This is a genomic window from Nucisporomicrobium flavum, assembly GCF_016464385.1.
GTDB classification, from domain to species: Bacteria; Actinomycetota; Actinomycetes; order Mycobacteriales; family Micromonosporaceae; genus Actinoplanes; species Actinoplanes flavus_A.
On the sequence record NZ_JADMLH010000025.1, the window covers coordinates 56,168 to 106,736 of the forward strand.

The 50,569-nt window shown below is 68.9% G+C and carries 54 protein-coding genes, 2 tRNA genes and 1 rRNA gene; 37 read left to right on the forward strand and 20 right to left on the reverse strand.

Going from position 1 to position 50,569, the window contains the following annotated elements:
- Window positions 1–100 precede the first annotated feature (100 nt).
- The 4 genes from ettA (at window position 101) to IT780_RS37165 (ending at window position 3,598) form a co-directional block, all read left to right on the forward strand.
- Complete coding sequence (gene ettA, locus IT780_RS37150; RefSeq protein ID WP_199516554.1) at window positions 101–1,777, forward strand: energy-dependent translational throttle protein EttA; 1,677 nt, start codon at window positions 101–103, stop codon at window positions 1,775–1,777.
- A gap of 33 nt (window positions 1,778–1,810) precedes the next feature.
- Window positions 1,811–2,218: an acyl-CoA thioesterase gene (locus tag IT780_RS37155; RefSeq protein WP_199516555.1), complete on the forward strand. Its 408-nt coding sequence runs from the start codon at window positions 1,811–1,813 to the stop codon at window positions 2,216–2,218.
- Between the two features lie 3 nt (window positions 2,219–2,221).
- On the forward strand, window positions 2,222–2,884 hold the full coding sequence (locus IT780_RS37160) for a DUF8185 domain-containing protein (protein WP_199516556.1): 663 nt from the start codon (window positions 2,222–2,224) through the stop codon (window positions 2,882–2,884).
- A 255-nt stretch (window positions 2,885–3,139) separates the two neighbouring features.
- A complete protein-coding gene (locus IT780_RS37165; RefSeq protein ID WP_372443895.1) occupies window positions 3,140–3,598 on the forward strand; it encodes a type III secretion system chaperone family protein in 459 nt (152 codons plus the stop codon).
- 57 nt (window positions 3,599–3,655) lie between these two features.
- Here IT780_RS37165 and IT780_RS37170 read toward each other — a convergent pair whose 3' ends face one another.
- From IT780_RS37170 to IT780_RS37185, 4 genes are all read right to left on the reverse strand, one after another.
- Window positions 3,656–4,915, reverse strand: a complete 1,260-nt coding sequence (locus tag IT780_RS37170; protein ID WP_199516558.1) for a delta-60 repeat domain-containing protein — start codon at window positions 4,913–4,915, stop codon at window positions 3,656–3,658.
- Between the two features lie 35 nt (window positions 4,916–4,950).
- Entirely contained in the window at window positions 4,951–5,358 is a 408-nt protein-coding gene (locus tag IT780_RS37175; protein WP_199516559.1) for a globin, read from the reverse strand.
- Complete coding sequence (locus IT780_RS37180; RefSeq protein WP_199516560.1) at window positions 5,355–6,827, reverse strand: MFS transporter; 1,473 nt, start codon at window positions 6,825–6,827, stop codon at window positions 5,355–5,357. Before IT780_RS37180 ends, IT780_RS37175 begins: the two co-directional genes overlap by 4 nt.
- A gap of 218 nt (window positions 6,828–7,045) precedes the next feature.
- The gene (locus IT780_RS37185) at window positions 7,046–8,080 is read right to left on the reverse strand and encodes a mechanosensitive ion channel family protein (protein ID WP_504739631.1); all 1,035 of its coding nucleotides are present in this window, start codon (window positions 8,078–8,080) and stop codon (window positions 7,046–7,048) included.
- Between the two features lie 278 nt (window positions 8,081–8,358).
- Between IT780_RS37185 and IT780_RS37190 the strand changes: the two genes are divergently transcribed.
- Window positions 8,359–8,901 (forward strand): HNH endonuclease, encoded by a 543-nt coding sequence (locus IT780_RS37190; protein ID WP_199516562.1) that lies wholly within the window; start codon window positions 8,359–8,361, stop codon window positions 8,899–8,901.
- A 1-nt stretch (window position 8,902) separates the two neighbouring features.
- Here the strand turns inward: IT780_RS37190 and IT780_RS37195 are convergent, their stop codons facing one another.
- Entirely contained in the window at window positions 8,903–9,673 is a 771-nt protein-coding gene (locus IT780_RS37195) for a class F sortase (protein ID WP_199516563.1), read from the reverse strand.
- 10 nt (window positions 9,674–9,683) lie between these two features.
- Window positions 9,684–10,169 (reverse strand): hypothetical protein, encoded by a 486-nt coding sequence (locus tag IT780_RS37200; protein ID WP_199516564.1) that lies wholly within the window; start codon window positions 10,167–10,169, stop codon window positions 9,684–9,686.
- A gap of 223 nt (window positions 10,170–10,392) precedes the next feature.
- Here IT780_RS37200 and ctaJ point away from each other — a divergent pair, with 223 nt between their 5' ends.
- Window positions 10,393–10,698, forward strand: a complete 306-nt coding sequence (gene ctaJ / locus IT780_RS37205; protein WP_233414133.1) for an aa3-type cytochrome oxidase subunit CtaJ — start codon at window positions 10,393–10,395, stop codon at window positions 10,696–10,698.
- Window positions 10,699–10,792: 94 nt separating this feature from the next.
- Window positions 10,793–11,176, forward strand: a complete 384-nt coding sequence (locus tag IT780_RS37210) for a DUF5130 family protein (protein ID WP_199516605.1) — start codon at window positions 10,793–10,795, stop codon at window positions 11,174–11,176.
- Between the two features lie 33 nt (window positions 11,177–11,209).
- Here the strand turns inward: IT780_RS37210 and IT780_RS37215 are convergent, their stop codons facing one another.
- The gene (locus IT780_RS37215) at window positions 11,210–11,773 is read right to left on the reverse strand and encodes a Uma2 family endonuclease (RefSeq protein ID WP_307831583.1); all 564 of its coding nucleotides are present in this window, start codon (window positions 11,771–11,773) and stop codon (window positions 11,210–11,212) included.
- Window positions 11,774–11,902: 129 nt separating this feature from the next.
- Window positions 11,903–14,458, reverse strand: coding sequence for an aminopeptidase N (gene pepN, locus IT780_RS37220; protein WP_199516565.1), 2,556 nt, complete (start codon window positions 14,456–14,458; stop codon window positions 11,903–11,905).
- A 127-nt stretch (window positions 14,459–14,585) separates the two neighbouring features.
- On the opposite strand from pepN, the gene IT780_RS37225 reads away from it, so the two are divergent.
- From IT780_RS37225 to IT780_RS37245, 5 genes are all read left to right on the forward strand, one after another.
- Window positions 14,586–15,212 (forward strand): DsbA family protein, encoded by a 627-nt coding sequence (locus tag IT780_RS37225; protein ID WP_199516566.1) that lies wholly within the window; start codon window positions 14,586–14,588, stop codon window positions 15,210–15,212.
- Between the two features lie 67 nt (window positions 15,213–15,279).
- Window positions 15,280–15,525 (forward strand): hypothetical protein, encoded by a 246-nt coding sequence (locus tag IT780_RS37230; protein WP_199516567.1) that lies wholly within the window; start codon window positions 15,280–15,282, stop codon window positions 15,523–15,525.
- Between the two features lie 61 nt (window positions 15,526–15,586).
- The gene (locus IT780_RS37235; RefSeq protein ID WP_199516568.1) at window positions 15,587–16,777 is read left to right on the forward strand and encodes a DUF1015 family protein; all 1,191 of its coding nucleotides are present in this window, start codon (window positions 15,587–15,589) and stop codon (window positions 16,775–16,777) included.
- Window positions 16,778–16,794: 17 nt separating this feature from the next.
- Window positions 16,795–17,697, forward strand: a complete 903-nt coding sequence (locus IT780_RS37240; protein WP_307831584.1) for an alpha/beta hydrolase — start codon at window positions 16,795–16,797, stop codon at window positions 17,695–17,697.
- Window positions 17,698–17,849: 152 nt separating this feature from the next.
- On the forward strand, window positions 17,850–18,323 hold the full coding sequence (locus tag IT780_RS37245) for a ribose-5-phosphate isomerase (protein WP_199516570.1): 474 nt from the start codon (window positions 17,850–17,852) through the stop codon (window positions 18,321–18,323).
- A gap of 278 nt (window positions 18,324–18,601) precedes the next feature.
- Here the strand turns inward: IT780_RS37245 and IT780_RS43570 are convergent, their stop codons facing one another.
- Entirely contained in the window at window positions 18,602–18,952 is a 351-nt protein-coding gene (locus IT780_RS43570; protein ID WP_372443893.1) for a hypothetical protein, read from the reverse strand.
- Between the two features lie 489 nt (window positions 18,953–19,441).
- A complete protein-coding gene (locus IT780_RS37255; protein WP_199516571.1) occupies window positions 19,442–20,674 on the reverse strand; it encodes a GNAT family N-acetyltransferase in 1,233 nt (410 codons plus the stop codon).
- Window positions 20,675–20,772: 98 nt separating this feature from the next.
- On the opposite strand from IT780_RS37255, the gene IT780_RS37260 reads away from it, so the two are divergent.
- A complete protein-coding gene (locus IT780_RS37260; RefSeq protein WP_199516572.1) occupies window positions 20,773–21,528 on the forward strand; it encodes a DNA-directed RNA polymerase II in 756 nt (251 codons plus the stop codon).
- A 48-nt stretch (window positions 21,529–21,576) separates the two neighbouring features.
- On the opposite strand, the gene IT780_RS37265 is transcribed toward IT780_RS37260, so the two are convergent.
- The 3 genes from IT780_RS37265 to IT780_RS37275 form a co-directional block, all read right to left on the reverse strand.
- Window positions 21,577–22,098, reverse strand: coding sequence for an SRPBCC domain-containing protein (locus tag IT780_RS37265; protein WP_199516573.1), 522 nt, complete (start codon window positions 22,096–22,098; stop codon window positions 21,577–21,579).
- Window positions 22,095–22,415, reverse strand: coding sequence for an ArsR/SmtB family transcription factor (locus IT780_RS37270; protein WP_199516574.1), 321 nt, complete (start codon window positions 22,413–22,415; stop codon window positions 22,095–22,097). Before IT780_RS37270 ends, IT780_RS37265 begins: the two co-directional genes overlap by 4 nt.
- Window positions 22,416–22,530: 115 nt before the next feature.
- Window positions 22,531–22,914 (reverse strand): LapA family protein, encoded by a 384-nt coding sequence (locus tag IT780_RS37275; protein ID WP_199516575.1) that lies wholly within the window; start codon window positions 22,912–22,914, stop codon window positions 22,531–22,533.
- A 147-nt stretch (window positions 22,915–23,061) separates the two neighbouring features.
- On the opposite strand from IT780_RS37275, the gene IT780_RS37280 reads away from it, so the two are divergent.
- Both IT780_RS37280 and IT780_RS37285 read left to right on the forward strand, forming a co-directional pair.
- Window positions 23,062–24,195 (forward strand): CAP domain-containing protein, encoded by a 1,134-nt coding sequence (locus tag IT780_RS37280; protein WP_199516576.1) that lies wholly within the window; start codon window positions 23,062–23,064, stop codon window positions 24,193–24,195.
- Window positions 24,196–24,243: 48 nt separating this feature from the next.
- Window positions 24,244–25,140, forward strand: a complete 897-nt coding sequence (locus IT780_RS37285) for an SDR family oxidoreductase (protein ID WP_199516577.1) — start codon at window positions 24,244–24,246, stop codon at window positions 25,138–25,140.
- Window positions 25,141–26,109: 969 nt separating this feature from the next.
- Here IT780_RS37285 and IT780_RS37290 read toward each other — a convergent pair.
- Complete coding sequence (locus IT780_RS37290) at window positions 26,110–26,529, reverse strand: N-acetyltransferase (protein WP_199516578.1); 420 nt, start codon at window positions 26,527–26,529, stop codon at window positions 26,110–26,112.
- 306 nt (window positions 26,530–26,835) lie between these two features.
- Complete coding sequence (locus tag IT780_RS37295; protein ID WP_199516579.1) at window positions 26,836–27,186, reverse strand: hypothetical protein; 351 nt, start codon at window positions 27,184–27,186, stop codon at window positions 26,836–26,838.
- Between the two features lie 213 nt (window positions 27,187–27,399).
- On the opposite strand from IT780_RS37295, the gene IT780_RS37300 reads away from it, so the two are divergent.
- Complete coding sequence (locus IT780_RS37300) at window positions 27,400–27,954, forward strand: DUF2321 domain-containing protein (RefSeq protein WP_199516580.1); 555 nt, start codon at window positions 27,400–27,402, stop codon at window positions 27,952–27,954.
- A gap of 166 nt (window positions 27,955–28,120) precedes the next feature.
- Here IT780_RS37300 and IT780_RS37305 read toward each other — a convergent pair whose 3' ends face one another.
- Complete coding sequence (locus IT780_RS37305) at window positions 28,121–28,570, reverse strand: hypothetical protein (protein WP_199516581.1); 450 nt, start codon at window positions 28,568–28,570, stop codon at window positions 28,121–28,123.
- 308 nt (window positions 28,571–28,878) lie between these two features.
- On the opposite strand from IT780_RS37305, the gene IT780_RS37310 reads away from it, so the two are divergent.
- The 5 genes from IT780_RS37310 to IT780_RS37330 all read left to right on the forward strand — a co-directional run bounded on the left by IT780_RS37310 (window position 28,879) and on the right by IT780_RS37330 (window position 33,038).
- Entirely contained in the window at window positions 28,879–29,394 is a 516-nt protein-coding gene (locus tag IT780_RS37310) for a DUF4760 domain-containing protein (protein WP_199516582.1), read from the forward strand.
- 424 nt (window positions 29,395–29,818) lie between these two features.
- Window positions 29,819–30,115 carry a hypothetical protein gene (locus tag IT780_RS37315; protein ID WP_233414134.1) on the forward strand — a complete coding sequence of 99 codons (297 nt, stop codon included), beginning with the start codon at window positions 29,819–29,821 and terminating at the stop codon, window positions 30,113–30,115.
- Between the two features lie 180 nt (window positions 30,116–30,295).
- The gene (locus tag IT780_RS37320) at window positions 30,296–31,291 is read left to right on the forward strand and encodes a PIN domain-containing protein (protein WP_199516584.1); all 996 of its coding nucleotides are present in this window, start codon (window positions 30,296–30,298) and stop codon (window positions 31,289–31,291) included.
- A gap of 417 nt (window positions 31,292–31,708) precedes the next feature.
- Window positions 31,709–32,206: a DUF6978 family protein gene (locus IT780_RS37325; protein WP_199516585.1), complete on the forward strand. Its 498-nt coding sequence runs from the start codon at window positions 31,709–31,711 to the stop codon at window positions 32,204–32,206.
- A 7-nt stretch (window positions 32,207–32,213) separates the two neighbouring features.
- The gene (locus tag IT780_RS37330; protein ID WP_233414156.1) at window positions 32,214–33,038 is read left to right on the forward strand and encodes a DUF1828 domain-containing protein; all 825 of its coding nucleotides are present in this window, start codon (window positions 32,214–32,216) and stop codon (window positions 33,036–33,038) included.
- A gap of 556 nt (window positions 33,039–33,594) precedes the next feature.
- Here the strand turns inward: IT780_RS37330 and IT780_RS37335 are convergent.
- Together IT780_RS37335 and IT780_RS37340 are read right to left on the reverse strand one after the other, a co-directional pair.
- A complete protein-coding gene (locus IT780_RS37335; RefSeq protein WP_307831586.1) occupies window positions 33,595–34,077 on the reverse strand; it encodes an NUDIX domain-containing protein in 483 nt (160 codons plus the stop codon).
- Between the two features lie 24 nt (window positions 34,078–34,101).
- Entirely contained in the window at window positions 34,102–35,328 is a 1,227-nt protein-coding gene (locus IT780_RS37340) for a helix-turn-helix domain-containing protein (RefSeq protein WP_199516587.1), read from the reverse strand.
- A gap of 343 nt (window positions 35,329–35,671) precedes the next feature.
- On the opposite strand from IT780_RS37340, the gene IT780_RS37345 reads away from it, so the two are divergent.
- From IT780_RS37345 to IT780_RS37380, 8 genes are all read left to right on the forward strand, one after another.
- Window positions 35,672–35,911, forward strand: coding sequence for a hypothetical protein (locus IT780_RS37345; protein WP_199516588.1), 240 nt, complete (start codon window positions 35,672–35,674; stop codon window positions 35,909–35,911).
- A 355-nt stretch (window positions 35,912–36,266) separates the two neighbouring features.
- Window positions 36,267–36,992, forward strand: coding sequence for a GntR family transcriptional regulator (locus IT780_RS37350; protein WP_199516589.1), 726 nt, complete (start codon window positions 36,267–36,269; stop codon window positions 36,990–36,992).
- A 119-nt stretch (window positions 36,993–37,111) separates the two neighbouring features.
- Entirely contained in the window at window positions 37,112–37,522 is a 411-nt protein-coding gene (locus tag IT780_RS37355; RefSeq protein WP_199516590.1) for a hypothetical protein, read from the forward strand.
- Window positions 37,523–37,838: 316 nt separating this feature from the next.
- The gene (locus IT780_RS37360; protein WP_199516591.1) at window positions 37,839–39,254 is read left to right on the forward strand and encodes an FtsK/SpoIIIE domain-containing protein; all 1,416 of its coding nucleotides are present in this window, start codon (window positions 37,839–37,841) and stop codon (window positions 39,252–39,254) included.
- The gene (locus tag IT780_RS37365; RefSeq protein WP_199516592.1) at window positions 39,254–39,787 is read left to right on the forward strand and encodes a DUF2637 domain-containing protein; all 534 of its coding nucleotides are present in this window, start codon (window positions 39,254–39,256) and stop codon (window positions 39,785–39,787) included. The genes IT780_RS37360 and IT780_RS37365 overlap by 1 nt, the downstream gene beginning before the upstream one ends.
- Window positions 39,788–39,837: 50 nt before the next feature.
- On the forward strand, window positions 39,838–41,514 hold the full coding sequence (locus IT780_RS37370) for a replication initiator (RefSeq protein ID WP_233414158.1): 1,677 nt from the start codon (window positions 39,838–39,840) through the stop codon (window positions 41,512–41,514).
- A gap of 25 nt (window positions 41,515–41,539) precedes the next feature.
- Complete coding sequence (locus IT780_RS37375) at window positions 41,540–41,758, forward strand: helix-turn-helix domain-containing protein (protein WP_199516593.1); 219 nt, start codon at window positions 41,540–41,542, stop codon at window positions 41,756–41,758.
- Entirely contained in the window at window positions 41,758–42,936 is a 1,179-nt protein-coding gene (locus IT780_RS37380) for a tyrosine-type recombinase/integrase (RefSeq protein ID WP_199516594.1), read from the forward strand. Before IT780_RS37375 ends, IT780_RS37380 begins: the two co-directional genes overlap by 1 nt.
- Window positions 42,937–43,081: 145 nt before the next feature.
- On the opposite strand, the gene IT780_RS37385 is transcribed toward IT780_RS37380, so the two are convergent.
- Window positions 43,082–43,152, reverse strand: a tRNA-Gly gene (locus tag IT780_RS37385).
- A gap of 141 nt (window positions 43,153–43,293) precedes the next feature.
- On the opposite strand from IT780_RS37385, the gene IT780_RS37390 reads away from it, so the two are divergent.
- From IT780_RS37390 to IT780_RS37420, 7 genes are all read left to right on the forward strand, one after another.
- A tRNA-Pro gene (locus IT780_RS37390) sits at window positions 43,294–43,367 on the forward strand.
- A gap of 40 nt (window positions 43,368–43,407) precedes the next feature.
- The gene (tig, locus tag IT780_RS37395; protein WP_199516595.1) at window positions 43,408–44,757 is read left to right on the forward strand and encodes a trigger factor; all 1,350 of its coding nucleotides are present in this window, start codon (window positions 43,408–43,410) and stop codon (window positions 44,755–44,757) included.
- A 188-nt stretch (window positions 44,758–44,945) separates the two neighbouring features.
- The gene (locus IT780_RS37400; protein WP_199516596.1) at window positions 44,946–45,575 is read left to right on the forward strand and encodes an ATP-dependent Clp protease proteolytic subunit; all 630 of its coding nucleotides are present in this window, start codon (window positions 44,946–44,948) and stop codon (window positions 45,573–45,575) included.
- 11 nt (window positions 45,576–45,586) lie between these two features.
- The gene (locus tag IT780_RS37405) at window positions 45,587–46,249 is read left to right on the forward strand and encodes an ATP-dependent Clp protease proteolytic subunit (RefSeq protein WP_199516597.1); all 663 of its coding nucleotides are present in this window, start codon (window positions 45,587–45,589) and stop codon (window positions 46,247–46,249) included.
- Between the two features lie 275 nt (window positions 46,250–46,524).
- Entirely contained in the window at window positions 46,525–47,817 is a 1,293-nt protein-coding gene (clpX, locus tag IT780_RS37410) for an ATP-dependent Clp protease ATP-binding subunit ClpX (RefSeq protein WP_199516598.1), read from the forward strand.
- 14 nt (window positions 47,818–47,831) lie between these two features.
- A complete protein-coding gene (locus tag IT780_RS37415) occupies window positions 47,832–48,458 on the forward strand; it encodes a GNAT family N-acetyltransferase (protein ID WP_372443896.1) in 627 nt (208 codons plus the stop codon).
- 41 nt (window positions 48,459–48,499) lie between these two features.
- Window positions 48,500–49,294, forward strand: coding sequence for a carbon-nitrogen hydrolase family protein (locus IT780_RS37420; protein ID WP_199516600.1), 795 nt, complete (start codon window positions 48,500–48,502; stop codon window positions 49,292–49,294).
- Between the two features lie 333 nt (window positions 49,295–49,627).
- On the opposite strand, the gene IT780_RS37425 is transcribed toward IT780_RS37420, so the two are convergent.
- The gene (locus tag IT780_RS37425; protein ID WP_199516601.1) at window positions 49,628–49,843 is read right to left on the reverse strand and encodes a hypothetical protein; all 216 of its coding nucleotides are present in this window, start codon (window positions 49,841–49,843) and stop codon (window positions 49,628–49,630) included.
- 611 nt (window positions 49,844–50,454) lie between these two features.
- Between IT780_RS37425 and IT780_RS37430 the strand changes: the two genes are divergently transcribed.
- Window positions 50,455–50,569: ribosomal RNA gene (locus IT780_RS37430) — 16S ribosomal RNA — on the forward strand; the annotation flags it as partial.

Genomic DNA, 50,569 nt, shown 5'->3' on the forward strand with positions numbered 1-50,569 from the left:
TGCGCCGGACGGGGTTGTTGTAAGTGGCCGGGGAGCGACCTGGAAAGATTGTCCTCTCATTCCGGCACCGGAAATCACGATCACGGAGGTAGGCCGCACCGTGGCCCAGTTCATCTACACCTTGGAGAAGGCGCGCAAGGCGCACGGCGACAAGGTCGTGCTCGACAACGTGACGCTGAACTTCCTGCCCGGGGTCAAGATCGGTGTCGTCGGTCCGAACGGCGCCGGTAAGTCCAGTCTGCTGAAGATCATGGCGGGCGCGGACCAGGTCAGCAACGGCGAGGCCCGGCTGATGCCCGGCTACTCCGTCGGCATGCTGGCCCAGGAACCCCCGCTCAACGACGCGAAGACGGTCCTCGGCAACATCGAGGAGGCCGTCGCGGAGACCAAGGCCAAGCTGGAGCGGTTCAACAAGATCGCCGAGCAGATGGCCACCGACTACAGCGACGAGCTGATGGAGGAGATGGGCAAGCTCCAGGAGGAGCTCGACCACTCCAACGCCTGGGACGTCGACTCCCAGCTCGAGCTGGCGATGGACGCGCTGCGGTGCCCGCCGCCGGACGCCGACGTCACCCAGCTCTCCGGTGGTGAGCGCCGCCGCGTCGCGCTGTGCAAGCTGCTGCTCGAGGCGCCCGACCTGCTGCTGCTCGACGAGCCCACCAACCACCTGGACGCCGAGAGCGTGCAGTGGCTGGAGCAGCACCTCGCCAAGTACGCCGGCACGGTCATCGCCATCACCCACGACCGGTACTTCCTGGACAACGTGGCCACCTGGATCCTCGAGCTGGACCGCGGCCGGGCGTACCCGTACGAGGGCAACTACTCGACGTACCTGGACAAGAAGGCCGCCCGCCTCGCGGTGCAGGGCCGCAAGGACCAGAAGCTGCAGAAGCGCCTCACCGAGGAACTCGAGTGGGTCCGCTCCAACGCCAAGGCCCGCCAGACCAAGTCCAAGGCCCGCCTCGAGCGCTACGAGGAGATGGCCAGCGAGGCGGAGAAGACCCGCAAGCTGGACTTCGAGGAGATCCAGATCCCGCCGGGCCCGCGCCTGGGCAACACGGTGATCGAGGTGAACAACCTGGTCAAGGGCTTCGACGACCGGGTGCTCATCGACCACCTGTCGTTCTCGCTGCCGCGCAACGGCATCGTCGGCATCATCGGCCCGAACGGCGTCGGCAAGACCACGCTGTTCAAGACCATCGTCGGGCTGGAGAAGCCGGACGAGGGCTCGGTGCGCGTCGGCGAGACGGTGAAGCTGTCGTACGTCGACCAGAACCGCTCGGGCCTCGACGGCAGCAAGACCGTGTGGGAGGTCGTCTCCGACGGGCTCGACCACATGATGGTCGGCAAGGTGGAGATGCCGAGCCGGGCGTACGTGGCCGCGTTCGGCTTCAAGGGCCCGGACCAGCAGAAGCCGGTCAAGGTCCTCTCCGGCGGCGAGCGTAACCGGCTCAACCTCGCGATGACGCTGAAGATCGGCGGCAACGTGATCCTGCTCGACGAGCCGACCAACGACCTCGACGTCGAGACGCTGTCCAGCCTGGAGAACGCGCTGCTCGAGTTCCCCGGCTGCGCCGTGGTCATCTCCCACGACCGCATGTTCCTCGACCGCGTGGCGACGCACATGCTCGCGTGGGAGGGCACCGAGGAGGACCCGGACAACTGGTTCTGGTTCGAGGGCAACTACGAGGCGTACGAGAAGAACAAGATCGACCGCCTCGGCGCCGACGCCGCCCGCCCGCACCGCGTGACGTACCGCAAGCTCACACGTGACTGAGTCTTCCCGCGGCGGAAAACCCAAGGGAAACCCGTGACTGAGAGGTTCATCTACGAAGTGGCCGTGCGCTGGTCCGACATGGACGCGTACGGCCACGTCAACAACGCGCGCTTCCTCACCCTGTACGAGGAGGCGCGCGTCGCCATGTTCTTCGTCGGCGCCCGGGCCCAGGGGCTCACGTCGTTCGAGGACGGCATCGTGATCGCCCGGCACGAGATCGACTATCTGCGCCCGGTGGACTACGGCGACCCCGTACGCATCGAGCTGTGGGTTTCCCAGCTGCGCACCGCTGCGTTCACGGTCTCGTACGAGCTGTTCGACGGCGACGTGCTGGCCAGCCGGGCGAAATCGGTGTGCGTGCCGTACAACCTGACCGAGGGGTTCCCGCGCCGCCTGACCGAGGCCGAACGGGGTTTCCTCAAGCCGTACCTGGAGGCCTGAGCCGTGGCGGCGCACGGCCTCACCGGGGTGCCGGATGCCGGCGCCTTCCTCGCCCGGCTGACCCGGCTCGACCGCTCGCTGCCGGTCCGGCTGCGTTCGGGAGCCGCGGGCCGCACGGCGTTGTGGGCCCGGCTGCCCTGGGGTGTGCTCGTCACCCGCGACGTGGCCGGCTCGGGCCCGGGGGATGCCACGGTGTCCGCCGCCGACCTGCTGGCCGTGCTCGCGTCCGGCGGCGACGAGCTGCCGGCCCGGCGCGACGCGGAGTGGCGCTGGGCGCTGCCGCCGGCCCGGGTGGAGACGGTGGAGTCGGTGGCGTCGACGGAGTTGAGCCGCCTGGCCTCGGCCGCCGCCGGCACGCTGCGGGAGGTGACGGCCGGCGGGCTCGCCGGCCGCGCGGTCGGGCAGCGGGCGGTTCGCGACGCGCTTCTCGATCATGTTGCCCTGCTCGTCACGCCGGCCGGCGGTGCCTCGGTGGAGGTGCCGCAGCGCCTCGTGCAGGCGGTCTCGCGGATGGGTTTCCTCGGACCGGCCGATGTGGACAGTCCGGGTACGCGCGTGTGCGTAGCGGGACGGTGGGTGGGTCTTTCTGCACCATATGGAGTCGCGTGGCTACAGCCGGTCCAGAATTTGACCGTTATGTCTATAGGGGATCACCCGAAAGGGTGATGCTGCCTCGGCCGTCCGGCTTCGCCCTTCCTTTGAGGGGATGACCTCCGCGACCTGTACGGGTACCGTCGCCCCCGGGTCTACCGCTACGTCCGGCGGCTGACCTGCTGGGGAGTGAGGTGCACAACGATGCCGTGGTGGTCATGGCGTCCCGGTTCGTCCGGAGACAACGAACCCGACAGCGGCGGCGAGGTCGCGCTGCAGAGCAGCGTCCGTGTCGGCGTGCCGACGCAGCGTGAGCCCGAGCGGTCCGCGATGTCCTCCGCCGACCTGTCCTCGATCGACGAGCACGACCAGGTCGTCCCGGTCGACCTCGGCCGGATCGGCAAGGCCCTCGATCTGCTCGACATCCGGTTCCTCGCCGACGGTGGCGGAAGCCTCCTGGCGATGTGGGAACGGCACGCGGTGCTGTTCACGCTCGAGGGCCCCGACGACGAGATCCTGGTGATGCGGGCCCGCCCGCACGCGACCGTCCCGCCGGACTGGGCCGACCGCGCGTACCGGGTCGTCAACGAATGGAACCACACCCGGCGCTTCTGCAAGGCGTACGTCGGCGACCCGACCGAGCGGGGCCAGCTGCCGATCTACGCCGAGCTGCAGGTGCCGCTCGCCTCGGGGGCGCACGACGCGCTCCTCGTCGAGATGCTCGACTGCGGTGCCGCCGTAGCGACGTCCTTCGTCGACTGGCTCCACGACGAGGGCGCCCTGCTGTAAGCCCCGCGCACAGGAAAAGGCCGGGCCCGACGGGCCCGGCCTTCCTTGTCTCCGCGGTCAGGCGGCCGGGAACATGCCGATCCGCCCGTGGTGCTCCCCGCCGAGCCGGTCGGTGTCCCAGCCGACGATCAGCCCCTGCGGCACCGCCAGGAACGACCGGACACCCACCCCGCGCCTGAGGGTCGGGTCCCACGCCAGCGCCCGGCCGGTCGTCGGGTTGAGCGCGCCGATGCCGACCCGCTCCACGGCGCCGGGGCCGGGGCCGTCCGCGTCGCTGCCGTACGGGTTGTCGAGGTAGCGCTGGTGCCCGCCGACGTACACGGCGCTGCCGGTGACCGCGACCGCGTAGAGCGAGTCGCCGCCGGTGCGCTGCACCCAGGTCGGGTTGTGCTTGCCGCCGCCGGCGGTCTCGAAGCGTGCCGCCGAGTCGCAGAGCTTCGTGGGGGAGGAGGCCCGGCCGGTGGACACGATGACGAAGTAGCGGCCGTCGGGCGAGAACTTCACCTGCCGCAGGTACGTGTCGAAGCCCTTCATGCACTCCGGCTTGTACGCGTCGGTGTACCAGCTCAGCACGGTCGCCGCGGTGCCCGAGGTGTCGAACATGGCGACCTGCGTACGGCTGACCGTGCCGACCTTGAGCAGCGCGCCGATGATGACCAGCCGCTTGCCGTCCGGGGTGAGGTCGAAGTGCTCCACCCGGGTACGGCTCAGCCCCGGCGCCGACAGCTTGGCGTCGAAGCCGGCGTCGACCGCGCCCGAGGTGGTGTCGAGGCGGGCCAGGCCGACCCGGCTCACGCCGTTGATCGCGGAGAACGTGCCGCCGACGTAGAGCCGGCTGCCGCGGACCGCCATGGCCCGGACGTCACCCCAGTTGATCTTCGCTCCGAACCCGGCGACCCGGTCGCTGCTGCCGAGCGCGACCCGGGCGAGCCCGCGCTGGGCCACCTTGTTGACGGTGCGGAAGGCGCCGCCCAGGTAGACGGAGTTGCCGGCGCCGGGCGCGAGCGCGTAGACGGGCGCGTCCACCTCGGGGGCGAACGGACGCACGACACCGTCGCTCAGGCCGTACGCGAAGATGTTCTTGCGGTTGTAGGTCAGCTTGCCGGTGCTGTCCTGGACCTGGGTGAAGCTGCCGCCGACGACCACCGTGTCGCCGACGACGGCGGTGGCCCAGACGGTGCCCTTGACCACGTGCGGAGTGAAGTCGACCGGGTTGGCGGAGACAACCGACGGGTGGGCCAGGTCGGCCGTCGCGGGGCTTGCGCCCAGCAGGACGGCGCAGGTCATGGCGGCGGCGGCGAACAAGCGGCGTCGCATGGGGGCAGCTCCAGGGATCGGGACGAGTCACCCGATCAACGAACGGCCGGCCCTCCGGGTTGCGCTTCCATGGTGTTGACCATGAAGTACGCCGCACGCTCCAGGTAGTCCCACAGGGCGGTGCGGTGCGGCTCGGGCAGCTGCATCGAGTCGACGGCCTCGCGCATGTGCAGCAGCCAGGCGTCGCGTTCCTCCGGGCCCACGCGGAACGGCGCGTGCCGCATGCGCAGCCGGGGGTGGCCGCGGTTCTCGGAATACGTGCTGGGACCGCCCCAGTACTGCATGAGGAACAGCGTCAGCCGGTCGGCGGCCGGTCCGAGATCCTCCTCGGGATACATCGGGCGCAGCAGCGGGTCCTTGGCGACGCCCTCGTAGAACCGGTCGACGAGCCGGCGGAAGAAGGGCTCGCCGCCGACCGCCTCGAAGAAGCTGACTTCGGTCACCCGTCCAGTCTGCCAGCCGCCGAGTGCCGGCCCCGGGCCGGTGTGACGCGCATTGCGGTCTCGCCGGGCCGGGCCTCGGGCGGGCGCACCGGGGTGCCGGCCGGGGGATCCTGCGGCGAGGGCGGAAGCTCGGTGGCGGCCTGCGCGGGGGCCGGGGCGGCGTCCGCCTCGGTCGGCGCCGGCGGCTCGGCCTCCGGGATGGCCGGCCGGCTGTCCCACCGTACGGTCAGCACCGCCATGAGCAGCAGGCCGCCGAGGCTCCACAGGCCCACGACGCGGGGGATCGAGGAGTGCTGGGCGAGTGCGCCGCTGACCATGACCGCGGCGCCCTGGGTCAGCTGCATCCCGCCCTGCATCACGCCGAACGCGCGGGCGCGGAAGCCGTGCGGCAGCGCCAGCACGAAGATGCCGTTCAGGGTCGGCATCAGGACGCCCTGGGCGACCCCGGACACCATCACCAGGGTCGCGGCGGTGGCCGCGTTCGGCGCCCACATGGTCACGATGAGCGCCGCCGGGGCGAGCAGCGCGAACGGGCGGATCAGCCGGTCCTTGCGCGAGTGCTGCACGAGGCGGCCGGCGGCCAGGCCGCCGATCACGAACCCGACGGGCGCCGCGGCCATGAGCAGGCCCTGGTCGAAGCCCCGGCCGGCGGGGTCGTCACGGAACAGCGCGGCCCACCCCGCGGCCAGGCCCTCGGGCAGGATCGTGAACGTCGTGAGCGCGAAGACCATCAGCGCGATGGCCCGCAGCAGCGGCGTGCCGAAGACCAGCCGGAAGCCCTCGCTCGTCTCCCGCAGCAGGTGCCGGCGCTGGGCCGGGCTGGTCGCCGCGGGCCGCGGCCGGACGCCGGCCGCGATCACGGCCGCCGAGATCAGGAACGAGAGGGAGTCCAGGGCGAGACCGAGCCGCGCGTTGAAGCCCACGGCCAGCGTGGCACCGGCCAGATAGCCGAAGACCTGTGCCGCCTGGGACGTGGAGGCGTTGAGCGCCAGGCCCGTGACGACCTGCCGGCGCTCGAGGACCAGTGGCACGAGCGCGGAGCGGGCCGCCTGCGTGGGTGGCGCGCCCAGCATCGCCACGAACATCAGCACGAGGACCGCGGGTATCGGCATGCCGGGCAGCGCGATCAGGGCGACCGGCAGCGCGCGCGCCAGGTCGCAGACGATCAGGACCCGGCGGTACGGGTACCGCTCCGCGACGGCCGCCAGCACGGGGCCGCCGACGACCCACGGCAGATAGCTCATCGCGAACGAGGCGGCGGACAGCATCACCGAGTGGCTCTGCTGGTAGACGAGCACGATGATCGCCGCGCGCGCGAGGTAGTCGCCGACCCAGTTGACGATGAGGGAGATGTACATCGCGCGGTACTCGCGGACCGCGAAGACGTCCCGGAAGGTCACCAGGCGTTCCGGCTCCGTCGCGCCACCGCCGGCGTCGGCGGATCGCCCGGCGGGTCGGTCGTCGGACACCAGGGCCCTCCATCGATCGCGACGGCCGGCGGGATCGCCGACGGCCGGTCACGAACGCGTCCGGCCGGGTGGTCACCGTCGTCGCGTACGTGACGCTGCATGTGCAGATGCTTCTTGCACGATTCTGCCCGATCGTCCGAGCCGTGGCTAGGGCGTACGGGGGGATTGTCGGCCATTCGGTCGAGGGCGGACATCCCCCACTATGCCGTATCAGCAGCTCAGGTGGCACCTCCGGGCGCACCCGAGGAGGAATCGGCCGACGGTGGTGAATACATCGGCGGTACGGCCGAGCGGGGCAGCATCCGGGAGACGGCGATGCGCTCGGCGATGCCGGAAGTCTCCAGCGCCTCGGTGAGCCGGCGGCGCAGCTCGCGCTGGAGGATCGGCTGACCGTCCGCCGTGGTCTTCGCGATCGTGCGGATCACCGCGCCGTCGACGGTCAGCTGCTCCACGCCGACCACGTCCGGCGGCTCCAGGAACTCGGTCGAGTGCTCCGGCTCGTCCGCGAGCGCCAGCGCCGCGGTACGCAGCACCGAGATGGCCTCCTCGGAGTTCACGAAGCCGATCGGGATGTCGATGACCACCATCGCCCAGCCCTGGCTCTTGTTGCCCACCCGGACGATCTCGCCGTTGCGGATGTACCAGAGCACGCCGCGCATGTCCCGTACGGTCGTGACCCGCAGCCCGACCGTCTCCACCACGCCCACGGCATCGCCCAGGTCGACCGAGTCGCCGACGCCGTACTGGTCCTCCAGCAGCATGAACAGGCCGGCGATCAGGTCCTTCACCAGGCTCTGCGCGCCGAAGCCCAGCGCGACGCCGACGATGCCGGCGCTGGCCAGCAGCGGCCCCAGGTTGAAGCCCAGCTCGCCCATCACCAGCAGCGTGGCCATCGTGAAGACCACCGCCGTCACGAAGCTGCGCAGCACCGACCCGATCGCCTCGGCCCGCTGCCTGCGGCGTTCCGGGATGAACGTGTTGTCCGCCGCCTCCACCTTGGCGGTCCGCTCGCGCAACGGCTTGAGCAGCGCCGGCATCTCCGCGCGCGACGTCGAGGTGGTCAGCCGCCGGATCGCGCGGTGCAGCGCCCAGCGGACCAGCATCGCGATCACGATGATCGCGAGGATCCGCAGCGGCTTCACGATGAAGACGTAGCTGCCGTTGGCGAGCCACTGGATCTCGGTCTTGTCGAGGATCCAGGTGCACAGCGCGTCCGTCTTGCAGCTCTCCGAGACGTTCGGGGTGCCGTAGATGGGCGGGGCGCTGCTGCCGGATGGTCCTGGGGTGGGTGGCGCGAGCGGAATCACGGGGGACCACCGTACCGGCCGGTCGTCCCCGGCCGAGAACCGGACATCCTCCCACGAGACCTCAGACGTTTACGCCCCGGCCACAGATTGTGCTCGCCAATTCGTCATTCATCAGGGACTATTGGCGCACGAGGACTCGCCCATCAGCGGTCCCCGGCGAACTTTGCTGAGACGACAAGCACAACTGGGAGCGGTACAAGCACCTACACCGAAGGGTGACCTCGATGCCTGACATACGACCCACAGTGGGCTCCTCCGCGTTGGTACTGAACGCCACCTACGAGCCGCTGTGCGTCGTATCGGTGCGTCGAGCGACCATCCTCGTGCTGACCGCCAAGGCCGAATGCGTGTCCGACGGGGACGGCATCCTGCACAGTGCCCGCCACACCCTCCCGGTTCCGTCCGTCGTCCGCCTCACCCGGTACGTGAAGGTGCCGTACCGCACGCACGTCGGCCTGTCCCGCCGCGCCATCTTCGCCCGCGACGGCGGGCGCTGCGCGTACTGCCGGGGCTCCGCCGAGACCATCGACCACGTCTTCCCGCGCAGCCGTGGCGGCCTGCACGCCTGGGAGAACGTCGTGGCGGCCTGCGCGAAGTGCAATCACAGCAAAGGCGACAAGACCCCGGCCGAGCTCGGCTGGCGTCTGCACGCCGCGCCGCAGGCACCGCGCGGGGTGGCATGGCGCGTGCTGGGGCACCGTACGCCCGACCCTCGCTGGGCGGACTGGCTCGACCTGCCCACACCGGTCGAGGCCGAGGCGGCCTGAGCTACACCTCCTTCGTACCGACCAGCGACGCGAAGACGATGACGTTGTCGGAGTAGCCCTTGCCACCACCGAGCCAGGTGCCGCCGCAGGTGACCAAGCGCAGCGACGGTCTGCTGTAGTCGCCGTACACCCGTTTGACCGGCAGTTTCGCCTTGCCGAAGTGCTCCACCGAGTTCACCTCGAAGACCGCTGTCTCGTCGTCGGCGCGGACCACCTCGATCTTCTGGCCCGGCCGGAGCTCGTGCAGGCGATGGAAGACCGACGGACCGGTACGGGTGTCCGCGTGCCCCACGATCAGCGCCGGCCCGAACTGTCCCGGCGTCGGCCCCTCCTCGAACCATCCCGCCTCGTTGTGGCGGTCCAGCGGCGGTACGGCCACCGACCCGTCCTTGGCCAACCCGACGGTGAGCAACGGAGCCTCCACCTTGATGGCCGGGATGACCAGCCGCTGCGGCCGGCTCGGCTCCAGCACGGGGAAGGCGCGCGGGGGCGGCTTGTCCGGTCCCTTGAAGAGGTCGCCCAGGTTGAAGCCGGTCGCGGCCCCGAGACCGGCGCCCACCGCGAACAGGCCGGCGAAGACGAGCAGCACGGCGATCAGGCCCAGCGGAAGGGGCCGCCGCCCGCGTACCGGTGGGGGAGCGGGCAGCCGGCGGGGACGCGGCACGCGCGGGACCGGGGCGCTGACGACGGCCGGGGCCGGGCGGCGCCGGACAACCGACTCGGGCATCCGCGGGCCGCGGACCACCGGCTCCGGCCGCACCGGGCGGGACATCGGCCGAGCCTCAGCCGACCCGCCGGCGGCGCAGCGCCACCAGGCCCAGGACCATGCCGGCCGCGACGGCGGTCACCCCACCGCCGATCAGCATCGGCGCCGAGCGTCCCCCCGCGGTGCCGCCACCCCCGGTGGCCGGGCCGCGGGCCGGCTCCACTTTCACCACCACGTGCAGCGTGTTCTTCGCGGTCTTGCCGTCCGGGCAGCGCAGATTGATGGAGTAGGTGCCCGGGTCGGTGGTCGCGGGCACCCGCTTGGTCGCGGTCAGGAAGCCGTACCGGGGGGAGACCGTGACCGTCCCGAGCGGGTCGGACGTCACCGTCGCGGCGACCAGGTTGTCGCTGCAGCTGGCGCGCAGGCCGACCTCGTCGCCGGCGCGTACGGTGCTCGGGTTGGCCTCCACGAAGACGGCGGCCGCCCGGGCGGGGGTGCCGGTGAGTGCGACGGCGGTGGCCAGCGCCAGCGCTGCCAGCGCGGCCGGGACGGATGGACGCATGACCTTCCCCCTCCTGCCGTCCACCGCGGTGGGGCGCGGACGACGTGTGAGGGTGATTTTCGCACCTCGCGACCGTTTTCGCGTGGCCACGGAGATCCCACGTAGTGGGTCTTGACACCCGGCGGCCCGCGACCGCCCGCACTCCGCTACCGTGATTGACGTTCGGATCACTGGGAACACAGTGACTTGGCCCGGTCCCTTATGACGCCTGGGGGCGTTGAGGTTGTCGATATTCAGCACCATCCTGATCTTCGCGGGGATTCCGCTCGCGGCCATCGTCGTGATCTCGGCCCTCGCTGCGGCCGGTGGCCGGCGCACCCGGCGTGACCGCCGCTACCGCCCCGGTCGGCCGTACGACTTCCAGCCGATGTGGTTCCTGGCGTCACCCTCGCAGGTGAGCCCGGCGTACGGCGGCCGCACGGCCGGCGGCGTCGCGCAGCCCCCGGCGCTGGAGTCCGGCGCCGTCCCGGTGCAGTCGGGTCGCCCCGTGCCGGCCGGAGTGGTTGGAGGCGCAAGTGACCGTTGGTGAGCACCAGGCCATCGCAACCGGCGGCGGCGAGCAGCCGCTGACCGCGCTCGACCAGCCGGGCGGCCCCACGCTCAGCGAGGCGCCCGAGCTCAGCATGAGCGACGACGGCGCCGCGGCGCTCGACGGGCCGTTCACGACCCGGCAGCTGCTGCGCCTCGACGAGGCGCTGCGTGTGGCCGACCAGCAGACCGGCCTCACGTTCAGCGTCTACCTCGGCGACCTGGAGGAGCCCACCCGGGAGAACGCCGAGGCGCTGCACCGCCGGCTCGACGGCGCCGCCACGGCGGTGCTCATCGCGGTCTCGCCCAACCAGCGGGTCCTCGAGATCGTCACCGGCCCGGACGCCCGCAGGCGCATCAGCGACCGCGACGCGAAGCTCGCCGCGCTGTCGATGGCGGCCTCTTTCGCCGGCGGGGACCTCGCGGGCGGTGTGCTCGCCGGCATCGACCAGCTGGCCTCGCACGCCGGCCGGCACTGAACCGCTACGACGCAGCAGGGCGGCACTGAACCGCTACGACCAGCTTCCCGGGGCCACCCGGAGCGGATACGGGGCGTCGACCTTCACCGGGTCGGCGCCCCGGATCGTTCCCCGCGGTTCGTAGCCGTCCGGGCCCAGGGCGTAGGCGTGCAGCACCGGCTCCGGGGCCCGCTCGATCCGCCAGTAGCGGGCGATCCCGGCCTCGGCGTAGACCGCGGGCTTGAGCAGCCGGTCGCAGCGCCGGCTCGGCTCCGTCTCCACCTCCGCCACCAGCGCGACGTCGGCCGGCTCCGCCCACACCGACCCTGACGAGTGCGGCCGTAGGACGGTCACGTCCGGGATCAGGTTGCTGCCACCGATCTCGATGCCGAGCCGGTCGCACACCCACCAGCCGGCGGGCGCCGCGCTGCGCAGCGTGCCGACCAGCGCCGCGACGAGGCTCTCGTGCTCCTTGTCGAGCGGCGGGGTGACGTACAGGCTGCCATCGATGATCTCGTAGCGGTGGCCGTCCGGTGGGAACAGGTGCAGATCCGGCTCGGTCCATGGCCCGTCGGGAGCGGCCCACCGAACCGGGGAGCTCTGACCGATCACCGCCACCGGACCACCTCCAACACCGCGGAGTGCCAGCGTACTCACGCAGCGTTGTTTCCGCCGGGTTTCCCGGCCGTAAGAAACGCGGGCCGCGGGGAACAGAATCCCCGCAGCCCGCGAAACTCGGCAGATCGGTCAGGCGGTGGCGTCCTTCGCACGCGCCTTCAGCGCCCGCAGCACGCCGTCGCGGCCCTCGGCCACGAGCCGGCGCAGCGACGCCGGATGCCCGTCGGCCGCCAGCCACGCGTCGGTCAGGGCGACGGTCTCCTCGCTGACCTGGTACGCCGGGTACGCCAGCATCACGAACTCCTGGGCGGGTTCGCTGTCCGAGCGTGCCCACACGTCATCGACGACCTCGAAGAACTTCGGGGCGTACGGCGCCGTCAGCTCCACCTGCGTCGACGACTGGAAGCCCTGCAGCAGCGACCGGTTCAGCCAGTTCGGCAGCTTCTCGCCGCCGGTGAGCTTGGCCCACACGGCGGCCTTGTTCTCCGGGGTCGGCAGCAGGGCGCGGGCGAGGGCCGCCTCCCGCTCGCCGCTGGCCGTCCGGTCCGACTCCAGCTCGGCACCGATCTCCTCGTCGCCGGCGGCACCGCGCGCGGCCAGCGCCTCCAGCAGCGACCACCGCAGCTCGGTGTCGACGGTGAGCCCGGCCGGGATGTCGCGCCCCTCGAGCCAGCCGCGCAGCGTCGCCAGGTCCTCCTGGCCCCGGGCGGACCCGATGTACGCGCGCGCCCACGCCAGCTGGAACCCGCTGCCCGGCTCGGCCGCCATCAGCGCCGTACGGGCGGTCTCCGCCAGCTGGGCCCAGCCGGTCGGCGCCCACTGCGGGTCGGCGTACATCGTGAGCGTGGTCTGCGCCTGCCGCAGCGTCGCCGTCGTCAGGTTGATGTCGCGTTCCTTGGGCAGGCCGGTGCGCACCAGGGCGACGTAGTCGCGGGCGGCCAGCTCGGCGTCGCGGACCATGTCCCACGCCGCCGCCCAGCACAGCGCGCGCGGCAGCGACGACTCGAAGCCGTCGATGTGGCGCACGATGGTGGCCATCGACCGCTCGTCGAGGCGCAGCTTCGCGTACGTGAGGTCGTCGTCGTTGAGCAGCAGCACGTCGGCGGCCGGCACCCCGGCGAGCGCGGCGATCGGCGTCTCCTCGCCCGACACGTCGATCTCCAGGCGGTCGCGGCGGACGAGCCGGTCGCCCTGCACGTCGTAGAGGCCAACGCCGATGCGGTGTGTGCGCAGCGTCGGATACTCGGCCGGCGCCTCCTGCTTGACGACCACGCTCTCGTACGTGCCGTCCGCGCCCACGGTCACGATCGGCCGCAGCGTGTTGACCTGCGCGGTCTCGAGCCACTGCGCGGCGAACTTGCGCAGTTCCCGGCCGGACGCCGTCTCCAGCTCGGTCAGCAGGTCATCGAAGGTGGCGTTGCCCCAGGCGTGCCGCTGGAAGTACGCGCGCAGCCCGGCGACGAACGACTCCAGTCCCACGTACGCGACGAGCTGCTTGATGACGCTCGCGCCCTTGGCGTACGTGATGCCGTCGAAGTTGACCTCCACGGCCTCGAGGTCGGGCATCTCGCAGTACACCGGGTGCGTGGACGACAGCTGGTCCTGCCGGTAGCCCCACGTCTTGCGCACCGACAGGAACGTCGACCAGGCGTCGGTGAACCGGGTCGCGCTGGTGTTGCACCAGTGGCTCGCCCACTCGGCGAACGACTCGTTCAGCCACAGGTCGTTCCACCAGCGCATGGTCACCAGGTCGCCGAACCACATGTGGGCCAGCTCGTGCAGGATCGTGTTGGCGCGCTGCTCGTACTCGTAGTCGGTGACCTGCGACCGGAAGATGTAGTGCGCCTCGGCGTGCGTGACGCAGCCGAAGTTCTCCATCGCGCCGGCGTTGAAGTCGGGCACCCACAGCTGGTCGTACTTCGGCAGCGGGAAGCGCACCCCGAACTGCTCGTGGAAGAAGTCGAAGCCCTGCTTGGTGATGAGGAACAGGTCGTCGGAGTCGAGGTACTGCGCCATCGACGCCCGGCAGAACGCGCCCAGGTCGATGCCGTCGTGGCTGTCCCGCACCTCGTGGTACGGCCCCGCGCACACCGCCGTGATGTACGTGCTCATCCGCGGCGACGTGGTGAAGTGCACCGTCTTGGCGCCGCCCTCGGCCGCCTCGGTGCTGTCCACCGGCATGTTGGAGATGACCTTCCAGTGCGCCGGCACGGTCGCGTGCCACGTGAAGACGCTCTTGAGGTCGGGCTGGTCGAAGGCCGCGTACACCCGCTGGGCGTCCGCCGTCTCGAACTGGCTGTAGAGGTAGACCTCCTTGTCCACCGGGTCGACGCTGCGCTGCAGGCCCTGACCGCTGGCGGAGAAGTGGAAGTCGGCGTCGACGACGAGCGTGTTCTCCGCCGCGAGGCCGGTCAGAGTGAGTCCCGTCTCCGCCGACCAGGCGGAGGTGTCCACCGGGGTGCCGTTGAGCTCGGCCGAGCGGATCGAGGCCGCGGCGACCTCGATGAAGGTCTGCGCGCCCGGCTCGGTGCAGCGGAACGTGACCTCGGTGACCGTCCGGAAGGTGCCGTCGCCCGGGTTTCCGGCCCCGTCGGTCAGATCCAGGGCGATGTCGTACCCCGTCACCTCGAGCAGGCGGGCCCGCTCGGCGGCCTCGACCTGGGTCAGGTTACGAACTCCGGCCACGATCACTCTCCTCCATGCTGGTCGGGGCGGCTCCGCCTCCGGCCTCGAGCTTTCCACGCCAGCCTATGTGGTTCACGCGTGGCGCATGTCACCGCCGGGCGCGCCCCGGCGGGTGGAGGATCGGGGGATGACTGAGCGCGCTGCCGTCGACATGTGGTTCGACCCGATCTGTCCCTGGGCGTGGATGACCTCCCGCTGGCTGCTGGAGGTGGAGAAGCTCCGTCCGGTCGACGTCCGGTTCAACGTGATGAGCCTGTCGGTGCTCAACGAGGGCCGCGACCTGCCCGAGGAGTACAGGAAGCTGCTGGACAACGGCTGGGGACCCGTACGCGTCTGCATCGCCGCCGCCGAGGCCGCCGGGCCGCAGGTGCTGCGCGACCTCTACACCGCGCTGGGCACCCGCATCCACCTGCAGAAATACGAGCCCGGCGAGAAGCTCTACGCGGAGGCGCTCACCGAGGTCGGGCTGGACCCGGCGCTCGCCGATGCCGCCACCAGCGACGCCTGGGACGACGCGCTGCGGGCCAGCCACAACGCCGGGATGAAGCCGGTGGGCACCGACGTCGGCACGCCGGTCATCCACGCGCCCGGTCCGGTCGACGGGGAGACCGTGGCGTTCTTCGGCCCGGTCGTCACCCCGGCGCCCAAGGGCGAGGCGGCCGGCAAGCTGTGGGACGGCGTGCTGCTCGTCGCGGGTACGCCGGGCTTCTACGAGCTGAAGCGCTCGCGGGACATCGGCCCGATCTTCGACTGAAGTCATCACGTCCGGGGGATGACGGTCGTTGAGAAGGTGATAACCGTCACCCCGCCCGGAGGCTGCCATGACCGAGTCCGAGAGCGTCGCCACCACCACCATCGCGGTGCACCGGGGTGCCTGGGAGTCCGTCTGCCCCTCCCTGCCGGCCGAGGTAGCCGCGATGGTCGCGCCGCCCGTGACGGTGTCCAGCTTCCCGGTCACCGACGCGCCCGGTGCCACCGACGTGCGGCGCCGGGCCCGCGAGGCCCGGTTCCGCGGCAACATGCCGTCCGTTCCGGCGTACGGCCGGCACCGCCGCGGCACGACCTGAAGGGTGGGACGGGAGCGGGCCCGTCACAGGGCTGTCGGACCCTCTCGGTAGCGTCGTGGGCATGACGGTCGTGCACCCGATCAGCCGGGCCTGGATCACCACTGGCGGCACCGGCGCGCAGAACTACGACGAGTTCGCCGACGACGCGGAGATCACCGCGATCATCGCGGAGAACCCGCACAGCGCGCTGGCCATCGAGATGCCCCACCGGGCGCCGGAGTCGGTGGGCAGGTCGTTCCTCGACTGCCTGCCCGAGGCCGCCGCGCGTCTCGCCGAGGAGAAGGCCGACGGCAGCTACACCCCCGCCGAGCAGGTCGTCGTGCTGTATCGCATCAGCGCGCCTGGCGAGCCGGCCGCGTACGGTCTGTGGGCGATGGTCGACACCGACCAGATCTCCACCCGGGCCGACGAGCCGGGCCTCGTCATCCGCAACGAGGACGTGTTCATCGCCAAGGTGCGCGAGCGGGTCGCCCTGGCCGAGGCGCTGCAGACGCTGCTGTCGCCGGTTCTGCTGCTGCAGACCGGCAAGGGTGACGAGCTGCACACCGCGCTCGCCGAGGCCACCGACAAGGCCGGCGCGCCGGCGGCTACCGACGTGGACCAGAGCGGCCGCACGCACGCGATCTGGCTCGTGCCCGAGGGCCCGCTGCAGGACGAGCTGACCGCCCTCGCCGGCGGCGGCGAGCTGGTCGTCGCCGACGGCAACCACCGCAGCCTGGCCGCGCAGACCGGCGGGCTGCCCAGGTTCCTCGCCGTGGTGACCACGCCGGCGTCCGTCGCCATCCAGCCCTACAACCGCCTCGTCAGCGAGCTGCCGGCGACCGACCTGGTCCAGCAGCTGACCGCAGCCGGCGCGCGGGTCGAGGAGCTGCCGCGACCGGCGGCCATCCCCGCCAAGGGCACCATCGAGTTGTACGCGCACGGCACGTCGTATGCGGTGGTCCTGCCCGCCGCGGAGGGCGCGTCGGCGGTCGACAGCCTGGACCACGCGCTGGTCGAGCGGGTGCTGCTGCGGGACGCGCTCGGCCTCGACCCGGGCGACAAGCGCATCTCGTACGTCGGCGGCGACTACCCGGCCGAGTGGCTGCGCGGCGAGGTCGACGCCGGCCGGGCCGAGCTCGCCATCCTCATCGCCCCGGTCACCGTCGACGATTTCGTGGCCGTCAACCTGGGCCGGCAGAAGCTGCCCCGCAAGAGCACCTGGTTCACGCCGAAGGCCCGCGGCGGCCTCGTCCTGGCCCAGCTGGACTGACGGTGTTGCATCCGCAGGTGACGGCGTCGCTGGCCATCCGGCGGCGCCCACCGGCCGACGCGATGGCCGCGGACCCCTATGAGCAGCTCCTCTTCGCCCGCCGCGCGATGGAGGAGTCCAACGAGGCCGAGTGCGGCCCGGCGATCCCGCTGCCCGTGGTGGCCGACGTGGACGCCGACGGCGTGCCCTGCCGCCTGTACGCGGGCAGGGTCGGCGCCCCCGTCTTCGTGTACGTGCACGGCGGCGGCTGGTGCTACGGCAGCGTGGAGACGGTCGACCGGCTGTGCCGCCGCATCGCCGACCGCTCGGGCTGCGCCGTGCTGTCCGTGGACTACCGCCTCGCCCCCGAGCACGTGTGGCCGGCCGCCCTGGAGGATGTGGAAACCGTCCTCACCTGGGTCCGCAAGGAGGGCGCAGATCTCGGGGTCGACCCGTCCCGGCTGGCGATCGGCGGCGACAGCGCGGGCGGCCAGCTCGCCACGATTGCGGCCCGGCGCCAGCGCGACGCCGCCACCCCGCTGGACCACCAGGTGCTGATCTACCCCGCCATCGACCCGATGACCGCCTCGGAGTCGTACGACGAGGTCCCCGGCAACGGCCTGGACCGCGCCTCGATGAAGCTGGCCTGGGAGACCTTCGTCCCATCACCGGCCGACCGCTTCAGCCCCGACGTCGCACCGCTCGCCGCCGAGGACCTCACCGGCATGCCGCCAACCCTCCTGATCACGGCCGAGTACGACGTCCTCCGCGACGAGGGCGCCGACTACGCGGACGCGCTGCTCGCGGCCGGAGTGCCGGTCGTCCACGTCCGGTACGCGGGGGTCAACCACGGCTTCGCCCGCAAACTCGCCATCTTCGACGCGGCCCGCTCGGCAGCCGACCACATCGCGGCAACCCTGCGCGCCGCCCTCACCTTCTGACCCGCCGCCCCGCGCGCCCTGCCCCGCCGCCCCGCGCGCCCTGGCCCGCCGCGGGGTCCTTACCTGGCGCCGCGCGACGCTGCGGCCGATCCCATCGCGCCGAGTCCGCGGGCCGCGCTGACGTTCCGATCGGCGTTTGACAGACTGCGGTCATGCGCGTCTACCTCGGTTCCGACCACGCCGGCTTCGAGCTGAAGAGCCACCTCGTCAACCACCTCGCCAAGCAGGGGTACGAAGTCGTCGACGTCGGCCCGCACGTCTTCGACCCGGAGGACGACTACCCCGCGTTCTGCCTGAACACCGGCGCGAAGGTCGTCGCCGACCAGGGCAGCCTGGGCATCGTCATCGGCGGCTCCGGCAACGGCGAGCAGATCGCCGCCAACAAGATCCCCGGCGTCCGCTCGGCGCTGGCCTGGAGGGTGGAGATCGCCCAGCTGGCCCGCCAGCACAACGACTCGAACGTCCTGGCCCTCGGCGCCCGCCAGCACACCCTCGACGAGGCGTCGGCCATGGCGGAAGCCTTCCTGACCACCCCGTTCTCCGGCGACGAACGCCACGCCCGCCGCATCGGCCAGCTCGCCGAGTACGAGACGTCCCGAGAACTGCCGCCCCTCCCCGCGTCCTGACCAACCCGAGCCGAGCCGAGCCGGCCAGCCCGGCCCGGCTTGGGCCCGGCTTGGCCGAGCGGCCCCGCCCGGCTTGGTCCGGAGCGGCCCAACCTGGTGCGGCCCAACCTGGTGCGACCCGGCCTTGTACGGCCGGGCCTGGCTGGCGCGGCCTGACTTGGTTTGACCCGGCTCGGCCGGTGCGGCCTGGTGCGCTGCACCCCGGCCGGGCCCGCCCAGTCCGGACTGGGCCAGTCCGGCCCGGCCCAGTCCGGCCCGGCCCGGCCCAGCCGGACGGTCTAGCGCCCGCGCGGAAGGTCCTCCCGCGGCACCCAGTTCCGCCGCACGATCACCAGCTCGTTCTCCGCGGCGGCAAGATGCTCGTCGGTCGGCCGCGCGGCATCGCGCGCCCGCATCGCGGCAGCGACGCTGACCTGCGAGGACCCGGACCCGACCAGCCCTCGCAGCCCGCGCTCACCCGGCTCGTCCCCGCCGCCCCCGTTCCGCGGCCCGGCAGCCGCACGGTTCCCGGTTCCGGCACCGGACGCGGCCCGGACGGCACCTCCGGAAGCAACCCGGGGCCCGGACCCGCCCCCCGCCCCCGAGGTCGGCCGGGGCGGTCCATCGCCCGAGCTGGGCCGATTACGCATGCCCTCGACCGTCGCCGGCCGCGACCCGGCGCCACCCGGCCCGGGCCGGGGCGTCTTCCACCCGCCGGGCCCGGCGCTGCGAGCGGCGACAGCCCCCGGATCGGCACGAACCGGCGCCGGTTCGTCCTCCGGATCGTGGACCGCAGCCGTCTCAGCGACGACCCCACCCACCGGCACCCCGGCATCCGCGCCCGCAGAGCCCGTGCCGGGCGAAGCCGCCCCCGGCTCGAACAAAGACAACGAATCGGCCACTCCCGACGAATCCGCCAGGAGAGACGAATCCGCCAGGAGAGACGAATCGGTCAAGGGAGACGAATCGGCGCCCGCCGCGATCCCGCCGGCCGGCTCGGCGGCCGCGTCGGGCGGCGCGTCGGGCGGCGTGGCGGGCGTGACGGCCGCCGTGTGGGAGGGACGCACGCGGCGGCGTCGACGCTCGGTAGGTTCGCCCATGACGCCGAACCTACCGTCGAGCCGCGGCCGGGGGACACCTCAGAAGACTTCGGTCGGGTACGGCTTCCGATGCCACCCGAACGCCGTCGCCGCCGCCCGCAGCGCGCCCGGCGTCACCTCCCGGACCCGGCCCGCATCGGCGAGAGCGCTCAGCGAAACAGCCCCGAGGTACGCCGTGCCGAGCTCCAGCACCGAGCACACGAGGTCCGCCGGATCGTCGGTACGCGTACACGTCGCCGCCCCGGCCCCGTCGACGGTCAGCCGCCACCGGCCGGCGTTCTCGGTCAGCAGGTCGTCCGCCACGTCGAGGACCACGTCCACCGGCGCCGCGTACGCCCGCGCGGCCAGCGCCCGCGGCAGGTCGACGATCCGGATCCACAGCGCGTCCGCGAGGCTGGTGCCCAGCCGGCGCGGCTCGTCGACGAGGTACTGCAGTGGCTCGTCCACGGCGGCGAAGTCGACGGAGGCCCGGCGCGCCAGGTCGATGCCGAGCAGGAAGCGCCACAGCGTCAGGTACGTCGCCGGGTCCGCGGCCACGACCTCGCGGATCCGTACCTCGCCGTTCGGCCCGTGATCATCCCAGCGCCCCTTCGTGCGCCAGACCGCGTACCCGGTGGGCCCGTCCGCCGTCTCGTGGATCACACCGTGCTGGACCGTCGCGCCTTCGCGCTGCGACTCGAGGTCGGAGAGCACGAACCGCCACCACCGCTCGTCGCGGCTGGACCAGCCGACCTGGGTGGAGCGCAGCTGCTCGTACACCTTGCCGAACTCGCCGATCGCCTCGAGGGGCTGGACGAGCCGGAGCCGGCCGGTGTCCGCGGGGGCCGGCAGGGTCACCTCGCGGGTCATGATGTCCATGCGCAGCCGCTGTGCCGCCGGCCCGTACCCGTACCGTGGATAGATCTTGGTCTCGCTCGCCCAGAGCACCGCGACGGCCTCGCGGCCGGCGTCCGCGATCTCGCGCAGCTGGCGGTGCATCATCCGGGTGAGCAGCCCGCGGCGGCGGTGGGTCGGCGCGACGCCGACCAGCGTGACGTGCGCGGCGGGGACGACCGCTCCGGGCACGGTCAGTTCTCTCGTGTACGCCGCGACCTGCCCGACGACGGTGCCGGCGTCGTCGGCGACCAGCGTCCGTTCGGGCTCCCACACGGAACCCTCGACGTCGCGTTCCTCGGGCGTGGGGGTGTGGTGGAAGACGTAGCCGAGCAGGTCGGAGATGGGTTCCCAGTCCTCCGCCGTGCCGATCCTGATCGTGATGCCGGAGGCGTCCATGCTGTTTGTGTAACGGACGGCGTGCGTGAGGGCGAGCGATTTGTTGGCTCGTTACTCTCGAAGCAGGGCGGCGACGGGCCGTGCCGGGGAGGGGAACGATGCCGGAGCAACCGCAGTGGTCCGAACGGACCCTCGACATGCCGCCGCAGGATCCCTGGGCCGATCCGCCGACGACGGACATGCCTGCCCGCGCGCATCGCCCGGGCGGCGCACCGCACTACGAGCCCACGCGCCAGTACGCCGCGGACCCCGGCCAGGCCGCGCCGCATTCGCCCGTCGACCCGACCCGCGCGGCGCCCCGCTCACCAGCGGATGCGACCCGCGCCACCGCGCGCCCGGCCCCGGACCCGACCCGTGTCGCGCAGCCGAGTGCCCCGCCGGCACCGCCGTCGCCGTTCTCCAGCGGCCGGGCTGCCGTCACCCCGCGGGCGCAGCCGCAGCACTTCACCGAGCACGAGCCGACGGGTACGGGCTGGCCCGGCGCCGAACCCCCGGCTCAGCACCACCCGCTGAGCTGGCACATCGCGCAGTTGCGCCGCGGCGGCGAGTGGAGCTTCGCGGGCCTGCTGTTCGCGTTCGTGTGCTGGGGCATCTGGGCCATCTCGTCGGACGGCGACCTGACCGCCCCGATCATCGTCTTCTTCGTGTCCGTGCTGGTCGCCGGCGGTGTGTTCGCCCTGTCGCGGCTGGTCGGCCGGCTCGTGCTGGAACGCCAGCTGGGCCGCACCCGCCGTACCGCCAAGGGTTCGCACATCGTCGCGGGCCTGTTCCTGGCGGGCGTCGGCATCGCCCACCTCCGTCAGACCGAGTGGGTCATGACCGCGTTCAACTGGATAGTCGACCTCTTCCGGTGACGGTCGGTGGCCGGGGCCCGCAGCCCCGGCCACGCCGTGTGACGCCGGTCAGCCGCGCCCGCTCATCGCCGTACCCGTCTCCAGCAGCGACTTCAGGTCGCTGAGCACCCACGCCCAGCCGCCACCGCCGGCCTCGTCGAGCGGCGACCCGGCCACCATCGTCGCGGTCGCGGGCGCACCCTCCAGCTCGTGGGTGATCGTGAGCCGGCACACCCCGGGCTGCGACTTCAGTTCCTCGATCAGGTACGTCAGCGTCGTGAACGGCTCGGCGGCCGTCGTCGGGTCCATGAGCATCCGCCAGGTCTGCTTGAGCAGCCGCGGCGGGTCGGCCTCGAGCACCTCGCCGTCGATGATCGTGTCGGGCATCGGGAAGCCGTTCTCCTTGGCGAACGCGCGCATCTCGTCGGTCGCCTCGGACCGGTACGACCCGCCCGGCTTCAGCTCGAAGGAGGCCGGGGCGGCGTACCCGTATTTCGCGGTCCATTCGGGGTCGGTGATGGCCGTCCAGATCTTCTCCGGCGTGGTCCTGATCCAGACTCGGAAGATCTGGGTGGTCAGCGGCTCGGTCATGTCTCGTCCTCCAGCGCGTTCTTGAGATCGACGAGCGCCGTGACGTGACGCTCGGTGTACTTGTCGATCCACCGGTCGTGGATCAGCCGGATCGGCACGGGGTTGAGGAAGTGCAGCTTTTCCCGGCCGGACCGGCGCGCGACGACGAGCTCCGCTTCCTCCAGCACTTTGAGGTGCTTGGCGACGCCGAAGCGCGTCATCTCCAGCTCGGACTCCAGCTCGGTGAGGGTGCGTCCGTCCCGGGCGAAGAGCAGGTCGAGCAGGAAGCGACGGGTCGGGTCGGCCAGCGCCTTGAACACCCGGTCGTCGTCGTTCATGACGCAAAGTTAGGTGACCAAAAGGTCACATGTCAAGGCCTGAAGCGCCCGGGTGCGAATGGAGGTCACGTTCCCGCCGGCCGGCGGGAACGCTGCGGGACGGCCGAGGTCGAGGTCAGCGGCGGCGTGCCGGCCGGCGGAGCCGCCTCAGAGCGACGGCGAGCGCGCGGCCGATCACGGCCCCGGCGATGCCCGCCACGATCAGGGCGAGCGCGAGCGAGACGCGTCCGTGCATCCACAGGAACGCGATGTCGACACCGCCGGTGTTCTGCGCCACGAAGACGATCACCACCAGCAGGGCGACGGCTCCGGCCCAGACCGCCGGCCGCGCGGCACCCGCGCCGGGCCGCCGGTTCCCCGCGCGTCGCGCCGGCGCCTCACCCGCGGGTCCGAGGCCGGCGAGCGTCTGCGCCAGCTCGTCCGGCAGGGGAGGGGCGGCGTCCGTCGTCCGGTCCGGGTCCGCGTGGGGCACCGGCCACTGCTCAGATGGGTACGCCATAACTGACAGTGTTACTCACGAACGCTCTCCGTCGGCGGCGTACACGCGGCTCCGCAGAATTAAGAACCGGCTAATAGACGCTCGTCTAATGCCGACGTTAGGGTCTCCGCCGGATTGCCCCCACCCCCCACAACGATTCGGATCACCATGCGCAGACCCGTCCTCATCGTCGGCGGCATGGCCGTCGTCACCGTGGTCGCCGGCATCGCCGTCGCGGCGAGCGCCAGCGCCGGAACCACCACGTACGAGGCCGAGGCCACCGTCAACACCCTCAGCGGCGGAGCCACCACCGTCGACTGCCGGCGCTGCTCCGGCGGCACCCGCGTCACCGGCATCGGCCGGAACGGCGTACTCACCATCGCCGGTGTCGTCGCCGAACAGGACGGACCCACGAAGCTCGCAGTCACGTACACCGCGGAAGGCACCCGTACGGCCCAGATCAGCGTCAACGGCGCGGTGCCCACCGCGATCCTCTTCCCCGGTACGCGCGGTTCCGGCCGCCCGGCCACCCTGCGGATCACGGCCACCCTGAGGACGGGCGACAACACCCTCGCCTTCAGCAACCCGGTCGGGCCGGCGCCGGACATCGACAAGCTCGTGATCACGACGGACGGGACGCCGCCCACGCCCGTACCCACGGCCACCGCCTCGGGTGACCCCGGCGCGACCGCGACGGCACCGCCGGCGCCGAACCCCACCGCGTCGACCGGCCCGGCGTCCCTGCCGCCGACGCTGCCTACGTCACCCCCGGCGACGCCGGCGACCGCCGAGCCGACGGCCCCGGCGGAACCGACGGCCACGGCAGATCCGACGGACCCTCCGGCGACGACCCGACCGCCGGCCACGTCGCCCGCAACCCCCACCGCCGGCCCTGCCCCCGCACCGACCGGCAACGCCGCCCTCGAGGCCGAGGTCGTCCGCATCGTCAACGACGAACGCGCGAAGGCCGGCTGCAAGGCGGTGACCGCCGACGACCGGCTGACCGCGGCCGCGCGCGGTCACTCGGCGGACATGGCGGCCCGCACCTACTTCGACCACACCACCCCGGAAGGCGTGGAGTTCGCCACCCGCATCACGAACGCCGGCTACCGCTGGTCCGGCGCCGGCGAGAACATCGCCAAGGGTCAGCGCACCCCCGCCGAGGTCATGACCGCGTGGATGAACAGCAGCGGCCACCGGGCGAACATCCTCAACTGCGGCTTCAAGAACCTCGGCGTCGGCGTGGCGGCGGACGCCCAGGGCGCGCTCGTCTGGACCCAGGACTTCGCCAGCCCGCTCTGAACCGATCCGTGGCGGTTAACCACGACCCACGTGGGCAAGCGTGACCCCATGACCCAGGACCAGTACACGCTTCAGGACCCGCGTTCCCAGTACCCGTCCCCCGAGCTGAAGGGAGGCGACCAGCCGCATCCGGGCAACACGCGCACGATGCCGGACAAGCCCGACCACGGCGAGGAGACGTACCGGGGGAGCGGCCGGCTGACCGGCAGGCGCGCGGTCATCACCGGCGGGGACTCCGGCATCGGGCGGGCCGTGGCGATCGCGTTCGCCCGCGAGGGAGCGGACGTGCTGATCTCGTATCTGCCGGAGGAGGAGCAGGACGCGCAGGACACCGTGCAGCTCATCCAGAAGGCCGGCCGGACCGCCGTGACCGTACCGGGGGACATCCGTGACGAGGCCCACTGCCAGGCCATCATCGACCGGGCCGTCGGCGACCTCGGCGGCATCGACATCCTGGTCAACAACGCGGCGTTCCAGATGGCCCAGCCGGGCGGCATCAGCGACATCACCACGGAACAGTTCGACCGCGTCATGAAGACCAACCTGTACGCGATGTTCTGGCTCTGCCGCGCCGCGCTCCCACACCTGCCCGCGGGCTCGTCGATCATCAACACCGCGTCGATCCAGGCGTACCAGTCCTCCAGCGCCCTGCTCGACTACGCCACCACCAAGGGCGGCATCGTCGCGTTCACGAAGGCGCTCGCCGAGGACCTGGCGGACAAGGGCATCCGCGTCAACGCCGTGGCTCCCGGACCGATCTGGACACCCTTGATCCCGGCCACGATGCCCGACGAGAAGGTCGAGTCGTTCGGCTCCGACACCCCGCTGGGCCGCGCCGGTCAGCCCGCCGAACTCGCCCCCGCGTACGTCTACTTCGCCTCGCAGGAATCCAGCTACACCACCGGCGAGGTCCTCGGCGTCACCGGCGGCAAGCCGGTCAGCTGACATGACGACCCGCATCACGGGCTCGTTCCCGTTCACCGCACCGCCCGAAGTGGTCTTCGGCTTCCTCACCGACCCGGACCGCACCTACCGCTGGCTCCCGACCCGTCCCGCCTGAGGGTCCAATGGGCCCGCCCGGACGGCACCGGCCTCACCGCCACGGCCCAGGTCCACGACGCACCCGCAGGAGGCAGCATCCTCGAAGCGGAGCTGATCCTCCCGGACACCTGGACCGACAACGAGCGCGCGAACACCCTCCTCGCCGACTCCATGACCCGCCTCCAAAGCGACGTCACCGAAAACCTCAACCCCGGCTGACCCACCCCACCCCGGCCGCCCCCAAGCACCCCGGCCCGCACCCCCGCAGTCCGCAACCAGTTACTGGCCCGCCAATGGCCCACCGGCGGTCGGCGGTATGCCCGATTCCGCCGTGCGCCTTGCCTAGCGTCAGCCCGCTGGTCAATGGTGCGGCGATGCTTTGGCGTCATACGTCGGGTCGTGGCTCAGCTTCTCGATGCGGCGCGCTCCGTCCGTAGCCTCGGGCTGGTGGTAGACATCAACAGTGATCATCTCGTTGGGTACCAGCTGCGGATCTGGTCCGCGCCTATCGACGATCCGAGGTTCAGCGAGCAGACTGCGCTCATCAAGAGCAGCGGAGCCGACTTTGACGGTGGCTCTAAGTCCTGGTGGCTCCCGCTCTCGCGGTCTCTGGACGGCGATGAGACAGGTCTGGACATCCTCTTCCGGGCCGCGCGTGAGTACGGCACTCACGTGGTCCTGGTGCCGCCCAAAGCATCGTCCGAGGAACCTCGGTAGAGCACCCAGTGTGAGTCTCTCGACGACGGCATACGGCAGCGCTGGGCCGACTCTAGAGGCGGAACTACGACACTCGGTGGCAAGCCGCGGAGCGGCGCGGCAGCGATCGCCGTGCCGATCTCCGGACAGGGACACTCTCGGCGATCGTCACGGCCGCTACCGACCGGTGACCCGTCTGTGCCTCCAGACCTCGAACCGCCGGCGCCATGGCCTTATCTCATTCTTCAGACACGGGCACGGCTTCTCCGCTTGGTAGCCGAGACCAGTGCGGGCGCCCACCTTTGCCCAGAACTCCACAGCCTCCTTCCGTTGGCCGCTGGTAGTCCACCGAAGTCCAGGTGTCCGCTGCCTAACGACGTCGAGCATGTGAGATCCCACGCCCAGGCACTGATATTCGTCGTCGATCGTCAGCTTCCAAACGTGCCCTCGTCGGCATGCAGAGCAGATGTCGTAGTTCAGCCAGCCGGCCTTGTAGCTGCCGTTGAGGAGTAGGAGCTGCTGGGAGCCGCTGTCGGGGGAGTAGCCGAAGTGAACCAGCCGCAGACCTGCAGAACCCAGATCGTCATCGATGACCACCGCTCAACGGTAGGCGTAGGCGCCGTGGGCGCGCGAGGACGGCCGGAGGCCGCCCGCAGGGCGCCCACGAGTGCCCGCGTCGCGCTTGCGCGGCGCCTTGATCCTAAAGAGAACGATTCGATCCTAAAGAGAACGATTCGGCAGAGTAGAGCTGAAGCGGCGCGAGAGGGACAGCGAGAATGCCGCAACTTTTCGGATGCAGGTCCGAGCCGGGGAGGGATAGGTATGCGACTTGGTGGGACGTCGCCCTGCCTGCACAAGTCCATCTTGACCGCCAACCCGCGTCCGATAGCAGAAGGGGATCGATCAACGCTCGGCGGCCTTGATCTGAAGGAACAGGTGCAAGCTACTGGGCCAATGGACCTGTGAGTCTTGCTGGAAGCCAGACCCAAAGACAATGGGCAAATCTATGGATCTGAGGATGTCTATGGCGCCCGAAGGAACGGGATCATCGTCGCGGTGCACTAGCAGCAGCCGACGATCATCTTCGGCGAGGCCGCCCCACCAGTGGTCTAGCTTCGTCAAGTTTTCCTCGGTCATCATCGCCCGCATCTCGGCGATCTGGGCGCGAAGTGACGCCGTTGAGGCTTGAAGGTCGTCCGCCGCTTTGTTTAGCTTCTGCTCCGGCGTCTCATCGGAATTGTCGGGGGTAGCCATGCGTCTAGAATTCCAGCTCCCTTCTGCCTTCGTGGCTGATTCGGCCTGTTCGGGACTGCTGTCTACTCATCCCGTGACCGATCGAGCCGCGGCGGTGCGGTCGGATCAGGGTTGGGCACGGCGTAGCTCGCCGGCAGACTTCCTCGCTTGTATGATTCACCGGCCGCCGAGCCTCGGCGGAGCAGGGCCGATGAACCTGGCGGAAGAGCAGGAATGATCAGATTCCCTGAGGCGGATCTTGAGCGGTACCGACGCAAGCCAGACCGCTTCCACCACGCCGCGGCCGTCTGCCGTCGGGGGCACGAGCAGACAACCACGCTGTCGCCTTCTGACTTATATCCAGACGACACGAAGTGCCCGAAGTGCGGCGCGCGAGTGCTTCTCGGTTGCACCTCGTGCGGGCTCCGTATCCGAGGGAAATTCCACATCGAGCCGTACATGGCCGATAAACACAGCCTTGACCCCGAGTGGGAGCGCCCGACATTCTGTGATGGCTGCGGAGCAGCGCACCCGTGGGCAACCCGTGAGGAGCGGATCTTCGAGCTAGAGAATATCCTCGATGAGGAGCAAATTGACGAAGCTGACAGGGTATTCCTTCACGACCGACTTGCAGAACTTCGGGCTCTTGACGACGTGGACGATAAGCGCGAGCGCCAGATCTGGGCTCAAATCAAGCAACGGGGTGGGTCATTCTTGACATCAGCGCCAGTCATGCAGATCGTCCAGAATCTCATTACCGCCAAAATTCGGCATGACCTCGGGATTTAGCTCTACTTGACCCCCTGACCCCTGGCAAACCATGGCCGACCGTGACCTGGGAACGCATGGCCAGCGACCTGCGGCTTCAGTCCGTCAGTGTGCATGAACGTCCGGCAGAATCACTTGCGATTGCCGGTCAGCTAGTCACCCACTTGCGCAAGCCGACGGCTCCAAGTCATTCGATGCTTGATAGCTGATCGGTTGGGCGGCCCCGTTGGAGAACCTCGTACTCGGCAGCGGTCGGAGCCTTCGCAACAAAGCCATCTTCACTGACCAGTCGCCGTAGGCTGTGCGCTCGATCGCTGGAGTCCGTCACCCGTAGAAGTACGTAACTGGTCGGCTCACCAGCCGAGAGCTCATCGGTAGCTCTGGCTACTTCGGATGGGTCCGTCACGTTGACGACGCCGTAGACGGACAACGCTCCGGGCATCCAACCGAAGTAGTTGCGCTCTCGGTCAAGGCGAATCTGCTTCGCCTGCTCCGCCGCCAAGTCTCTTTCCGCCGCTTGACGTTCGCGCCAGTCGTGCAGTGCCGACTTGCCGCCCATGAAAGCAAAGACGGCGAGCACCGCCGTGGCGAATCCGCCGATGCCGTCCCCAAGATTGCCGAAGCTGTCCAGGCTCACGCATACACGGTAAGACAACCTGTCGAGGGGTGGTGTCGACCGCTTCCGTGTCAAGGACGATCAAGGCGCCTTGACGATGGCCTGGGCATGTCTTGAGCTGCTTAAATGGTCCGCCGGTGTCCGTGGTCGTCCATCGCTGCTGGTTCCGGTTGTCACCCAGTTAGACACTCATGCTGCCAGGACTGCACCGGCCCATGATCCACTCAGCTGGCGACCGTGATCTTCGTGTCACAGAGTGACTCGGCGTGCCGCAACGAGGCGTTTGATCGTTGTGCTCTTGTCAACACACCGGTTGAAAGGGTTGCGCCATGGAGGAATCCACGACCGAAGCAATTGCCGCATTCGCCGGAGTGGCGGGAGTAGCAGTGAATGCAATTGCCATATTCTTTGTAGTGGCTCAAATCCGGCTTCTGCGCAAGCAGCTTGAACACGGTCGCACCACTTACAAGGACGAGCGCGCGAGAGCGCGAAAGCTCGCCACCTTAGAGTTTTTGTCAGCGACACTTGAGCAACGACTTACATTTCTGAAGGAAATCCCTTCTCCGAAGGATGCTGAGGGGACAGCGAAGTTCATCCATCAGTCACACAGTCAGCCGGCCGTCAAGAGTTTGATCTTTTCATTCCTCAACTACAATGAATACCTTGCCACTGGCGCGAACCAAAGAATTCTCGACTTCGCAGTCATCAAGGCTGCCATGGGCACCACCTTATGCAAAACTTTTGACGCCTACAGCGGCTTCATTGAAGATCTCCGCCGCAAAGAGAAGCACCCTGCTCTCTACAAGGAGCTTCAGACGCTTACTGACGATCTGCGCAAGAAATAGTTAGGAGCCCTTATTTCGGGCACCGGACCTCTCGCTTGTAAGTCCTGGGCGGCTCGTCCGGTGTTGTCCGTCTGTGGCCGTGGCCTCGGAGAGCCGCCCAATGGTGCATAGCCTCGGCCGAGATCATCTGGGTCGGTTGCTGTCACTGTTGCGGTCAGAGTGGGTCCAGGTGACTGTCCAGTCGGCGGTACGGGCCTACTCAAGATCGTCCGGCTGCGATTCCTCTTCCTGGAGGCAGCCGATCCGGCAAGCCGTGCTGCCTGGCTTCAACCGGGCCGACTTGCTCATACCCGACGATTGACTTCACCGAGAGCGTCCGTCCTGCTACCTGTGGCTAATGCGGTTTCTTCGACAGTACTGGGGTCTCGTCGCCCTGATCTTGCTACTCACCATCTGGTGGACGGCCGAGACGGGTCCCGCCCCCTTGATGATCCTGTCCGGGCTCGTCGTGGTCTGGTCACTGTTCTGGGCGCCGGCCTGGTGTGGCGCGGCGAACCGGAACGGCAAGTTCTGCATCAACAACTCACGAGGCCTCCTGCTCGGATGTCACCTTCGTCAGCACCGTTGGCAGAAGTTCAAGATGCTGTTCTACTCGAAGCGCTGGGCTCAATTCACCCGGGGCATGTGGGCTTCCCCGACTGCGATCCTGGCCACTGTGTCAGGCGGCATCGGGACTGTCTCCGCCGTCGCAACTGGGATCAAGGACTTCGTGCTGAGCTGACATGCTCCTTGACGCCGAGGGAACCAACACCCGGCTCAACCAGCGAGCCACCGGCGCTGAGCTACTGCAACGGTTCGGTGGCATCTGTAGGTGCCCGTCGTAAGCCCTCCACCTTGACACCCAGTTAGTGACTCGACCTGAGACGCGGCGAAGGATGCATGACCGCGTAACGTCGTCCACATGCTACGCCTCCTGGTGGATACGTCGGTCTGGCTTGACCTCGCCCGTCTGCGTGACGGTCAGAAGTGGATCGTGCCGATACGGGTTCTTATTCACCAGGGTGAGCTTCAGCTTCTCGTGCCTCCGGTCCTGCTGGACGAGTTCCGGCGCAACAGGACGCGTATTGAAGAGTCGATGACGGGCAGCGTGGCTCAGCGCTTCCGGTTACTACGCCGTGACATTGTCGACTACGGCGGCGAGGACCGGGCGGAGGCGCTGGAGTGGCTAGACGCTCTTGCTCACCACGTGCCGCTTATCGGCGCCATGACCACGCGCAATTTCCGGGAGATCCTCGAATTGCTGGAGCAGGGCCAAGAACTTATGCCCGGGCCAGAGCAGTACGCAGCAGTCGTCCAGCGGGGACTTGACAAGCGGGCGCCGCTACACCGGCATAAGAACAGCGTGGCAGATGCCCTGTTGATCGAACAATACAATGCGGCAATCAACGCTGGCGACCTAGCAGGCGACCGTTACGGCTTCGTCACATCGAACCATGAGGACTTCTCGGTAATCTCCGGCGATAGGCGTCAACCTCACGGGGACATCGCCGAGATATTCACCGGCGACGGCTCCGACTACTACCTCGGTTTTGAGGGCTTGATTGAAGCGTTACGGCTCCACTTCGCTGAAGAGTTCGAAGAGCTTGTCGAGGAGTCGGACTTTACCGAGGAGCCGCGCCGACTGGACGAGATCCTCCAGGCTGAGCAGGAGTATTTCGACCTAGTCTGGTTCGGCCGGCACTTGGTTTTTGCATTGCGAGACCGGGCCAAGGAGCTAAGGCGTGACCTCACCGATGAGGAGAGTGAAGCGCTGATCAACGAGCGGCTCGATGCCGAGCGCGAGAAGCGGCCACACGTTCGAATCAACGAAGACGACTTCGAGTGGGGTATGTGGAACGGTAAGCTGTCTGCACTCCGATGGGTACTCGGGTCTGAGTGGGACTTCCTCGACACGTAGCTACATCAGCCTGGGAATCGCGTTGATCTTCCGCCTCGGCGACCTCCACAACTGCTGTGAGCAATGGCGAAGCATCCTCCGGAGTGGCGGGTCGTCTGCCTGGCGGCTGGCGCTACCGCTTGTTGACTGGGCTGATCGGGCAGAGAACGGGCATGTCCCTGCGCCGCCCCGAACAAATGATCATGTTTGGGAGCAGGCTGGTGTCGACTACTCGTTTTGCAGGTCCTTGGCGGGCCGGTCCGACGCTGTACGTGCCGGGCCGTAAGCTTGAAAGGACCTCCACCGCTACACCTGCTCGGTCGTCGCGGTCCGGCCGGTTGCTGTCACCCGAACGTGTATGCATCCAGCGGAGCCTCCCCGCCGAACGTCAGGCACAATCGAGGGTCACCGTATGTCCAACATCAAGACGGAGCGATTGTGCAGCTCGACGACAGGCTCGCCGCAGCCGTCATGGATCCTGCTGCGTGTCTGGAGTTGCGTGTTCCACTGGTGTGGAAAGACCGCAACTCCACTTTGCGCGCCGAGACAGTCGTGCATAACTCCCACGGATTGCCACTGATTCTGGGTGCCCAAGTAATTACGGCGAAGCCATGGAAGTTTACGCTGTACCTTTCGCTCTACAATACGCACATTCGTCGTCTAGACGTAAATGGGTCGCATCGTAATAAAATGGGCGTTCGGGAATTATGGGTGGAAAGAACCCATAAGCATCGATTCTCGGATCAGTACGGTGATTCCGAAGCATATACACCAACGGACATCCCTGAGATCCCTCTTTCGGACGTCACGGGCGAGCACTATCGTAGTGTCTTCGAGGCTTTCTGCGGAGAATGCGGTATCGGACTCACCCATAATTACGTATGGGCTTCACCGCCCGTGGGCATGGGTTCACTGACGCTCGATGGGGAGGAGTGAGGTGACGATGATGATGCGATGCCGGGAGCTCGTTGCGCTTGCCGCCGGGCAGGAAGCCGATGAGTGGGCGTGTCGGGCAGTGGATGACAATACGGTGCTACTCATCTCGCCCCGATATTACTCTGACGGCGATGCCATCGAGCTTCTTGTGAAGCGGTCGGAAGGTGGATTGATTCTTAGCGATGGTGGCGAGGCGGTAGCGCGGCTCGAAATGTCAGGCATCAACATCGATGCGGGTCGAATGCGTGAAGCCTGGATGCGACTCTTGAGATCGAATCAGGTGGAGTATCGTAACGGCCGGATTACTTTGCGAGGATCATCCGACGACGCCGGTTTCCTGATTCGCGTCATGCTCGATACGTTGGCTGGCGTGGATGGACTCCGCGCCCTAGCCCCAATCCCGCGCGACATGCCTTTCTCCGACAAGCTTGTCACGCTATTGCGGGCCGAGTTCCCAAAGGTTCAGCAGAGACCCGATCTGCGGGGTGAAAGTGGGACTGAGTACCGCCTCACTGCCGCCGCTGGAACCGACGATCGCCTCGTATACGTTCAGGCGGTCGCCGGTAACTCAGCTCCGGCCCGCAAGACCGCAGTTGAGCATGCTTACACGGCCTTCTCTGATGTGAATGGGACCCTGGCTCGCGACCGTAAACTCGTGATTGTGAACGATCAGTCGACCCCGTCGTGGAGCACAACGCAGCTTAGATTGCTGTCCAGCGTGGCTTACGTCGGTACGTGGAACGCTCGAGACCGCTTCACTAGCTTCATTCGAGGCAAGGTTCCCGTGGACCGCCTTATGGCAGAACAGGGTGACCAACTCACTGCGATGTAAGCCATCCCGTCGCCCTCGACCTGCCCACCGGGGGAGCGGGCCCCCGCCGGCGCCCGCCGCGTCAAGACGGCCTTGACAGTAGGCATCCAGGCTGGTGGGTGCCGGCGGGGGTCTGCTCGGCCTGCCCGGGACGAGGGCGACGGGGTGGGCGGCATCCCGGAGCCGGAGTGCCCCCGCCGGAGGCGCAGTGACCGCAACCCACCCGTCGGCCCGCTACACGCGCTACGGCCCGACGCGGCAGCTGGACCGCGTTGCCCAAACCGTGTCGGGTCGGCTGCTGGGCCAATAGTCGCCACACCGGGAACTCTGACGGTCTTCGGCAGGGCCGGCCTCTTCCCGCTTTCCACGCCAGCCGACGGGCTGCCTGCGTGACCAGCGCGTGCGACAGCTAAGTGCCGGCCACGCGCCCAGGCGGCGGCGTGAGCGGCCCGGTTCGGGCCGCCTTGAAGACGCACGGAAGCTTTGAACGAAGCGCTAACGACAGCACGCCTCGTGGTTGATAGATCTAGTCTGAGACCGGCTGCGCGCCGGTGAACGAATTAGCGTAAGGCGCCGTTCAGCCGGCCTGGTTCATCGGCTCAACGCCGTGCTCGGCATAGACGGCCACACCGCGGCGCTTAGCTGCGATGGCGGTCCGGATGCGGCGGACCAACCGGGCCGGCATGAGTCCATCGAGGGTATCCGTATGGGCGAACTGCCACTCGGTCAGCTCACCGTCCGCGAACTTGATGGCCGCGCCGTCGTGCTCGCTGAGCACTCCTCCATCGAAGATGAAGAGGATCTTGTCGCCTTCAGCGTCGATTGGCGCCCAGTCCACGACCAGGTGTGCGCCGACGGACACAGAAAGTCCGATCTCCTCGGCGATCTCGCGATTGCACGCTGCGCGCGGCGACTCGCCGGGTTCGACGTACCCGCCCGGGATTTCCCAGCCGTCCTTGTAGCCCGGCTTGACGAGCAGGATGCGGCCCTCTCCGTCGAAGAAGAGAGCGCCGGCGGCGACGCGGGGGGTGGCCATGGGCGGGGTCTCGGGACTCGTCACACCGAGCAGCGTAGAGCGAGTGGATCAGTCGAGCACCTGGAGGCGACGTGCCAGGCCAACGAGCGCGGCCGACGGCTTGGTGCGCTGCTGACGGATCCACGTGAGCACGAGCTGTCGTCCGAGGTAGTGATGCCGAACCTGCTCGGGCGCCATCTGCTCGGCGTGCAGGAGCGTGGCGAGTGCTTCCTCCTGCCGGTTCCACGAGCTGTACGCCCGCGAGACCTCAAGAGCATGACGAACGCGGCGTTCCATCGGCATCCCGGCTGTGTCGACGCGCGGCCCGAGGTCGATAGCGACCTGGATATCCCCGAGTTCGCCGGCCGCCGCGACTCGGTGGATGGCCACGTTGGTAGGCTCGAATGCCGTCCAGAGGTGGTTTGCGTCGCGGCCCAGTCTCAACGCGGCGTCATCGGCTTCGGCGAGGAAGGTACGCGCCGTCTCGGCGTCGCCAGCGCGGGCCGCAGCAACGGATCCGGAGAGCAGTAGCGTCCCGTACACGGAAAGCATTTCCGGCGTCGCGTCGGTCATGAACTGGTCGAGATAGCCGGCCGCGTCGTTCGTAAGGCGTACGGCGTCCTTGTATCGGCCGGTCGCGTTCAGCGCGTGTCCCACTGACCGGAAGAGGGAACCGGCGACTACTGGATCTCCGGTCACCCGTACGACGGAGAGCCCTCGCTCCGCCGCGATCCATGCGAGGTCGGTCTCGCCAAGCTTTGTCAGTTGGGTGGCCGCAAGTTGGTACGTGAGCCCGAGCAGGTGTCGCGCGTCGTCCTGGTCCTCGCCCTCGAACTCGTACACGGCGGCCTGGGCGTGCTTGAGGAGTGCCGGAAGTCGGTTGGTCACGAGTCCAAAGCGCGAGCCTTGGTACGCCTCCCAGAGTCCGCCCGTCTCGCTCCTCAGCTCGGATAGGTTGGGCGGCTCGACATCCATCTCGCCAGTGCCCAGCGCAGTAATGCCGCGGTAGTCCATCAGCGCCGACCGCAATGCTGGCACGGTCTCCAGCCCGGACTCGTTCGACCAGTCGAGCAGAGAGGGCTCGGCCAGCAGATCACCAAGCGCCACGTCGAGGACGCCTGCCAGGGCGGTGATGACGGAGAGCCGGTCTAGCTCGATCCGGTTGTTCTCGATCTTGCCCAGCCAGTCCGGCGTGCGGCCGACGAGTCCCGCCAAAACCTCCTGGGACATGCCGCGGCGTCGGCGGTACCAGGCCACTCGCTCGCCGATGGTCAGCTTCGTCATCATTCCGCGCATGCGGTGAGCATCCCCCGATCGAGATCGACGACCTCGGAATGATTTTCCGGGTTCCGGGCCGGATCTGGCTACAACCTGTGTCGCATGCCCGAGCCCACCGTATCCACTGCCCCCGATGCCTGTCGTTCCTGCGCCGGCGTCGGGTGGAAGTACACGACGCACCGGACCGCCCTGCGGACCGTCGCCCAGTCGTGCCGGAGCAGCCGGCTGACGGCCCGACGCTCCTGCATGGACTGCGGCGGACGTGGACAGCGAGTGGTCACGGGCCTCTGAGACGGCACCGGGGCGGGTGCTGGCGAACCGATGCCCGCCCGCTCCGGTGCCCTTCCAACACGGAGGCGGTGTGATCCCACAACCCGGCGATGTCCTGGACATCGATCACGCGGCATCTGTGCAGTTCGCGGGTCCGTCGCGGCTCGTGTTCCGCGTGATCTCGATGAGCCGGCGGCCAACCTACGTCGGCTGGGCTTGGCTGACCGGCTATGCGCTGGACGACACCGGAGCCGCCATGGAACGCCGCGAGATCTTCGTGTGCCTGGCCGGCCTGCGTCTCAACAAACCGAGCAGCGGGGGTGTGAGATGACCATCTTCTTCTCGTCGGCGGTCCGCGCAGAGCTGCGTGCCGCACAAGTTCAGCTCGATCAGCACACCGCAGGTAGCGGCGACACTCACTGCCCAGCCTGCTCCGGAGAGGACCCTTGTGCGATCCGGCGCGCCGCGCTCCGGGTGTTCGGCCGCTACGGCTGCCTGCCACGACGATGGCCCGGTGCCACCCGGCCGGAGACCGTCACGGGGGCCGTCGTCTGGTCAGGGTGGCTCGGGAACACGCCACGGGTCGCCAACCCGACTGACTGAGCCATCTTGTTGGGTCATCCTGACAGGCATTACTCTCCTGTATTGACATGCTGGGACCGACATAGACCCTGGTGGGTGGACCCATGGCGTACGAGATTCCGACGCCGAAATACCTGCGCGTACTGAACGCGCTGCGCGCCCGTATCGAAGACGGGACCTATGCACCCGGCGCCGGCCTGCCGTCGGAGAGCCAGCTATGCGCGGAGTTCGACGTCTCCCGTCCGACTGTGCTGCGAGCGCTCGGCATCTTGAAGCAGGACGGCTGGATCGAGTCTCATCAGGGCAAGGGCAGCTTTGTCCGTGGACGGCCGCCGTCGGGTGGCGCTGCGCCCCAGTACGCGCGGGATGCGGTCGATCTCGATGAGGGCGCTGAAACGGAGATCCTGCATGTCGGGGCCGTCCTGGCGACGCCGCGAGTTGCCGCCGCTCTCGACGTCCCGGAAGGCACCCCGGTCTACGAGCGCCGGCGCCGCACGGTGTCGGCCGCCGGGCCGATCGATCTGATCAGCACTTTCGTCCCAGTGGACATCGCGGTCGGTACGGACATCAGCAAGCCGGACCCGATCTCAGGCAGCATCCTCGACCACATTGCGAGCCGGAAGCGCCTGCGCGCCGACTACGCGACCGAGCGGCTGACCGCCCGCCAGGTCGATCCATCCGAGGTGGACGCCCTGGGCGTACCGAAGGACGAGGCGGTCCTCAGTGTGGTCATCACCGCGTATCAGTCGACCGGCGCACCCATCCTGGCCTCGCTGATCGTGATGCCCGGCAGTCGGCACGAGATCGAGGACACGTACCCCCTCTCCTGATCTTCGTATTCACCATCTGAAATACGGATCTTGTCTCTTGGCCTGTGCTTACAAGCTGACCTAGCTTGTAAGCATAAGAGGATGTCAGGTTGACATTCGTCAGACCAGGAGGCAGCTAGATGGTTCCGCTGACGTTGAAGGTCCCCGTTCCGTTCGAGTACGTCTTCCCGGCTGGAGCGCTCTGCCTGGGCGTCGACGCTGCCGTGGACTTCGAGCGCCGTAACGACCCCGACAATCAGGCCCGCGACAAGGAGACCGGCGAACGTATGTGGGTCGTGCGCGTGCTGGACCTCGATCCGCAGGCCGGCAAGTTCGGCCGTACGACGGAAGTCAAGGTGAAGGTCGTCGCGCCGCAGCAGCCCGTGCCCCCGGCGTCGGCCGTGCCGGGCTACCCGCCGTCGATCGAGTTCGACGGCCTGACCCTGACGCCGTACGTGGACTCGCAGCGCTGCAAGAGCAGCGGCAACTGTCGAGCACGGATGGCCTACTCGCTGCGCGCCGACAACATCCGCGCCGCAGTCGCCGCCTGAGCTGCATCGACCGCTGATCGCGCGGGCGGGCCGTTTCCCCGCCAAGAGTCCCGGCCCGTCCCGCGCGCGACCACTCAACCCCTCGACGCTGCGAAGGAGGGCCTTCGTGCCCACCGTAGATCACGCTGCCCCGACGACGAACTTCTCCGCTGGTCTCTCCGCGCTGCTCCGGGAACTCCCGGGGGCAGCCACCCCTGTCGGTGAACGTGCGGACTGGTTCGATCGCAAAGCCGCGCTCCTCGACGCCGCCGGCGCCGCCGACCTGGCCCAAGGCGCCCGTGACGAGGCTGCCCGACTGCGGGCGGGGTGCCAGTAGATGCCACTGATCAACGTCATCCCTGGGGAGAAGATCCCCACGGCTCCGCTTAACACCCGCCTTCCGGTGTGGCGCATCCCCGGCTGGCTGCTCCTCTTCGTCTGGCTGGCACGCGGCACGGCAAGGTCCGTCGTCCTGGCCGTTCGCTACTGGTGGATCACCGGTCCGGCCTTCGCTGGCGCCTGGGTCTCGGAGAGGTACGGGTGGAAGGTCGCCCTCGGCGTCGCCCTGGTCCTCCTCGTCGCGGGCTGCACCTGGTGGCGTCTTCACCCGTCGACCTGGCTCCAGTTCGGCTGGTATCCGGCCGTTGGCCGCATCCGCCGGCTTTGGGTCTACCGGCGCGGATGGACCGCCGCTATGACGGCCTGTGGCCTCGTTGGCGTGCATGGCGGTGGCCGCTGGATTCCCCGTCTGCTTACGGTGCGATCGAACAAGTGGGGCGACCGTGTAACGGTCCGGCTGCTGCCCGGCCAGCACCCGGACGACTGGGCCACCGCAGCGCCGCGACTCGCGTACACATTCTGTCTGAGGGAAGCCCGAGCCTTCACGACCGATCGGCCCGACCGCATGGTGCTGCACTTCGTTCGCCGTGATCCGCTTGCCGCGCTCGTGGGCCCTCTGCCCGTACCCGAGGTTCCTGACTTCGCCGGGCTCACCCTTGGTGTACGGGAAGACGGTGATCCGTACCGGCTCCGTCTGACCGGATCTCACGTTCTGATCGCGGGCGCGACGGACTCGGGTAAGGGCTCGGTGGTTTGGTCCCTGCTGCGTTCGATGGCTGCCGGGATTGCGTCAGGTGTCGTGGAGGTATGGGCCTTCGATCCCAAGGGAGGCATGGAACTCGCGGCCGGCGGTCCACTCTTCGCGCGGTTCGCCTACGACGACCCGGACAGCATGGCCGGCGTCCTGGAGGAAGCGGTCAAGCGGATGAAGAGCCGGGCCGCCCGACTGCGCGGGTTCACCCGGCAGCACGTGCCCACGGCTGACGACCCGCTGATCGTGATCGTCATCGACGAGCTGGCCGCGCTGACGGCCTACCTGACCGACCGCAAGGTGCGCGACCGCATCAAAGAATCGCTGTCGCTGCTGCTGTCGCAAGGCCGGGCAGTTGGCATCCACGTCGTGGCCGCATTGCAGGATCCGCGCAAGGACGTATTGCCCTTCCGCGACCTGTTCCCCACACGCATCGCGCTAAGGCTGACCGAGCCCGGGCACTGCGACCTGGTTCTCAACGACGGTGCCCGGGACCGCGGGGCGTTGTGCGACGAGATCCCGGAAACGATGCCGGGCGTCGGATACGTCGTCCTCGACGGGGTGCGGGAGCCCGTGCGAGTCCGATTCTCCTACCTGAACGACGACGAGATCGCCGAGCTGGCTGTCACGTACGCACGTCCGCAGATCGGTGGCGACCAGTGATGGTCGGCGGAACCCGTACCGAACGGGTTGAGGGCTTGCTGTTGATCGCCGTTTTGCTCGTGGTCGGAGGGTTCGCGGGTGCGGCCTCGTTCACCCACGTCAAGGACTGGACGATGGCGAACTCCCCGGCGGGCACGGGGGAGTGGTTCGGCTGGGCCAACGCGGTGATCTCTGAGCTCATCCCCATGGCCGCGCTCCTCACCATCCGCCAGCGTCGCCGAAAGGGCGGCTCCATCGGCTACCCGATGTTTCTGCTCGTCTCCGCCGTCGCCCTGTCGTTGTCGGCACAGCTCGCGGTCGCCAAGCCGGGGCTGTCTGGCTGGCTCCTATCGGCCGTCCCGGCGCTGGCGTTCCTGGGGCTGTCCAAGTTGCTCCTCAACACCGAACCGGCCACGCCCGCGCCGCAGACGGAACCTGTCGCTCTGGTGAGCGAAGAACCGCCGCAGAAGGCACCTCGACCCCTTCGTCCCGGCCTGGTGCCGGTCCCCGCCCAAGCATTCGCCCGCTCCGGTGTTCAGGAGGCCACGCTGTGACTGCTACCGCTCTGCTGTCGGAACCCCGGCCCGGCTCGCGCGCCGCCCGGATGCGGCAGCCTCTCGCCAAGGACGCGATGCGGCTGCTCGCCGAGCGCAACGGCGTCTGCGTCCGACCGCTCCCGCTGCGACGGACCGACACCGTGACCGGCCTGACCGAGGTCGTGGAGGTGCCCTGCGGCGCCCGCCTGGCCGCCAAGTGCAAGCCCTGCGCCGAGCGCAACCGCCGCCTCCGCATCCAGCAGATCCGCGAGGGCTGGCATCTGGAGGACGAGCCGGCGGTACGGCCGGAGCAGCCCTCACGGGATGTTCTGGACCTGGTGAAGACTCGCGCACACCTCGAGTTCGACCGGGAAGCCCTGCGCTACGAGCCGATTACGCCCAACGAGCGAGCCGAGCGCCTCGCCGCCCTGGACGCCCAGATTGCGGAGGTGGACGAAGCGCTGGGCGAGACAGACCTGCGCGGGCACCTGACGCCGAAGGAACGGAACGAACGACCGCGCCGCCAGCGCTCCACCCGTCGCCGGCATGACTCGCCCGACCTGCCCCGGCTGCCCATCGATCCCCGGACCGTCGGCCGCACCTTCCAGGGCAAGGCCGGCCAGACCTTCCGCCCGTCGATGCTGCTCACGCTCACCTTGGACTCGCACGGCCCGGTCCACTCCCACGTACGCCGCGGTGCCTACGTCGCACCGTGCCCCTGCGGCGAGCGGCACTCCATCCATGACCCGAAGCTCGGTACGCCGGTGGACCCGGCCACCTACGACTACCGACGGGCAGCCCTCGACGCCATCCACTTCGCCCGTGTCCTCGACCGTTGGTGGCAGAACCTCCGCCGGGCCGCCGGCTGGAACGTCCAGTACGCGGGCGCGGTCGAACTTCAGCGGCGGCTCGCCCCGCACGCGCACTTCGCCGTGCGGGGCACGCTGCCGCGCCGCCTGGTCTCGATGGTCGCTACGGCGACCTATCACCAGGTGTGGTGGCCGCCGTTCGATGAGATGACCTACCGCGTCGACCGCCCGCCGGTCTGGGATCCGGAGGCCGACGCCTACGTCGACCCGACCACGCGAGAGTCGCTGCCTACGTGGGGCGAGGCCCTGGACGCTCTCGATGACCCGGACGCCCGGCCGGCCTACGTCGCCCGGCTCGGCCGGACCGACGCGCGGGGCATCGCCCAGGGCTCGAAGGACGCCGAGCGGTCGATCCGGTACGTGACCAAGTACGTCACCAAGGATCTGACCGAGCACGCCAACCCGTCGTCGTCGGCGCAGAAGGCCCACGCCGACCGGCTCCACGCCGAACTTGCGGTGCTCCCGTGCTCGCCGACCTGCGCGAACTGGCTGCTGTACGGCGTCCAGCCCGATCGACCCAAGGCCGGCCTGGTTCCTGGCCGCTGCACCGGCAAGGTTCACCAGCGCTCGACGCTCGGGTTCACCGGCCGCCGCGTCCTGGTCTCCCGGCAGTGGTCCGGCAAGACCCTCGCCGACCACCGCGCGGACAACCGGGCCTGGATCCGCGCCGTCCTCGGCGGCGACCTGGCCGAGCCCGAGGAGACCAGCGCCGAGCGGTACCGCTTCGAGCTGGCCCGTCCCGACGACCCTGATGTCCTTCCCCTGGAACACCGGATCCTGCGGGCCGTCTCAGCCCGGATCCGGTGGCGATCCCAGGTCGATGCAGCCCGCCGGCTTTCGGCAACCGGACCTGCGGAGGCCACCCGTGCCGCATGAACAACCCGAGCAGAGGAGGAACGGAATGGACGACGAGCTGCTGACCACCGATGAGGTCGCCGCTCGCCTCCGCGCGACGCCCCGCTTCGTGCGTCGCCTCGTCGCCGAGCGGCGCATCACCTACGTCAAGGTGGGTCGCCTGGTGCGGTTCGAGGAGGGCGCCGTCACCGCCTACATCGAGGCGCACCGGGTCGTCCCGATCAACCGAACCGAGGTCAGCCTCAACCTTCGGCGGGCCGCCTGATGGCCGGCAAGCCGGGCCGCCGGCGTTTCGGCAACCTCCGCAAGCGCGACTCCGGCCGGTGGCAGGCGCGGTACCTCGGCCCGGACGGGCTGATGCACTCCGCGCCGAACACCTTCGCCACCGAGCGCGACGGGGAGCAGTGGCTCACGCTCATCGAGTCCGAGATCATCCGGGGACACTGGCAGGCTCCGGAGGCTGGCGAGGTGATGATCTCCTCGTACGGCGAGCGGTGGATCGCCGAACGCAAGCTGGCTCCGCGCTCGCGCCAGGGATACGAATACCTGTTCTCGCTTCACATCGAGCCGCACCTGGGCAGGCTCACGCTGGGCGCGGTCCAGCCGGCCACGATCCGCGCCTGGCGGCGCAAGCTCCTCGCCGGCGGAACCCCCGAGCCGCAGGCGGTCAAGGCGTACGCCCTGCTCCGGGCGATCTTCAGTACGGCCGTGAAGGAGGACGAGATCATTCGGCAGAACCCGTGCCGAATCCCTGGCTATGACCGCTACCACACCCCCGAGCGACCTACGGCGACCGTCACCCAGGTCTTCGCACTCGCGGACGCCATGCCGCCCCGGTTCTCCGCTCTGATCGTCGTCGCCGCGCTCTCCGGTCTCCGCTGGGGTGAGCTGGCCGCGCTGCGACGCCAGGACGTCGACCTGGCGGCGGGACTCGTTCGGGTGCCGCGCAAGCTGGCCGTGCTGAACGGCCGGATCGAGTTCGGCCCGCCGAAGTCCGACGCCGGTGTCCGGGTGGTCGCGCTGCCGGCCGCGGCCGTGGAAGCGCTCGGGACGCACCTGGCGGCGTTCGTCGACGACTTCCCCGACGCTCTCATCTTCACCGGCGAGAAAGGGGGAGTGCTGCGGTCGAGTTCTTTCGGCAGTGCGGTCCGCTGGCGGGCAACCGTGGCGCGGCTCGGCCTTCCGGAGTTCCACTTCCACGACCTCCGGCACACCGGGAACACGCTCGCCGCGTCCTCGGGCGCAAGCACCCGCGAGCTGATGCACCGGATGGGCCACTCGACCATGCGCGCCGCACTCATCTATCAACACGCGACGAGCGAGCGGGACCGTGAGATCGCCTCGGCGATGGACCGCCGGATCGCCAAACAGGCAGGCAAGAAGGCGGCCAAGGGCAAGAAGGCCGGCGGCCGGAAGAAGAAGGACGAGCGGCCCGAACGCTGAGCTACTGGCCCGCCAATGGCCCGCAAGATCGACATACCCACCTGGAACGCCCCCGCACCGTGGGGTCTGGGGGCTCGGCCCCCACGGCCAATATGGCGAAACTCCCAGGTCAGCGCACTTTGCTGACCTGGGAGTCCCAGAGTTGAGCGGGCGACGAGAATCGAACTCGCGTAATCAGTTTGGAAGACTGAGGCTCTACCATTGAGCTACGCCCGCGCAGCGCCGCACCTGGGTGCGACGCCGTGGCTAGAGTACTGAATCCCCTCGCCGGACGCGAACCGGTTCCCCCGCGTGGCGCATCCGGGCGACGCCGAGGCACACGCCACACCGGCGACCGCATACACTTGCCTGCGGCCTCGGGGTGTGGCGCAGCTTGGTAGCGCACTCGCTTTGGGAGCGAGGGGCCGTGGGTTCAAATCCCGCCACCCCGACTTTCACCAACACACGAAGAGATCCGCAAGGAGTACGCCTGTGAAGAGCACCGTCGAGACTCTGAGTCCGACCCGGGTGCGGCTCGCCATCGAGGTGCCGTTCGATGAGCTCAAGCCGAGCCTGCAGAAGGCGTACCGCGAGATCGGTTCCCAGGTCCAGATCCCCGGTTTCCGGCGCGGCAAGATCCCGGCGGCCGTCATCGACCAGCGCGTGGGCCGCGGGGCGGTGCTCAACGAGGCTGTGCAGGAGGCCATCCCGCAGCAGATCCTCGCCGCTGTGCGCGAGCACGAGGTGAAGACGCTCGGCCGTCCCGAGGTGGAGATCACCGAGTTCGCCGACAACGAGCCGCTGAAGTTCACGGCCGAGGTCGACGTACGCCCCGAGATCACCATCCCCGACCTTTCCACCATCAAGGTCGAGGTGCCCGCCGTCGAGATCGGCGACAACGAGATCGACGAGCAGATCAACGGTCTGCGGGAGCGTTTCGCGACGCTCAAGACCGTGGAGCGTCCGGCCGCCGAGGGTGACTACGTCCAGCTCGACCTGCGCGCCACGGTCGACGGCGAGGAGGTGCCGGGCGGCTCGGCCACCAACATCTCCCACGAGGTGGGCAGCAAGCAGCTGCTCCCGGGCCTCGACGAGGTGCTCGTCGGCCTGGTCGCCGGCGCGGACACGACCTTCACGACCCAGCTCGTCGGCGGCGACTACGCCGGCCGGGACGCCGAGGTCGCCGTGACTGTCCGTACGGTCAAGGACAAGCAGCTGCCCGAGATCAACGACGAGTTCGCCCAGATGGCGAGCGAGTTCGACACCCTCGACGAGCTGCGCGCCGACCTCAAGGAGCGGCTCACCAAGGTCAAGAAGGTGGAGCAGATCTACGCCGCCCGGGACGAGGCGCTCAAGCAGCTCGTCGCGGCCGCCGACATCCCGGCGCCGGAGGGCATCGTCAAGGACGAGGTCGAGGGCCGTAAGCAGGCGATGACCGACCAGCTCGAGCGCATCGGCGCCACCCTGGAGGACTACCTGGCCTCCGAGGAGAAGACCGAGGAGCAGATCGACACCGAGCTGACCGAGGCGGCCACCGAGGGCGTCAAGATCCAGCTGCTGCTCGACACGATCGCGGACGCCGAGGACATCCAGGTCTCCGACGACGAGTTCGGCCACGAGATCGTGCACCGGGCCCAGCGCGCCCAGATGCAGCCTCAGCAGTACTACGACCAGCTCGTGCAGTCCGGGGCGGCCGCGGCCGTCTTCGGTGACGTGCGCCGCGGCAAGGCCCTGGCGAACGTCATGGAGCAGGTCGAGATGAAGGACGCCGAGGGTAACGTCCTCACGCTCGACGACCTGCGGGCCGCGAGCGAGGACGAGCACGCCGGGCACAACCACTGACGGTTTCCTGAAGGGCCGCCGCGCGTCCGCGGCGGCCCTTTCGGTGTTCCCTGCGGGCCCGGTGCGCTGTCAGCGAACACCTGCCCGAGGGGGAAGCTGATGCGCATCTGACCGGTTAGGTTGGTCGTACGACGGAGAACCTGCCGGCTGGATCCCTCGGCCGGCACAGTCAGCTGTGAAGGGCTGCCATGACCGATCTGCACGTCCCAGCGAGTCCCACGCTGCGTGGTGACTCCCTCAGTGGCAACCTCGACGATTCGGTCTTCAACCGCCTCCTGCGCGAGCGCATCATCTTCCTCGGCAGTGAGGTGACCGACCAGGTCGCCAACCGCATCTGTGCGCAGCTGCTGCTGCTCTCCGCGGAAGACCCGGAGCGCGACATCAACCTGTGGATCAACTCGCCGGGTGGTTCGGTCTACTCCGGCATGGCGATCTACGACACCATGCAGTTCATCGACAACGACGTCGCCACGGTGGCCATGGGCATGGCGGCGTCGATGGGTCAGCTGCTGCTCTGTGCGGGAGCCAAGGGCAAGCGCTACGCGCTGCCCCACGCGCGGATCATGATGCACCAGCCGTCCGGTGGCATGGGCGGCACCGCCGCGGACATCGCCATCCAGGCCGAGCAGATGCTGTACACCAAGCGCATGTTCCAGGAGCGGGTGTCCTTCCACACCGGCCAGGACCAGGCGACGATCGAGGCCGACTCCGACCGGGACCGCTGGTTCACGGCGCAGGAGGCCAAGGAGTACGGCTTCATCGACAAGGTGATCACCGGGGCGACACAGGTCCCCGAGGGCGCCGGAACGCTGAACTGAGGAGCTGAGCTATGACAGACCTGACCATGCCTCCCGGGTTCGCTCCGGTGCACAACCGCTACGTCCTGCCCTCGTTCGTCGAGCGCACGTCGTACGGCGTGAAGGAGTCGAACCCGTACAACAAGATGTTCGAGGACCGGATCATCTTCCTCGGCGTGCAGGTGGACGACGCGTCGGCCAACGACGTGATGGCCCAGCTGCTGACGCTGGAGAGCGCCGACCCGGACCGCGACATCCTCATGTACATCAACTCGCCCGGTGGCTCGTTCACGGCCATGACGGCGATCTACGACACGATGCAGTACGTCCGCCCGGACATCAGCACGGTGTGCCTGGGCCAGGCGGCCAGCGCGGCGGCGGTGCTGCTCGCCGGCGGCACGCCCGGCAAGCGGATGGCGCTCCCGCACTCGCGGATCATCATCCACCAGCCGGCCACCGAGGGCGGCTACGGCCAGGGCTCGGACATCGAGATCCAGGCGCGCGAGATCCTGCGGATGCGCACCCAGCTCGAGACGCTGATCGCCAAGCACTCGCAGCGGACGCCCGAGCAGGTGAGCAAGGACATCGATCGCGACAAGATCATGACGGCCGACGAGGCCAAGGAGTACGGCATCGTCGACACCGTGCTGGCCACCCGCAAGAAGAGCCTGCAGGCCGCCGGCGTGGGTAGCTGACGCGTCCGGCGCATGCCCGCCAGTTTGGGCGGGCGGCCCGGGTTGAGCACGCGGTGTCAGGGGCCGGTCGGGTCACGCTAGACTGACTGGCCCCTGACACGCCCGTTTTGGGGGGTCGGAGAACTGCCCCTCAGCGGGTAACGTCGAGTCGGCAACCTCAGTAACGCGAGTCGGCAGACGATGAACTCTGCAAGACGATGATGTGGCGACGAGGAAGATCGTCCTCAAGGCCGGGGCCGGCTGTCAGCCGGCCGATGAGCGCAGGGAGAACGTAGGTGGCACGGATCGGTGACGGCGGCGACCTACTGAAGTGCTCCTTCTGTGGGAAGTCACAGAAGCAGGTCAAGAAGCTCATCGCGGGCCCTGGGGTCTACATCTGCGACGAGTGCATCGACCTCTGTAACGAGATCATCGAGGAAGAGCTGGCCGAAACCGGCGAGGTGAAGTGGGAAGAGCTTCCCAAGCCGATGGAGATCTGCCAGTTCCTCGACAACTACGTGGTGGGGCAGGAACAGGCCAAGAAGGCCCTGTCGGTCGCGGTCTACAACCACTACAAGCGGATCCAGGCCGAGTCGAGCGGCGCTCCCGGTGCGGGCAGCGACGTCGAGGTGGCCAAGTCCAACATCATGCTCATCGGCCCCACCGGTTGCGGTAAGACGCACCTGGCGCAGACGCTGGCCCGGATGCTCAATGTGCCGTTCGCCATCGCGGACGCCACGGCGCTGACCGAGGCCGGCTACGTCGGCGAGGACGTCGAGAACATCCTGCTCAAGCTCATCCAGGCCGCCGACTACGACGTCAAGCGCGCCGAGCAGGGCATCATCTACATCGACGAGGTCGACAAGATCGCCCGCAAGAGCGAGAACCCGTCGATCACCCGGGACGTCTCCGGCGAGGGCGTGCAGCAGGCCCTGCTGAAGATCCTCGAGGGTACGGTCGCGAACGTGCCGCCGCAGGGAGGCCGCAAGCACCCGCACCAGGAGTTCATCCAGATCGACACCACGAACGTGCTGTTCATCGTCGGCGGTGCGTTCGCGGGGCTGGACCGGATCATCGAGTCCCGCATCGGCCAGGGCGGCGTCGGCTTCGGTGCCCACCTGCGCTCGGTGTCGGAGCGCAACACCGACGACATCTTCAGCAAGGTCATGCCGGAGGACATGCTGAAGTTCGGCCTGATCCCCGAGTTCATCGGCCGGCTCCCGGTCATCACGACCGTGCGGAACCTCGACCGCGAGGCGCTCATCAAGATCCTCACCGAGCCCCGCAACGCGTACGTGAAGCAGTACCAGCGGCTCTTCGAGCTGGACGGCGTCGAGCTCGAGTTCGACACGGGCTCGCTTGAGGCCATCGCCGACCAGGCGATGCTGCGGGGCACCGGCGCCCGGGGCCTGCGGGCGATCATGGAGGAAGTCCTCCAGAACGTGATGTTCGAGGTGCCCAGCAACCCCGACGCGGCCCGAGTCCTGATCACTCGCGAGGTCGTCGTCGAGAACGTGATACCGACCATCGTTCCGCGCGAGTTCGTCGGCCGTCGTGCCCGCCGTGACCGCGAGGAGAAGTCCGCCTGACGCCCTCGTACGGTCTGCCGGAGGTCCTGGCCCGGGTGGAGCGTGGCGAGTGCCTCCCGACAGATCCCTGGCTCGATCTTGTGCCGTCACCGTCGCCTGACAAGGCGGCGGTGACCGCCTTTCCGGGGCACATCGTGGTCGCGGCGGACGTCGACCGTCCGTGGCTCGACGAGCGACTGGTGGACGGCGATCTCGCGGCACCCCTGTCGCCGCGCTTCCTGACCGCGCTCGAGGATCTCCTGGGGCTGGTCTGCGGCTGCATCGACGCCGTCGTTCTGGCCGACCCGCTGCCCGGGCCGCCACCGCTCGACCTCACAGCCCTCGACGACAGCAACCATCCGCGAGTGGTCCGGGCGCGCCGGTTCCGCAGCGATGTCCGCGTCTGGACGGCCGGCGATTCGGTCCTCGTGATCGGTCGCGGCCTCGCGGGTCGCTGGGAGGCGGCCATCGAGGTCGATGGGCAGGCCCGCAACGCCGGCCTCGGCCGGTCTCTCGCCCGCTCAGCGCGCCACCTCGTGCCCGGGAACAGCCCGGTGTGGGCTCAGGTGGCCCCGGGGAACGCCGCCAGCCTGCGCGCCTTCCTGGCCGCCGGCTACCGGCCGGTCGGCGGCGAGGTCCTGCTCACCCCGCACGGCGACTGAGGTCGTTTCCCGGTCGCCCGTCCAGCCGTACGCTGACTCGCATGCGCGTCGCCGTCTGCCAGCTGAACGCCCGCGAGGACCGTACGCACAACCTCGCCGTGGCCCGCGACCTCCTGGACCGGGCCGCCACAGCCGGAGCGACCCTCGCGGTCCTCCCGGAGTACGTCGACTACCTGGGGCCCGGCGCCGGCATGCCCGAGCCCGAGCCGGTCGACGGTGAGTTCGCGACGTTCTTCGCTGCGGCCGCCCGCGACCTGGGCATGTGGGTCCACGCCGGCTCGTTCCACGAGGCCGGCCCGGACGCCGACCACACCTTCAACACCTCGCTGATCTTCAACCCGGCGGGTGAGCTGGTGGAGATCTATCGCAAGATCCATCTGTACGACGTGGAGATCCCCGGCCGCGTGTCCTACCAGGAGTCCCGCTCGGTGGCCCCCGGCGACCGTACGGTGATCGCCGACATCGACGGCGTCCCGACCGGCCTGTCCATCTGCTACGACCTGCGCTTCCCCGAGCTGTACCGCCGCCTCGCCATCGACGGCGCCAAGGTCCTCGTGGTGCCCGCGGCCTTCATGATGCATACGGGCCGCGACCACTGGGAGGTCCTGCTGCGCGCCCGGGCGATCGAGAACCAGTGCTACGTGGTGGCCGCCGGCCAGATAGGCGACCACGACCCCCACCGCACCTGTTACGGCCGCAGCATGATCATCGACCCCTGGGGCACCGTCCTGGCCCAGGCCCCCGACACCGTCGGCATCACCGTCGCCGACCTGGACCTCGCCCGCCTGGACCAGCTCCGTACGGACCTCCCCAGCCTCGCCAACCGCCGCCTCTGACCCAAATCACCACCGCTGCTGACCCCTGTTCGGAACCTCCCCGAACCCACTTCGGGACCGCCGCGCACCCTCGCCGGGACCGCCGCCCACCCTTACCGGGACTGCGGTGCACCCTCACCGGGACCGCTGCGAAATGTCATCGAGACCCTTAACTAAGCCGGGTCGGGACTACCGCTGACCACCATCGGGACCGCCGTGCCCCTACGCCCACCCGGTTCCTCACCTGGCTGAGTGCCGTCCCGCCGACCGTCACCCGCCCGAGCTACGCCAACGCTCCAGGCCGGCCCGCGTCTCCAGTCCGGACATCCCGCCCTCACCGACCGGCCGATCCACCTAGAAGCTCTGCACCAGGTAGCTCACGACGGCGACGCACACCACAGCACCGCCGGCCAGAAGCATGGCTCCACCCATCCGCGAGGGTCCCCGCATGATCAGGCGATGTACCGACACAACGACCGCCGCCAGCACCAGAATGCCGATGACCAGCTGAGACAGGGGCATCAACTGGTCGAACAGAGCATCGGCGGCAAGCGCCGGGTCAGCAACCATGCCTGCCACTCTGGCACGGTCCCGCCCCAAACGGCGCGTACGCCTCCACCCCGATTTGCATTCCGGGTGAGGGGTCGCGTAACTTTCTCTCTGCCCGAGGGGAACCCGGACGGAACGGCACGAAAGTGACGCTTCGCCAAAGTCCCCGAGGGCAGCCGGAAGCAGGAGTTATCCTCGCTGAAGGCACCGGGCGAGGCAGGCGAGCGAAGTTGCGCCAGCGAGAACGACCGGGTAGAGTACAACGGCCAGCAGGAACCGGGCGGATCGATCACTAGATGATCTCCGGACGGCTGCCAGGCCATCCGACAGCACTCGCGCCTTCACGGGCGTGAGCGTCAGCGCGGAAACACTTGGGCGATGCTACGAAGATCCTCGGATCTTCCAAGACTCCGGTCTTGCGCTAGCGAAGTCGACCAGGTAGGTTGGATCGGTTGCCCCGAGCGGGTCGCCTTAACGGGCGGTTCCGAACGGTGTGTGGTTGTTCTTTGAGAACTCAACAGGGTGCTTGATAAGCCAGTGCCAATTGATGATTTACCCCGGCCAGGCGTGTTTGTTTGTCTGGTTGGATTCCTTTGGCAGCATTTTTTGTTGCCGGGACGCTTTTCAAGTTTTTGTTGGAGAGTTTGATCCTGGCTCAGGACGAACGCTGGCGGCGTGCTTAACACATGCAAGTCGAGCGGAAAGGCCCTTTCGGGGGTACTCGAGCGGCGAACGGGTGAGTAACAC

Coding starts and splice junctions, on each gene's coding strand:
- IT780_RS37165 (WP_372443895.1), top strand. CDS start 3,140: ATGTCCTCCGCCGACCTGTCCTCGATCGACGAGCACGACCAGGTCGTC.
- IT780_RS37170 (WP_199516558.1), bottom strand. CDS start 4,915: ATGCGACGCCGCTTGTTCGCCGCCGCCGCCATGACCTGCGCCGTCCTG.
- IT780_RS37190 (WP_199516562.1), top strand. CDS start 8,359: ATGCCTGACATACGACCCACAGTGGGCTCCTCCGCGTTGGTACTGAAC.
- IT780_RS37195 (WP_199516563.1), bottom strand. CDS start 9,673: ATGTCCCGCCCGGTGCGGCCGGAGCCGGTGGTCCGCGGCCCGCGGATG.
- IT780_RS37200 (WP_199516564.1), bottom strand. CDS start 10,169: ATGCGTCCATCCGTCCCGGCCGCGCTGGCAGCGCTGGCGCTGGCCACC.
- IT780_RS37210 (WP_199516605.1), top strand. CDS start 10,793: ATGAGCGACGACGGCGCCGCGGCGCTCGACGGGCCGTTCACGACCCGG.
- IT780_RS37225 (WP_199516566.1), top strand. CDS start 14,586: ATGACTGAGCGCGCTGCCGTCGACATGTGGTTCGACCCGATCTGTCCC.
- IT780_RS37230 (WP_199516567.1), top strand. CDS start 15,280: ATGACCGAGTCCGAGAGCGTCGCCACCACCACCATCGCGGTGCACCGG.
- IT780_RS37235 (WP_199516568.1), top strand. CDS start 15,587: ATGACGGTCGTGCACCCGATCAGCCGGGCCTGGATCACCACTGGCGGC.
- IT780_RS37245 (WP_199516570.1), top strand. CDS start 17,850: ATGCGCGTCTACCTCGGTTCCGACCACGCCGGCTTCGAGCTGAAGAGC.
- IT780_RS43570 (WP_372443893.1), bottom strand. CDS start 18,952: ATGCGTAATCGGCCCAGCTCGGGCGATGGACCGCCCCGGCCGACCTCG.
- IT780_RS37255 (WP_199516571.1), bottom strand. CDS start 20,674: ATGGACGCCTCCGGCATCACGATCAGGATCGGCACGGCGGAGGACTGG.
- IT780_RS37260 (WP_199516572.1), top strand. CDS start 20,773: ATGCCGGAGCAACCGCAGTGGTCCGAACGGACCCTCGACATGCCGCCG.
- IT780_RS37265 (WP_199516573.1), bottom strand. CDS start 22,098: ATGACCGAGCCGCTGACCACCCAGATCTTCCGAGTCTGGATCAGGACC.
- IT780_RS37270 (WP_199516574.1), bottom strand. CDS start 22,415: ATGAACGACGACGACCGGGTGTTCAAGGCGCTGGCCGACCCGACCCGT.
- IT780_RS37275 (WP_199516575.1), bottom strand. CDS start 22,914: ATGGCGTACCCATCTGAGCAGTGGCCGGTGCCCCACGCGGACCCGGAC.
- IT780_RS37280 (WP_199516576.1), top strand. CDS start 23,062: ATGCGCAGACCCGTCCTCATCGTCGGCGGCATGGCCGTCGTCACCGTG.
- IT780_RS37285 (WP_199516577.1), top strand. CDS start 24,244: ATGACCCAGGACCAGTACACGCTTCAGGACCCGCGTTCCCAGTACCCG.
- IT780_RS37295 (WP_199516579.1), bottom strand. CDS start 27,186: ATGGCTACCCCCGACAATTCCGATGAGACGCCGGAGCAGAAGCTAAAC.
- IT780_RS37300 (WP_199516580.1), top strand. CDS start 27,400: ATGATCAGATTCCCTGAGGCGGATCTTGAGCGGTACCGACGCAAGCCA.
- IT780_RS37310 (WP_199516582.1), top strand. CDS start 28,879: ATGGAGGAATCCACGACCGAAGCAATTGCCGCATTCGCCGGAGTGGCG.
- IT780_RS37320 (WP_199516584.1), top strand. CDS start 30,296: ATGCTACGCCTCCTGGTGGATACGTCGGTCTGGCTTGACCTCGCCCGT.
- IT780_RS37330 (WP_233414156.1), top strand. CDS start 32,214: ATGATGATGCGATGCCGGGAGCTCGTTGCGCTTGCCGCCGGGCAGGAA.
- IT780_RS37340 (WP_199516587.1), bottom strand. CDS start 35,328: ATGCGCGGAATGATGACGAAGCTGACCATCGGCGAGCGAGTGGCCTGG.
- IT780_RS37350 (WP_199516589.1), top strand. CDS start 36,267: ATGGCGTACGAGATTCCGACGCCGAAATACCTGCGCGTACTGAACGCG.
- IT780_RS37355 (WP_199516590.1), top strand. CDS start 37,112: ATGGTTCCGCTGACGTTGAAGGTCCCCGTTCCGTTCGAGTACGTCTTC.
- IT780_RS37360 (WP_199516591.1), top strand. CDS start 37,839: ATGCCACTGATCAACGTCATCCCTGGGGAGAAGATCCCCACGGCTCCG.
- IT780_RS37365 (WP_199516592.1), top strand. CDS start 39,254: ATGGTCGGCGGAACCCGTACCGAACGGGTTGAGGGCTTGCTGTTGATC.
- IT780_RS37370 (WP_233414158.1), top strand. CDS start 39,838: ATGCGGCAGCCTCTCGCCAAGGACGCGATGCGGCTGCTCGCCGAGCGC.
- IT780_RS37375 (WP_199516593.1), top strand. CDS start 41,540: ATGGACGACGAGCTGCTGACCACCGATGAGGTCGCCGCTCGCCTCCGC.
- IT780_RS37380 (WP_199516594.1), top strand. CDS start 41,758: ATGGCCGGCAAGCCGGGCCGCCGGCGTTTCGGCAACCTCCGCAAGCGC.
- IT780_RS37400 (WP_199516596.1), top strand. CDS start 44,946: ATGACCGATCTGCACGTCCCAGCGAGTCCCACGCTGCGTGGTGACTCC.
- IT780_RS37405 (WP_199516597.1), top strand. CDS start 45,587: ATGACAGACCTGACCATGCCTCCCGGGTTCGCTCCGGTGCACAACCGC.
- IT780_RS37420 (WP_199516600.1), top strand. CDS start 48,500: ATGCGCGTCGCCGTCTGCCAGCTGAACGCCCGCGAGGACCGTACGCAC.
- IT780_RS37425 (WP_199516601.1), bottom strand. CDS start 49,843: ATGGTTGCTGACCCGGCGCTTGCCGCCGATGCTCTGTTCGACCAGTTG.